The following is a 57,671-nucleotide window of genomic DNA, read 5'->3' as shown; positions in this document are numbered from 1 at the left end:
GCGCGCCAGTCCTTCGGACTCGCCTATGGCGGCAAAGAAGCGCTGCCAATGCTGGTCGTTGTAGATCAGCACGCACAGCATGCCGTCGCGCGTCGCATAGGGCTTGCGGTGCGGCGTCAGCAGCCGCGCGTAGCCGGGCTTGCCGATAGGCGGCGCGAACGTCAGGCCCGCCATGTGATCGCCCAGAATGAACTGCGCCATGGCTTCGAACATCGGCACGACCACGGCCTGGCCCAGGCCCGACTGGCCGCGCGCATAGAGCGCCGCGGTCACGGCATAGACCGTGTGCAGGCCGGTCACGCGGTCGGCCAGCGTGGTCGGCATATAGGCCGGCTCGGGCGCGCCGTACTGCTCCATCAGCCACGGCACTCCGGTCGCGCCCTGGATCAGGTCGTCGTAGGCCGGGCGCGCGGCATCGGGCCCGTCCTGGTCGAAGCCGCAGCAGCTCACATGGATGATGCGCGGGCTGCGCTGGCGCACGGCTTCATAGTCCATTCCCAGCCGCGCCAGCGCCTGGGGCCGCACATTGCTGATGAACACGTCGCAGCTTTCGGCCAGCTTGAGCGCGGCTTCACGGCCCTCCGGCTGCTTGAGGTCGAGCACTATGCTTTTCTTGCCCGCATTCGCATGCAGGAAGATGGGCCCCATGCCCGCATGCCGCATGGGGCCGACATGGCGCATGTTGTCGCCTTCGGGCGTCTCGACCTTGATGACTTCGGCGCCCAGCTGCGCCAGGATCTGGGTCGCGAACGGCCCCATCACGACCGAAGTCAGGTCCAGCACCTTGACGCCGGCCAGCGGCCCCGAGGCGGCGGTGGAATGCAATGCGGCCATGGTCATTCCGCGCGTATGCCGGCCTGCTTGACCAGCGCGCTCCAATGCGCGAGCTGGTCGACCACATACTTGGCGAATTCCTCGGGCGTCCTGGTGGGCCAGGTTTCAAAGCCCAGCTGGCTCAGCGACTTCTGCACCTCCTTGTCGGCCAGCACTTCCTGCAGTTCCGCGTTCAGCTTGTCGACGACAGGCTTGGGCATGCCGGCCGGCCCGAAGATGCCGTTCCACGATGTCAGATCGAAGCCCGGCACCTCCTTGACGATGGGCACGGCATGGGGCACCGACTTCAGCGACTCCTTGGTGGTCACGCCCAGCACGCGCACGCTGCCCGCATTGATCATTCCCATGCCCGACCCCAGATCGACGACATACATCTGCACGGTGCCGCCAATCAGATCGGTCAGCGCCTGCGGGCTCGATTTGTAGGGAATCGCCATCACATCCAGGCCGGCGATGCGCTTGATGGTTTCGGACGCCACCAGCGAAGTGCTGTTGGGCGTGGCATAGGAAAACTTTCCGGGATGGGACTTGACCTGCTCTATCCATTCCTTGAGCGACCTGGCCGGGTCGTTCTTGTTCACCACCAGCGCAAACGGCAGCTCGCCCACGCGCGCCACCGGCGTGAAATCCTTGATCGGGTCGTACTTGAGATTGGCGATCAGGCTGGGGTTGGCCGAGTGCGAGGTGTTGGTGGTCATGAACAAGGTGTAGCCGTCGGGCTTGGCCTTGGCGACGAACTGCGCGGCGATCTGCGCGTTGGCGCCCGCGCGGTTGTCGACCAGCACCGGTTGCTTCAAGCGCTCGCCCAGCTTCTTGGCGACGATGCGCGCCACCGCATCGGTGCCGCTGCCGGCCGCGAACGGCACGACCAGCGTGACCGGCGCCGAAGGATAGCTCTGGGCGATTGCCGCTGAAACCGCGAGCAGGCCGGCCGCCAAGGCCAGCGCACGAGGAAAGATTTTCATGCCGTGTCTCCTGTTGTAATTTGAATGCGCACCGTCTCGTCAATCGATGCGTATCCATCTTCCCCGGCACAACCATTCGCGTCCAATCTCTATTTTGGCTAGAGTGATTCTTTTTGAGAATCGTTGAAGGCGCCTGCGCCTTCGATCGCCCTGCCCCATGAAGCTTCACTTTCTTCGCTACTTCGTCGTCCTCGCAGAAGAGCTGCATTTCGGGCGCGCGGCCGGCAAGCTCGCGATCACGCAGCCGCCGCTGAGCAGCGCCATCAAGTCGCTCGAAGAGGAACTGGAGGTCAAGCTGCTGATTCGCGACAGCAAGCATGTAGAGCTGACCCAGGCCGGCGAAGCCTTTCTGGAAGAAGCGCGCCAGGTGCTGGAACAGGTGGCACGGGCGTCGAGCGTGGCCAGGATCGTCGGCCGGGGAATGCGCGGCCGGCTGGAAATCGGCATGACCGGCTCGCAGGTCTACCGCGAAGTGCCGGCCATCGTCAGGCAGTTCAATGTGCAAACGCCCGATGTAGATGTGGTGCTCAAGGAGATGTCGAGCGCCGAACAGGTGAACGAACTGCTGCGCGGCCAGATCCACGCGGGTTTCGTGAATGCTTCCACCGTGGCGCCACAGCTCGCGTTTCTTCCTCTGGAGGAAGATGCGTTCCTGCTGTGCCTGCCCGAGGACCATCCGCAGGCGCAGTGCGAATCGATAGAGCTCAAACAGCTGGCCCACGAGCGCTTTGTGATGTTCTCGCGCGATGTCGCCCCGGCCAACTATGACAACGTGATCGCCATCTTCTCGCGCGCGGGCATACACCCCAAGTTAGCGCATGCGGCGCGCCAATGGCTCACCATCGTGGCGATGGTCGCCAACGGCCTGGGGGTTTCGGTCGTGCCCAGGTCATTGGCGCGTTCGCGCGTGCATGGCGTCAGGTTCGTGGAAATCAGCGGCGAGCAAGTGTTGGCGCCGGCGATGCTGATATGGAATCCCGCGTACTGCCCGCCCACGCTGCGCAGCTTCATAGAGTGCGCGCAAAGCGTTCTGCAGCGAAGCTAGCGCCGGGACTTATTGCAGCGCGCCGCTGGACAGGTCCATGACCATGCGCGTGGCCAGATAAAGGCGCGGCACGATGGTGCTGATCAGCACATATTCGGCGTCGTTGGAATGCGCGCCGAAGCTGGTCAGGCCCATGCCTTCGACCACGGCGCCGCGGGTCTTGAGGCCCGCAAACGCAGCGTCGGTGCCCCCGCCCGTGGCTTCGGCCACCACCGACAGCGGCAGGCCGATTTCCTGGTAGATCTGCTTGCCATGCTCGGCGACGCGGCGCGAGACCGGCGTGGCTTCGAGCGGCGGGCGGCGCACTTCGAACTTCACCTGCACCTTGGAGTCGGGCAGCAGCTTGTTCTGCACCTTGGCCTGGAGCTGCTTGTCGAGCGCGTCGAAGTCGGACACCTTGAGCGCGCGCGCGTCGGCCTGAGCCCTGGCCTGGGCCGGAATCACGTTGCGGTTGGTGCCGGCGCTGGCCACGGTCCAGTTGAGCTTCAGGCCTTGCGCGGGCTTGGACAGCTCCTTCATCTGCAGCAGCTGGTGCGACAGCTCGTACAGCGCGTTCACGCCCTTCTCGGGCGATGCGCCCGCATGCGAAGCCTTGCCGTCGACCGTGAGATACGCCGCGCCAATGCCGCTGGTCGCCAGGCGCAGCGCGCCGGTCGCGCCGCCGCCTTCGAACGAGAACACCGCGTCCTGATCGGCCGCGATGCGTGTGATGGTGCCGCGCGCGCCGGGCGAGCTGATTTCCTCGTCGCCGTTGATCAGCACGTTGAGCGTGCCGTAGTCCTTGAAGTCCAGCTGCTGCAGCATGCCCACGGTATGGATGATGGTCGCCACGCCCTGCTTGTCGTCGCCAATGCCCAGGCCGTAGGCCTTGTCGCCATCGATGCGAAACGGCTGGTCCTTGAGCATGCCCTGCAGGTAGACGGTGTCCATGTGCGCGATGAACATGATCTTCTTCGTGCCCTGGCCCTGGAAGGTGGCGTGCACCACGGGGCCGACTTTTTCGGGCGTGTCGTCGAGCCGGTAGATGTCGGTGGGTCGCAGGATCTCCACCGTACCGCCGCGCTGGCGCAACTGGCTGGCAATCAAGGCCGCGATCTTGTCCAGGCCTTCGAGGTCCTTGCTGCCCGACTCGATATGCACCAGATCGCGCAGCGTGTCGAGCAGCGGCTGCTGCTCCTTCTGCGCCAGCGCATGCACGGCGGCATGCGGGCCGGACGGGGCCTGGGCCTGGGCCAGCGTGGCGACCAGGGCCAGCGAGGCAATGACGGGACCGGCGAACATACGAATGGACATGGATGCGACCCTTGCGCTATGGGTGGAAAAAGAAAGTGCCACCCGCCAGATTACTCCACCTGCACCGGTGTCGCCGCCGATCCCGCGAGCAGGCCGCCGTCGATGTTGAATTCGCTGCCCGTGATGTAGGTCGCGTCGTCGCAGGCCAGCAGCAAGGCCATGGCCGCGACTTCCTCGGGCAGACCGAAGCGGCGCAGCGGCGTGTCGCGCACCAGCGCCGCCATGCGCGCCGCGCGGTCATCGCCCGTGCCCAGCATGGGCTCCCAGATCGGCGTCAGAATCGCCGCGGGATGGATGGAGTTGCAGCGCACCTTGAGGCCTTGCTCGGCGCAGTACAGCGCAACGGTCTTGCTGTGGTTGCGCACCGCGGCCTTCGACGAGGCATAGGCCGCGGCGCCGGGAATGCCCACCAGGCCCGAACGCGAAGAGATGTTGATGATGGATCCCGTGCGCTGCGCGCGCATGGAGCGGATCGCGTATTTGCAGCCCAGGAACACGCCATCGAGATTGGTGCGATGCACCGCCTGCCAATCCGCAAGGCTGGCATTCTCGGGGTCGTGCGCGACCGCGCCCTGCTCGAAGCCCGTGATGCCTGCGTTGTTCACCAGCACGTCGAGCCGGCCGCGCTCGCCCAGCGCCTGGGCCGTCACGCGCTGCCAGTCGTCTTCGCTGCGCACGTCGAGCGGCAGGTAGCGCGCCTGGTCGCCCAAGGCGCGGGCAAGGTCCGCGCCGGGCCCATCGTTGATGTCGGTGAGATAGACAAAGCCGCCCGCATCGACGAAGGCACGCGCGATCGCCGCGCCGATTCCCTGGGCCGCGCCCGTGATGAGGGCGGTCTTGGAATGGAGCTTGCCGGTCATTTCGCCACCCCGCGCAGGAAGACCTGCTCCACCATCGCCGGCAGCGCTGCGCGCGCGACCCGGCCGCGGCGCTCGGCATCGACCAGGCCTATGACCATGGAGAACAGGGTTTCGGTCAGCGCTGCGGCGCTGATGTCGATGCGGAATGCGCCTTCCTGCTGGCCGCGCAGGAAGAACGCATCGACCGCCGCATCGAACGCCGTCCAGGTCTCTACGCCGCGCGGGTCCTGCATCGAATCGGGCTTCCAGTAATAGGTCAGGAACGCCGTGAGTTCCTTGTGCACCAGCTGGCCCTGAATCAGGCGGCGCAAGGCATCCACTGCGGGGCCGTTGTTCAGCTCGGCCTCATCGATGGAGCGGCGCAGGCGGCTAGCGCTGTGGTCGAACAGTCGTTCTATCAGCTGCTCGCGCGTCTTGCAGAAGCGGTAGAGCGTGGCCTTGCTCACGCCTATGGCCTTGGCCAGCTCCTGCAGCGTGGCGCGCGGGTGATCGACCATGGCCAGCGCCAGCGCGGCCAGCGTCTTCTCGTCTTCCACGGGAGAGGCAAGCGAATTCATCGGGGACTCCAGGCTGCGAAAGCACCTGCGCAGCGCCAGCTGCGCCAGTGCTCCTTGATTCAAATTGCCTTCATTTTAAGTGACTTGTCTATCAAGCCGTTGAATTTGCAACAACAAAAGTCCTTATGAATCATTTATGATTCATTTGACCTCATAGAATGCCAATTGAATTTCAATCACTCAGAGGTTTTCATGATGTGCAAGGGTCGAGTAGGTCCGCTCGCAGCGGGCTTGGCTGCAATCGTTTTGGTCAGTGGATGCAGTCGCGAGGCGCCGGACGCCGCGCCGCCGCCGCCCGCACAGGTGGAGACCGTCGCGGTCCAGCCGCGCGCGCTGGAAATGACCGAGGAATATCCGGGCCGCATCACGCCCGCGCGCGTGGCCGAAGTGCGCGCGCGTGTCGCGGGCATCGTGCTGAGCCGGCATTTCGAGGAAGGCGCCGATGTCAAGGCCGGGCAGTTGCTGTTTCGCATAGATCCCGCGCCGCTGAACGCGGCATTGCGCCGCGCCCAGGGCGAGCTCGCGCGCACGGAAGCCGCGCTGGCCGAAGCCCAGGCGGTGTTCAAGCGCTACGAGCCGCTGGTGAAGATGCAAGCCGTGAGCCAGCAGGATTTCGACACTGCGAGCGCCACGTTCAAGAGCGCCCAGGCGGCACGCCTGTCCGCACTCGCCGATGTAGAAACCGCGCAGCTCAACCTCGACTACGCGACGGTCAAGGCGCCGATTTCCGGCCGCATAGGCCGCTCGCTGGTGACCGAAGGCGCGCTCGTGGGCCAGGGCGAGACCACGGCGCTGGCGACCATACAGCAGCTGCACCCCATCTACGCCGACTTCACCCAGCCCGTGGCCCAGGCCTTGCGCCTGCGCGACGCGGTCGGCAACGGCCAGCTCACGCGCGGCGCGGCGGCGCAGGCCGGCCGGATCACCGCCACGGTCGAAGGCACGGACAAGGTGCGTGAAGGCCAGCTGAAGTTCTCCGACATCGCGGTGGACCCGACCAGCGGGCAAATCCTGGTGCGCGGCGAGTTCGCCAACCAGGACGGCCTGCTGCTGCCCGGCATGTATGTGCGCGTCACCACGCGCCAGGGCGTGAATCCCCAGGCCGTGCTGGTGCCGCAGCGCGCGATCAAGCGCAGCACCGACAACAAGCCCCAGGTCTTCGTGGTCACCGAGGGCGATGTGGCCGATGTGCGGCTGGTGCAGACCGGAGCGATGTATGGCTCGGAATGGCTGATCACCGAAGGCCTCAAGGCCGGCGAGCGCGTGATCGTCGGCGGGCCGGCCGTGAACCCCGGAGACAAGGTGACGCTGGCCGCGCCCCCAGCCGCTGCCGCGCCCGCGCGCGCAGGCCAGTAAGGCGCAAGCGCCTGCCTGCAATCCCAAGGATAGACAATGCCCAATTTCTTCATTGGCCGGCCCAACTTTGCCTGGGTCGTGGCCATTTTCATCACGCTCGCCGGCGTGCTGGCGATACCGTCGCTGCCGGTGTCGCAGTTTCCTGTCGTCGCTCCGCCGCAGATTTCCATCCTGGCCACCTACCCAGGCGCCTCGGCGTCAACCCTGGTGGATTCGGTCACCAGCGTTCTGGAGGAAGAGCTCAACGGTGCGACCCACCTGATGTACTACGAGTCGTCGAGCAGCTCGAACGGCACGGCCGAAATCACCGCCACCTTCCAGCCCGGCACCGCGCCCAACCTGGCCCAGGTCGACGTGCAGAACCGGCTCAAGAAGGCCGAGTCGCGCCTGCCCGCGGCCGTGACGCAGCAGGGCCTGCAGGTCGACCAGGCGAACGCCGGCTTTCTGCTGATCTATGCGCTCACCTACAAGGGCGATGACACGCACAAGGACGTCGTAGGCCTGTCTGACTACGCGGCGCGCAGCATCAACAACGAGCTGCGCCGCCTGCCGGGCGTGGGCAAGCTGCAGTTCTTCAGCTCCGAAGCCGCGATGCGGATCTGGATAGATCCGCAGAAGCTGCTGGGCTATGGCCTGTCGGTCGACGACGTCAACAGCGCAATTGCCGCGCAGAACGTGCAGGTGCCCGCGGGCAGCTTCGGCAGCCGCCCGGGCTCGGCCGAGCAGGAACTCACGGCAACGATTGCCGTCAAGGGCATGCTGGAGACGCCCCGGGAGTTCGAGCGCATCGTGCTGCGCGCCAATGTCGACGGTTCCACCGTGCGGCTGTCGGACGTCGCGCGGCTGGAAATCGGCCGCCAGGACTATGGCTTCGACACCGTACTCGACGGTAAGAAGGCGGTTTCGGGCGCGATTCAGCTCGCGCCCGGCGCCAATGCCATCGCCACGGCCAAGGCGGTGCGCGAGCGGCTGCAGGAGCTGTCGGCCGGGTTTCCCGCGGACGTCGAATACTCCATTCCCTACGACACCTCGCTGTTCGTCGACGTGGCGATCGAAAAGGTGATCCACACGCTGATCGAGGCCGTGGTGCTGGTGTTCCTGGTGATGTTCCTGTTCCTGCAGAACCTGCGCTACACCTTGATTCCGACCATCGTCGTGCCCGTGTGCCTGCTGGGAACGTTCGCGGTCATGTCGCTGCTGGGCTTTTCGATCAACATGATGACGATGTTCGGCATGGTGCTGGCCATCGGCATTCTGGTCGACGACGCCATCGTGGTGGTGGAGAACGTCGAGCGCATCATGGCCGAGGAAGGGCTGTCGCCGCGCGACGCCACGATCAAGGCCATGCAGCAGGTCAGCGGGGCCATTGTCGGCATCACGCTGGTGCTGGCGGCGGTGTTCCTGCCGCTGGCGTTCATGAGCGGCTCGGTGGGCGTGATCTACCAGCAGTTCTCGCTGTCGCTGGCGGTGTCCATCATGTTCTCGGGCTTTCTGGCGCTGACGCTGACGCCCGCGCTGTGCGCCACGCTGCTCAAGCCGATTGCCAAAGGCCACCACGCGGAAAAGAAAGGCTTCTTCGGCTGGTTCAACCGCCTCTTCGGCCGGCTGACCGACCGCTTCGAAGCGCTCAACCACAGGCTGGTGCGCCGCGCCGGCCGCTACATGGTCGTCTATGTGGCCATCGTCGCCGTGCTGGGCGTGCTGTACGTGCGCCTGCCCGAATCGTTCGTGCCGGTCGAAGACCAGGGTACGCTGATCATCGACATGCAGTTGCCGCCGGGCGCGACCCATGGCCGCACCCAGGCGCTGGTCGACGATGTGGAGAAGTACCTGCTGTCGCGCGAAGGCGTGGATTCGGCGTTCTCGGTGCTGGGCTTCAGCTTCTCGGGCACTGGCCAGAACGCGGCGATCGCGTTTCCCACGCTCAAGGACTGGTCGCAACGCGGCGCGGGCCAGTCGGCCATGGACGAAGTCGCGGCCTTGAACGAACGCTTTGCCAGCGTGCCCGACGGCGCCGTGATGGCGGTGTCGCCGCCGCCCATCGAAGGCCTGGGCAATTCGGGCGGCTTCGCGCTGCGCCTGCAGGACCGCGGCGGCCTGGGCCGCGAGGCGCTCAACGCCGCGCGCGACCAGCTGCTGCAGCAGGCCAACACCTCGCCCGTGATCGCCTACGCGATGATGGAAGGCCTGCAGGACGCGCCCCAGCTGCGCCTCGACGTGGACCGCGACAAGGCCCAGGCGCTGGGCGTGGGCTTCGATGCCGTGCGCACGGCGATCTCCACGGCCTATGGCTCGGCCACAGTCAACGACTTCGCCAACGCGGGCCGGCTGCAGCGCGTGGTCGTGCAGGCCGACGTGAAGGACCGCATGACGCCCGAAAAGGTGCTGGAGCTCAGCGTCGCCAACCGCGACGGCCGGCTGGTTCCGCTCAAGTCGTTCGTGACCACGGCCTGGGAAAGCGGCGCGGTGCAGATCTCGCGCTACAACGGCTATCCCGCGATCAAGATCAGCGGCGACGCGGCGCCGGGCAGCAGCACGGGCCAGGCCATGGCCGAGCTCGAACGCATGATTGGCGAGCTGCCCGCGGGCATTGGCTACGAATGGACCGGCCTGTCGTACCAGGAAAAGCTCGCGGGAGCGCAGGCGCCCTTCCTGTTCACGCTGGCCATTCTGGTGGTGTTCCTGCTGCTGGTGGCGCTCTACGAGAGCTGGGCCATTCCCGTCTCGGTGATGCTGATCGTGCCCATTGGCGCGCTGGGCTCGGTGCTCGCGGTGAGCATTCTGGGAATGTCCAACGATGTGTACTTCAAGGTCGGGCTGATCACCGTGATCGGTCTGGCCGCGAAGAACGCGATCCTGATCATCGAGTTCGCCAAGGACTTGATGGCGCAAGGCCACTCAGTAGTCGATGCCGCGCTGCGTGCCGCGAAGCTGCGCTTTCGGCCCATCGTCATGACGTCGCTGGCCTTCATCCTGGGCGTGGTGCCGCTGGTCATCGCCTCGGGCGCGGGCGCGGCGAGCCAGCGCTCGATAGGCACGGGCGTCATCGGCGGCATGCTCAGCGCCACGCTGCTGGGCGTGGTCTTCGTTCCCATCTTCTTTGTCTGGGTGCTGTCGCTGGCGGCACGCAGGAAACCGGCAGCCGACGCACAGGCCCACACCGAGGCCCGCTCGGCAGCGGAGTGATATCGTGAAACAGTACTTCAAGACCCCTACTGCAACGCCAGCCGCCCTGGCCGCGGCGCTGTTCATCGCGGGCTGCTCCATGGCTCCCGTCCATGAGCGCCCGGCCGCGCCCATTCCCACCAGTTGGGCCCAGCCCGTCAGCGCCAATGCGCTGACGGCGCCAGCCCCGCTCGACTGGGAAACGTTCGTCACCGACGAAAGCCTGCGCCAGACCATTGCGCTGGCCCTGGCCCACAACCGCGACCTGCGCCAGACGCTGCTCAACATCGACGTCGCGCGCGCGCAGTACCGCGTACAGCGCGCCGACCGCCTGCCCGGCCTGGGGCTGCAGGCCGACGGCACGCGCCAGCGCTCGCCGGCTGATGTCTCGGCCGCGGGCGTCGCCGGCACGCAGGGCACTTACCAGGTCGGCCTGGGAATGACCGCGTTCGAGCTCGACCTGTTCGGCCGGGTACGCAACCTGTCGGATGCCGCGCTGCAGCAATACCTTGCCGTGGAGCACAGCGCGCAGGCCGCGCGCATCAGCCTCGTGGGCGAAGTGATGCAGGCCCATGTCACGCGAGGCGGCGCCCAGCGCCGGCTCGCCTGGACGCAAAAGACACTGCATTCACGCCAGGCTTCGCTGCAGCTGGTCGCGCAGCGCCGCGAGGCCGGCGCGGCCTCGGCGCTCGACTACCAGGAGGCGCTGGGACTGCAGGCCCAGGCCCAGGCGGAACGCGAGCGCATGGAGCGCGAAGCACGCCAGGCCGACAATGCGCTGCGGCTGCTGGTGGGCAGCGCCGATGCGGCCTTGCCCGCGCCGCGCGCGCAGAGCACCATGCTCGTGCAGGACATCGCCGTCGCGGCGCCGTCCGCGCTGCTCGAACGCCGGCCCGACATTCTGGCGGCCGAGCATGAACTGCGCGCGCGCAATGCCGACATAGGCGCGGCGCGCGCGGCGTTCTTTCCGCGCATCTCGCTGACCGGGATGTTCGGCTCGTCGAGCGCCGAGCTGTCGGGGCTGTTCGAATCGGGATCGCGTTCGTGGTCCTTCACGCCGCAACTGGTGCTGCCGCTCTTCGACGGCGGGCGCAACCGCGCCAACCTCGACCTGGCCCAGGTGCGCAAGAATATCGCCGTAGCCAAATACGAAGGCACGATACAGACCGCGTTCCGCGAAGTCTCGGACGCGCTCGCCGCGACCGACACGCTGCGCCGCGAAGAGGTGTCGCGCCTGGCGTTGGCGCGCAGCAGCGACGAGGCCTTGCGCCTGTCCGAAGCGCGCTACCGCGGCGGAGTGGACAGCCATCTGCGCTACCTCGAAGCCCAGCGCAGCGCGTTCAGCCACCAGCTGAGCGCGATCGAGGTCGGCACCCAGCGCCAGCTGGCGCTGGTTCAGCTGTTCAAGGCGCTGGGCGGCGGCTGGTCTGGCCAGCCGCTGTCCCACGCGAGCTGAAGCTGAGTCAATCCAGCTTCACATTCGCCGCCGCCACCAGCGCCTTCCATGCCGGCGCGTCGCGCTGGTAGGCTTCGCGGAACGCCTGCGGCGTGCCCATCACCCCGAGGCCGCCGGTGTTGACCAGCTGCTCCTGCACCTTGGGGTCCTGGGCCAGCTCCTTGACCAGGCTGGAGAGCTGGGCCACCACGTCGGCGGGAAGGCCCGCGGGCGCGCCCATGCCTATCCAGCCGACCACCGAATAGGCGGAGTCGGTCAGGCCCTGCTCATGCAGGGTCGCGACCTTGGGCAAGGTGGGCGCGCGCTCGCGGCCCACGAGGCCTATGGCCTTGAGCCGGCCCGCGTCGACAAAGGGCTTGGCGCCGGCCACGCCCGCGAAACACAGCTGCAGCTGCCCACCCAGCAGGTCCTGCAGCATGGGCGCCTCGCCCTTGTAGGCGACATGCGTCATGTCGGCGCCCGTCATCTTGCTCAGATAGGCGCCGACCAGATGCGCTTGCGAACCCTGGCCCCAGGAGCCATACGACAACTTGCCCTTGTTGGCCTTCACGTACTCCAGCAGCTCCTGCATGTTGTTGGCCGGCACCGAAGGGTGAACGGCCAGCACGATGGGCGCGGTGGCGATCTGGGTGATGAGTTCGAGATCCTTTTCGGGGTTGTAGGGCAGCTTGGAATAGAGGTACTGGTTGACCATCATCGACGTCGACAGCGACACCAGCAGCGTATGGCCGTCGGCGGGCGCGCGCGCCACGGCGTCCGTGCCCAGAATGCCGGACGCGCCGCCGCGGTTGTCCACCAGCACGGGCTTGCCCAGGCGCTTGCTCATGCCGTCGGCCAGCGTGCGCGCGACCACATCGGTGCTGCCGCCCGCGTTGTAGGGAACGATGATGCGAATGGGCTTGGACGGCCACGCGGCCTTGCTGCTCTGCGCCTGGGCGCTGCCCAGAACGCCGGCACCGGTCCATGCGGCCGCGCCTTGCAGCAGCGTGCGGCGATTCAACGAAGAAAAGTTCATAAGGTGGTCTCGATGGTGCAAAGGGGGGGATCGAATCAGGCAAGGCGGCATCAGGCCGCGGCTTCGCGCTCCTGCAGCACGCGCCACATCACCTTGCCGCTGCCGCTCTTGGGCAGCGCGTCGACGAACACCAGCTGGCGCGGCGCCTTGTAGCTGGCCATGTGTTCGCGGCACCAGTCGAGGATTTCCTGGGCGCTGACCTGGTCCTTGTGCGAGGCGCGCAGCACCACCACGGCCTTGACGGTCTCGCCGCGGTAGCTGTCGCGCGCCGAGATCACGCAGGCTTCCTGCACGGCCGGGTGCTTGAACATCAGCGCCTCGACTTCGGCAGGCCAGACCTTGAAGCCGCTGGCGTTGATCATGCGTTTGAGGCGGTCGGTGATGAAGAAGTAGCCGTCTTCGTCGATGCGGCCCAGATCGCCCGAGCGGAAGAAGCGCTTGCCGTCGATCTCGATGAACGCGGCTTGGGTCGCGTCGGGGCATTTCCAGTAGCCGGCGAACACCTCGGGGCCGTGGATCACGATTTCGCCCTGCTCGCCCTGCGCCACTTCCTGCAGCGTATCGGGGTCGATCACGCGCGCGTCGGTGCTCATGAACGGAATGCCCAGGCATTGCTGCTTGGGCCGGTCAGGCGGATTGCTGTGCGAAGGCGCGGCGGTCTCGGTGAGGCCGTAGCCTTCGATATAGCGCAGGCCGAACTGGTCGAGCAGGCGCTGGGCCACGGCCTGGGGCATGGCCGCGCCGCCGCCGCCGATGTGGCGCAGGCTGGTGAGGTCGTACTGGTCGAAATTGGGGCTGGCCATCAGGTCTATGACCATGGTCGGGATATTGGTCCAGCTCGTGACCTGGTAGCGCGAGATCAGCCGGCCCGCGAGCTCGCGCTCCCAGCGCGGCATCAGCACCAGCGTCGCTCCCAGGCAGATGCTGGTGTGCAGCATGGACACCAGGCCCGTGATGTGGAACATGGGCACCACGCCCAGCACCACCTGCTCGCTGGTCGCATTGCTCCAGATGCCCGACGCCACGGCGTTGTGCATGATGGAACGGTGGGTGTGCATGCAGCCCTTCGGCAGTCCCGTGGTGCCGCTGGTATAGGGCAGAACGCACAGATCGTCGCTGCCCGCGGTATGCGCCGAAGGCGCGGCCGTGCAGGCCAGCGCGGCGTCCCAGGCATGGACCTGGCCTTGCGCCAAGGCCGGCAAGGGATGGCGCGTGAGCAGCCATTCGCGCCATTGCTCGGGCGGCGCATCGGGGCCTTCGATGTCGGCGTCGAACGCATCGCTGAACTGCGTGACCACCAGATGCTGCAAGCCGCTGCCCGCGGGCAAGGCATTGCTGGCCTTGACGAGTTCGAGGGCCAGATCGCCGCTGGTCAGCGCCACTTTGGCGTCGGGATCGGTGATGTAGTGCTGCAGCTCGTCGGCGCGGTTCATGGGGTTGACCGGCACCGCCACCGCGTTGGCGCGCATGATGGCGTAATGCGCGATCACCAGCTGCGGCGAGTTCTGCATCAGCACCACGACGCGGTCGCCCCGGCCCACGCCCAGGCTTTGCAGATAGGCCGCGACGCGCTCCACGTCCGCGGCCAGCTCGCCATAGGTCAGGTGGCGGCCGAAGAACACCAATGCCGTCTTGTCGGGATAGCGCCTGGCATTGACGGCCAGGTTATCCCATACCGACGTGGCTGGAACGGTGATCGAATGGGGCAGCCGGTTGGGCCAGAAAGCGTGATGAGGGCGCATGGATGTTGCTCGCTATGAAACCAGCACCCAGACTAGGCCAGCGCGGGCGCGCTGGCACTAGGAACAGACCTAGGTAAGGGTCACCTGCGCGACCCTCGCCTTGTCAGAACGCGGCCGACAGCTGCAGGTAGACCGTGCGCGGCTGGCCCACGTACAGGCCGCTGTTGTTGTCGTCGAACGAGCGCGTGAAGTAGCGGCGATCGAACAGGTTCTTGATGCCTGCGCCTATGCGCACATTGCTGTAGGCCGGGCCCAGCGAATAGCTGCCGCGGATGTTCCACAGCATGTAGCCCGGAATGCGGCCGTTGTTGCCCGCGGCGGTCTCGGCGACGGTGTTGCGGTTGTCGGCGAACTGGCTCGATTGCAGCGTGCCGTCGATGCCGGCCTTCCACGCTCCGGCCTGGTAGTCGACGCCGAACGCCGCCTTGTGGCGCGGCGAGAACGGCACCTGGTTGCCCTTGTTGGGGCCGTCTTCGAGGATGGATGCATCGACATAGGCATAGCTCGCGTAGACGCCATAGCCCTTCATCGCGCGCAGCGCGCTGCCCAGGTCGTAATGCACCCCGCCTTCGAGGCCCAGATGCCGGGTCTTGCCGCGCGCGTAGACGCTGTTCGACTGCTGGTTGCTTTCGTACTGGTTGCTGAACGTCATGCTGAACAGGCCCAGCTCGGCGCGCAGCGCGCCGTTGTCGTAGCGCGTGCCCACCTCGTACGAGCGCGCCTTCTCGGGCTCCACGCTGCCGCTGGTGACGGCCTTCGCCATCTTGCTGTACTGCACGGTGCCGAACGAGCTGTCGGTGCTCGCGTAGAGGTTCCACTGGTCGTTGACGTAGTACATGACGTTGAGCGCGGGCAGCAGCGGCCGGTACTTGCCCGCGTCGCGCGCGCCGTTCAGCAGGTTCTGCTGCGACGAACGGATCTGCTCTACGCGCACGCCGGGCACGATGGTCCAGTTGCCGATGTTGATGCGGTCGTCGATGAACAGCGCATGGGCCTGGGTCTCGCCCTGGGTGTGGCGGTCGTGCGGGCTGGACTCGCTGGGCAGCGCGGCGGAGCTGCTGGGCAGGCGGTAGCGGAACTCCTCGCTCTGCTCGCTCACATAGCGGTGGCCTACGCCGATTTCATGGCGCGCGCCGGCCCAGCGAAAGCCCTGGGTGAAGCGGGTTTCGATGCCGCGCACCGTGTAGTCACGCGGCGACAGCGAGACAAAGCTGCCCTGGTCGAGATAGCCGCTGCGCAGCGTCTCGGTCTGGAAGGCCAGCACCGACAGCTGGCGCGATGCATCGGGCTTGTATTCATAGCCCGCGCTCACGAGATTGCGATGGCCCCAGAAACGGTCCTTGGGGCGCGTGGACTGGTAAGGGTCGGCGTTGAAGTCGGCGCGCGACAGGCCGCCGGGCATGTCGGCCTCCCCGGTATAGCGCTGCAGCGTGGCCGTGAACTTGTGCGCCGCATTCATGCGGTACTGGGTCTTGAGCATGAAGTCGTCGATGCGCGTGCCGCTGTGCTCGCGCGAATCTTCGCCGCGCACGCCCGAGTACAGCAGCACCGCGCCCAGGCCGCTGTCCAGCGTGCCGCCGGCCATCAGGCTGCTCGTGGTCTTGAGCCCGCCCGAAGCCGCGTGCTCGGTCTGCACGTCGACGCTGGCCGCGGATTTGGCGGGAATCGCGCGCGTCACGAAGTTGACGATGCCGCCCACGTTCTGCGGGCCGTAGCGCACCGCGCCGCCGCCGCGCACCACGTCGACTGCATCCATATTGCCCAGCGACACGGGCGCGAACGACAGCTGGGGCTGGCCGTAGGGCGCGAACGGCACGGGCACGCCGTCCATCAGCACCGTGGAGCGCGCGGCCAGGCGCGGGTTGAGGCCGCGCACGCCGAAGTTCATCGCCATGTCGTGGCTGCCCGTGCCGTTGTTCTCGGGCGCCATCACGCCGGGAATGCGGTTGAGCACTTCACGCATCGCGGTCGCGCCGCCGGCCGTGAAGTCGGCGCGCGTGACCAGATCGCGCGCGCCCGCATGTTCGAACACGCTGGCGGCCGTCGGGTCGGCAAGCCAGTTGCCGACCACGGTCACGCTGTCCATCGCGGCAGCGGCGCCCACCTTGGGCTGGGCGCGCAGGCGCAGGCCGTAAACCTGGCCGCCGCGATCGAAGGCTTCGAGCGGCGTGCCCTGCAGCAGTTGCGCAAAGCCCTGCTGCAGCGTGAAGCGGCCGCGCAGTCCCGCGCTCTGGCGGTCCTGCGTGAGCTGGGCGTCGGCCGACCAGGCAATGCCCGCGCGCTGGGCGAACTGGTTGAGCGTGCTGCCCAGCGGGCCCGCGGGAATGTCGAAGTCCTGCGCGGCGACGGCCGCGCTTTGCGCATGGGCTGTGGTCGCGGCCATGGGCAGGGCCAGCGCGCCCAGGCTGGCAATCATGGCGATGCAGGCATGGCGCAAAGGAGTCAGCGCGGCGGGGGCGGGGAAATGTGAAGGCACGGCAGGGGTTCCAGAAAGAAGTTCCAAGAAGGGTTCACTTCCCATGCCACGCGGGTGGGCAAAAAGCGGAACTGATTTGTGGAATATTTTTTTGGCGTTCCGAATTTCCCGCTTTTGAGCGCAGGCCCCCTCTCAATCCCTCGCCCTGACCGTGACCCACCAATCCGTCGTGCGCCGCACGTCCACCGCCAGCGTCTGGGCGACCATGGCCAGCACGCGGTCGGTGTCGGCGAGCGGAAACACGCCGTCGAGCCGCAGGTCGGCAACCGCGGGGTCGCAGCCCAGGTGGCCCGCGCGATGGCGCGCCAGTTCGCGCACAAAGTCATCCAGCCGCATGTTGTCGGCGATCAACAGCCCGTCGACCCAGGCCTGGCGCGCGGCGCTCGCGGGTGCGACGTCCCCCACCTGCCGGGCGCTGAACACCGTCTGTTCGCCTGCATCCAGTACTTGCACCGGCGCGCGCGGAGCGTTCGGCGTGATGCGCACTGCGCCTTCGAACATCCGGCCACACGGGAGTGCTTCAAGGACTTTGAGATGGAGTCGCTGAAGCTGGACTACACCGTGGGCGGTGGCGCAAACCGTGTGGAGCGTGGCGAACTTGTCATTTACAGCTGGAACCGCGAGGCGGAGCCAGCTGGGTTGTTCTAGTGCTCCACCTATCCCGCGAAGGTGGTCGAGCCAAGGAAGGGCTGAAGCAAGCTCATTCGCGATTGAACGGCTACCTTCGCTCGCTGGATGGCTTGCTCCATTGCTTGCGAGCAGTCTCCGCTGATCAGCAAATCCCAATTTGCGGTGCCTGAAGGCTGGCCAGGAGGTAGAGCATTGATGCTGAGGTACGGGACATTGCCGTGCTGTCCATCGATGGAGCGGTCATCATGGAGCGTTTGGTGGACTTCAGCCAAGATATCGGTCGCGTTTTTGATGTCGAGAGGCACAGGAACTCCAGTTGTGAAAGGAGTCTCGATCTTGCCGTCACGACGCTTTTTGTAATTCTCTTTCACCAAAAGAAATTCAAACGCCATCGACCTATCACACCTCATGCGGTGCAGTTTTCGCGCCGCGCTTCAGCCCGGCAAGGACGGCGGTGACTAGTATTGGGAAGCATTCGCATTATTGCAAATCTCCCGTCACCCCTCTAGGAGAAATGCCCCTGTCCCGTTGTGGGCGCCGGCGAGCCGCCCTCCCCGCGCACATGGGCCGCGATGCGCGCGAATTCCGCCGCGGGCTGGCCGGCGACGCAGGCGCGCACATGGTCTTCCCATATCTGGCCCTGCTGCTCCACCTGGGCCTGAAGAAAAGTGTCGTGCATGACCTGGGCGTCGCTGCAGCGCGCATAGGCATAGGGGTTGCGCCCACCGCACAGATGGCGCAGCTGCAGCCAGAACGCCTCGCGGGTCACGGCCTGGCCTTGCACGCGCTGCCACTGGTGCAGCAACTCGTGCGCGAAACAGCCCGCGATCTGCGCATGCGTCAGGCGCAGCGGCTGGTGCGGATCACCCGCCACAAAGCAGATGCGCGGCATGGAAATGCGCCCGCCGTTGAACGACAGCGCGCGCTGCGTGTCGCCCACACGGCGCAGGTAGACGCGCAGCCCGGGCAACTGCGCATCGAGCGTGGCGCCGAAATGCCGGCGCACGAAAGCGCGCTCCAGCGGCAGCAGCGGACGGCTCCAGAACACCATGGACTTCAGCGCTGCATCTGCGCCCAGAGCTTGTCCAGGCGCTTGACGCTGACCGGATACGGCGTGCGCAGCTCCTGGGCAAAAAAGCCCACGCGCAGCTCTTCGAGCATCCAGCGGTATTCCTGCATGCGCGCATCGACCTGGCCCTTGCGGTCTACGACCAGACGCCAGTAGCGCTGCTCGTGCGGGCGCAGCTCGGCCAGGCGCGCGGCGTCGCGCGCGGGATCGGCTCGCCATTTGTCGAGCCGCAGCGTGATCGCCTTGAGATAGCGCGGAAAATGCGCCAGCTGCACCCAGGGCGCGGCCGCGATGAACTGCTTGGGCATGAGCTTTTGCAGTTGCTGCAGCGCGTCGGCCGTGGCTTCGGGCGCGTTCTTCGTGTCCTTGATCTTGCGCGCCGCGGCCGTGTACTCGACCAGAATGGCGCCGGCCAGGCGCGCGACTTCGTTGGCGATCAACGTCAGCCGGCCGCGCCCATCCTGCACGCGCTGGGTGAATTCGGCGGCGTTGGTGGGCAGCGGATCGAGCACGAAAGCCCGGTCCAGCGCGACGTCGATGATCTGCTGGCGCAGGTCTTCCTGCGTGCCCAGCGGCATGAATGCCACGGCCATTTTCTGCAGGTCGGGAATGTTCTTTTCGAGGTACTTGAGCGCGTCCTTGATCTGCAGCGCGAACAGCCGGCGCAGGCCCGCGCGGTGCTTGGCGGCCGCGACTTCGGGCTCGTCGAAGACTTCGATGCCCACGCCGTCGCCGTGATCGATCAGCGCGGGAAAACCCACCAGCGACTGCGCGCCCTGGCGGATTTCCATCAGCTCGGGCAGCGTGCCGAAGCTCCACTGGGTATAGCGCTGGCCCGCCGCGGGCGCATCGCTGGCCGGCTTGGCCGCGGGCGGGGCCTTGGCGGGCGCGGCCGGACTCTGCGCCTGGGCCTTGCCGGCCGGCTTCGCGGCCGCCGGCACGGCGCCGGGCGCGCCGTCTTCGAGCACGTTCGCGAGCTTCATTCCGGCCAGCGCCTGGAACGCGCCGCGCGCCTTGGCACCGAGCTGGGCCTTGAGCGCGCCCAGATTGCGGCCCTGGCCCAATTGGCGGCCATGCTCGTCGGTCACGCGGAAGTTCATGAACAGGTGCGGGCTCAGCATGTCGAGCTTGAAATCGGCGCGCTTGATGTCGAGCGAGGTTTCATCGCGCGCCTGCTTGAGCAGCGCGTCGATCAGCCCGCCCTGCACGAAGCGTTCGGGCGCGCACAGCAGCGTCGCCAGGCGCTGGGCGCTTTCGGGCAGCGGCACGAAGCGGCTGCGCGGGCGCTGCGGCAGGCTCTTGAGCAGCGCCTGGATCTTGTCCTTGAGCATGCCCGGCACCAGCCACTCGGCGCGCTCCTCGCTGACCTGGTTGAGAACGAACAGCGGCACGGTGACGGTGACGCCGTCGCGCGCGTCGCCCGGCGAGTGCAGGTACTGGGCCGCGCAGTCGACGCCGCCGAGCTTGATCACCTTGGGGAAGGCCTGGGTGGTGATGCCCGCGGCCTCATGGCGCATCAGTTCATCGCGCGTGAGGCGCAGCAGGTCGGTGTTCTCGCGGCTCGCGGCCTGGAACCAGCGCTCGAAGGTGGCGCCGCTGAACACATCCTGCGGCAGCTGCTGGTCGTAGAAGGCGTAGATCAGTTCGTCGTCGACCAGCACGTCCTGGCGGCGCGACTTGTGCTCCATCTCCTCGATCTTCGCGACCAGCTTGCGGTTGGCCTGCAGGAACGTGAGGCGCGTGTCCCAGCCGCCATCGACCAGGGCCTGGCGAATGAACAGCTCGCGCGCCGATTGCGGATCGACCTTGCCGAAGCTGGTGCGCCGGCCGTTGTAGACCACCAGGCCGTACAACGTCGCGCGCTCCAGCGCGACGACGTCAGCGCTCTTCTTTTCCCAGTGCGGGTCCAGCAGCTGCTTTTTCAGCAGATGGGCGCCGACTTCTTCGAGCCACACGGGCTCCACGGCCGCAATGCCGCGGCCGTAAAGTCGGGACGTTTCGACGAGTTCCGCGGCGACTATCCAGCGGCCGGGCTTCTTCGACAGATGCGCGCCCGGGTGCGGGTGAAAGCGTATGCCGCGCGCGCCCAGGTAGCTGTCGCTTTCATCGCCCTTGTAGCCCAGGTTGCCCAGCAGCCCCGAAAGCATGGACAGGTGCAGCGCCTCGTAGCCCGCGGGCTGGGTGTTGATCTGCCAGCGCTGCTCCTTGACCACCGTGAGCAGCTGCGAATAGATGTCGCGCCACTCGCGCACGCGGCGGATGTTGATGAAGTTCTGGCGCAGCAGCTGTTCCCACTGGCGGTTGCTGATCTTGTGCGTGGCGTCGTCGGCCGGCACGGGCACGCCTGCGTCGGGTTTCCAGGCCAGGGCCGCATCGGCCTGGACCGGTGCCTGCGCACCCGTGCTGCGCTGGGCCACGGGCAGGAAAGCCGCGCTGCGCGCCGAGACCTTGGGCGCGGGCGCGGACTGGCTGGCCATCTCGCGCCGGCTTTGCGCCACGACCTTGCCGCCGCGCGCGTCCTGCAGCCATTTCCACAGCCGCAGATAGCCGCTGAATTCGCTTTTCTCGTCGTCGAACTTGGCGTGCTGCTGATCGGCCTGCTGCTGGGCGTCGATGGGACGGTCGCGCACGTCCTGCACCGACAGCGCCGAAGCGATCACCAGCACTTCGGCGACGGCGCCGCGCGCACGCGCTTCGAGAATCATGCGGCCCACGCGCGGGTCCAGCGGCAGGCGCGACAGCTCCTGGCCCATGGGCGTGATGTCGCCATGGTCGGTCACCGCGCCGAGTTCGGCCAGCAGCTGGTAGCCGTCGGCGATCGCCCGGCCCGAAGGCGCTTCGAGGAAGGGGAAGTTCACCACGTCGCCCAGGCCCAGCGACTTCATGCGCAGGATCACGCCGGCCAGCGAGCTGCGCAGGATTTCGGGGTCGGTGAACGCCGGGCGCGCAATGAAGTCGGCGTCGTCATAAAGACGGATGCAGATGCCGTCGGCCACGCGGCCGCAACGGCCCGCGCGCTGGTTGGCCGCGGCCTGGCTGATGGGCTCGACCAGCAGCTGTTCGACCTTGCTGCGAAAGCTGTAGCGCTTGACGCGCGCCGTGCCCGCGTCGATCACATAGCGGATTCCGGGCACGGTGAGCGACGTCTCGGCGACGTTGGTCGCGAGCACGATGCGCCGGCCCGTGTGGCCTTCGAAAATGCGGTCCTGCTCGGCCTGCGACAGCCGCGAGAACAGCGGCAGCACTTCGGCGCCGCGCAGCACGGGCTGGTGCTGCAGATGCTTGCGCAGATGGTCGGCGGCTTCGCGGATTTCGCGTTCGCCCGGCAGGAACACCAGGATGTCGCCGCCGCGCGCGCCGGCCCACAGCTCGTCGACGCCGTCGGCGATCGCTTCGTTGAGGCCGTAGTCGCGGCTTTCCTCGAACGGGCGATAGCGCTGCTCGACCGGGAAAGTGCGGCCCGAGACCATGATGACCGGCGCCGGGCCGTCGGCCGAGGCGAAGTGGCGTGCGAAGCGATCGGCATCGATGGTCGCCGAAGTCACCACCACCTTGAGGTCGGGACGCTTGGGCAGGATCTGGCGCAGATAGCCCAGCAGGAAGTCGATGTTGAGGCTGCGTTCGTGCGCCTCGTCGATGATCAGCGTGTCATAGGCCTTGAGCAGCGGATCGGTCTGGGTTTCGGCCAGCAGGATACCGTCGGTCATCAGCTTGACCGACGTGTCCTTCGACAGCCGGTCCTGGAAACGCACCTTGTAGCCGACCACGCCGCCCAGCGGCGTCTTGAGTTCCTCGGCGATGCGCTTGGCCACGGAACTCGCGGCGATGCGCCGCGGCTGGGTGTGGCCGATCAGCTTGCCCTGGGTGCCCGCGGGCGCATTGCACTTGCCGCGGCCCAGCGCCAGCGCTATTTTTGGCAGCTGCGTGGTCTTGCCCGAGCCGGTCTCGCCGCAGACAATGATCACCTGGTGCTGCTCCATGGCGCGCATGATCTCCTCGCGCCGTGTCGACACGGGCAGGGAGGCAGGAAAATCAAGGGTGTACGCGCGCGGCGCGGCAGCGGTCTGCGGATCGGAAAAAGGCATAGCCCGCCATTATCCGCAGCCCGGGCCCGCAGCGCTTGCGGGCCATGATTTATTCCAGGCCGGCGCAGGACTCTGCCGTGCACTGATGCGCGCAGACAACTTCTTTGCCCTGCGCCTTACAGGCAAGCGCTGCGTGCTTATGATGCGACATTTGTCGCCAAGGCTTTCCGCCCTTCCACGCCCGCCCGCCCCGCCCATGTCCACCGTCTTCAACTTCACCTTCGTTCCCTGGTTCCGTTCGGTTGCGCCCTATATCCACAAATTCCGCAACCAGACCTTCGTCGTCGGCATCACGGGCGAAGCCATTGCCGCGGGCAAGCTCACGAGCATTGCCCAGGATCTGGCGATGATCCAGGCCATGGGCGTGCGCATCGTGCTGGTCCACGGTTTCCGCCCCCAGGTCAACGAACAGCTACAGGCCAAGGGCCATGCGCCGCAGTACTCGCACGGCATACGCATCACCGACTCGGTGGCGCTCGACTGCGCGCAGGAAGCCGCGGGCCAGCTGCGCTACGAGATCGAAGCCGCGTTCAGCCAGGGCCTGCCCAATACGCCCATGGCCGGCGCCACGGTGCGCGTGCTGTCGGGCAACTTCGTCACCGCGCGCCCCGTGGGCATCGTCGACGGCGTCGATTTCAAGCATTCGGGCCTGGTGCGCAAGGTTGATGTGAACGCCATTCGCCAGACGCTCGACATGGACGCGATGGTGCTGCTGTCGCCGTTCGGCTTCTCGCCCACGGGTGAGGCGTTCAACCTGAACATGGAAGAAGTCGCGACCAGCGTGGCCATTGAACTCAAGGCCGACAAGCTGATCTTCCTGACCGAAGTGCCCGGCATCCACCAGCACCCGCTGGAGCCCGCGGGCGACGACAACCCCATTGATACCGAGCTGCCGCTGGCGACCGCCCAGTCGCTGCTGGCCCAGCTGCCCGCGCCGCAGCAGCCCACCGACACCGCGTTCTACCTGCAGCATTGCGTCAAGGCCTGCAAGGCCGGCGTGGAGCGCAGCCACATCCTGCCGTTCGCCGTTGACGGCGCGCTGCTGCTCGAAATCTATGTGCACGACGGCATAGGCACCATGGTCATCGACGAGAAACTCGAGGAGCTGCGCGAAGCCACGGCCGACGATGTCGCGGGCATCGTGCAGCTGATCGAGCCGTTCGAGAACGACGGCACGCTGGTCAAGCGCAGCCGCACCGAGATCGAGCGCGATATCACCAACTACACGCTGATCGAGCACGATGGCGTGATCTTCGGCTGCGCCGCACTCTACCCCTACCCCAAGGAAAAGACCGCCGAAATGGCCGCCGTGACGGTCTCGCCCAAGAGCCAGGGCACGGGCGACGGCGAGAAGCTGCTCAAGCGCATAGAGCAGCGCGCGCGCAACCAGGGGCTCGAGAGCCTGTTCGTGCTGACCACGCGCACCATGCACTGGTTCATCAAGCGCGGCTTCCAGCCCGTGGACCCGAACTGGCTGCCCGAGTCGCGCAAGGCCAAATACAACTGGGACCGCAAGAGCCAGGTGCTGGTGAAAAAGCTCTGATTTTTCGCCGTTTGGCGCGGTTTTCGAGGCCAGGCCGTTCACCCTTCGACAGGCTCAGGGCGAACGGGGAACCTGCGCCTGTCCCCTCGCCTGCCGCGCTATCATCGGCGCTGCCACCAATCACGCTTACCGCTCCCGTTTTCATGCCCCTGCCCGTTCTCTACTCCTTCCGCCGCTGCCCTTATGCCATCCGCGCCCGCCTGGCGCTGGCCCATGCGGGCATTGCCTGCGAGCTGCGCGAAGTCAATCTGCGCGCCAAGCCGCAGGCGCTGCTGCAGGCCTCGCCCAAGGCCACGGTGCCGGTACTGGTGGACGCGGATGGCGTGATCGAGCAAAGCCTGGAAATCATGCTCTGGGCGCTGCGCCAGAACGATCCCGACGGCTGGCTTGCGCCCACCGAAGGCAGCGAAGCCGACATGCTGGCGCTGATCCATGACCTGGATACGCGCTTCAAGCCCGCGCTGGACCGCTGCAAGTACCCCGAGCGCTACAGCGCCGCCGAAGTCAACGACGCCCAGGCTGAGGCGCTGACCTGGCTGGCGGCGCTCGACGAACAGCTGGCAGACACCGGCTATCTGTTCGGCCTACATCCCAGCCTGGCCGACATGGCGCTGCGCCCGTTCGTGCGCCAGTACGCGCGCATCGACGAAGCCCAGTGGGCCGAACAACCCTGGCCCGCGCTGCAGGCCTGGCTGCAGCGCTGGATCGACTCGGCGCTGTTTGCCGAAGTGATGGAAACCTATCCCGGCTGGCGCGACGGCGAGACCGGACCCACCTTCATGGCCCAGGTGTCGGGCGCGCAGTAAGCGCATTCCGGCGGCGTTTCGCGGCCCGGCGCTGGGCTGCCTCATTGACCTCGTCGTCAGCCCCTGCCCTGAGCCGTAGCAGGCCAGCCGCACGCCATTCGACCTGGCCTTCCTCGATGCATTGCTCAGGGAGAGGGCAACTGCACCTCCTGGTAACCGGGATTGCCCATGCGTGTGGTCACAGTCGCGTTCTGGGCATTGACTGGCCGCCTGATTTCATCTTCCGGCACCGAGGGCGCAGGCCTCCTGGTTGCGCCAGCCGGCGCGATCTCAGCCGGGGCGCCGGTTTGCCTTCTGGGGGAAAAGGTTTTCTTCGCTGTGCTGCCATCCGGGTTCCGCGCAGCTGTGTTTTCTGCAGAACTTGGCCCGGGATTGTTTGCGACGAACAGGGTCATGGCTTCATGCATGGCGTGGCCGGATATGGAAGGCGCTGGATTACTGATTTTCTGCGGCATTGCGTTTTTCGACGAGTCCACGATAAAGTCCTGGGGATATTCTTCCAGAATATATTTTAAGCAATTGGCGTAGTGCTCACTCCTGGAACGTATACGACTTTTAATTTTATCGTCCATCTGCGTGCCTTCATCATCCAGCTGCTTGATTTTACCTTTCAACTGATCAATTACATTCTCCACCTGCGCCCTGGAGAACCAGCCCTTTTGTTCCATCAGCCAATTCATCAAAGAAACATCTCCAGTCTCTACAGAATATAAAAGTATGGATTGTCCCTGATTAGATATTTTGCTGACATCTGCACCTGCCTCTTTCAACATGGAAGCCTGCGGCCAGGCATGGAATCGCAGGGCCCACATCAATGCCGTATAGCCATCTGCATCGGCATGATCGATATGCTCAGGGCTGGAATCTGCATCAATCAATTCGGATAATATTTCGATTTTTTTAGTTAAAGCCAATGTCAAAGCGGTCCAACCACTTCCCTCAAACTCCACACGCAGATCCGCTCCACTCGCTATCAAGAACTTCACGCCTTCAACATTTTCGTGAACAACAGCCGCCATCAATGCTGTAAATCCACGAAAGTCTTTTACATCTATGCTATCGACTTTTTTAATAGCCAACTCTAATGCCTCGGAACCTGGACCTTGAGCCGCGCGAGTAAGGTTGGAATCGCTTTGAATCAGAAGCTGACCACCAGTCGGCGAGTGGTCAAAAGTAGAATTTACCTTTGGCAAAGATGCATTTATGATCATTTCGATCTCCGAATTGGTTAGCACACCCCAGGATTTGGCAGCCATACAAAATCGCATCGACTCGATTTCTTCAGCAGTGCCGCAATGAGTGGCAACCTGCAGCGATCAGTTCCCCAGGGTTTACCCTAGGTCAGTCGTTGCAGACAGAACTTCTTTCATGCTCCTGCACGCGGCTTGGTGCCTGCCGAGCGCGGCAGTCAGAAAGCGATGTCGCCTCGGCCAATCTCCCGCGATTGCCCCGGCGCAAGTCCTTCGAGCGTCAGATTCGCCATGCTCTGGCGCAGCAGCCGCAGCGTCGGGTGGCCTATGGCCGCGGTCATCTTGCGCAACTGGCGGTTCTTGCCTTCGACGATGCTCACTTCCAGCCACACATCCTGCACCGACTTGCGCAGTCTTACCGGCGGATCGCGTGGAGCGACTTCAGGCTGCGGATCGAGCAGAGTGGCCGTGCACGGCTTGGTGTGGTAGTCCTCGATGCGCAGTCCCGTGCGCATGCGCTGCAGCGCCTCCTCGCTCGGCACGCGCTCGACCAGCGCCCAATAGGTCTTGGGCTTTTCATTGCGTGGATTGAGCAGCCGCTCGATCAGCGGGCCGTCGTCGGTCAGCAACAGCAGGCCTTCCGAATCCTTGTCGAGCCTGCCCGCGGGATAGACGCCCTTGGGCAGGCCGAACTCGGCCAGCGAGCGCGCGCCATCCTCGGGAGTGAACTGGGACAGGACGCCATACGGCTTGTGAAAGAGGAAGTAACGGGACATCGGCTATATCAACTGCAGCGGCAAAACAAGCTATTGTCCTCCAGGCAGCTCTGGCGCCGGCCGCGCCGCACGGCGCCGCAGCCCATGGAAAAACACCACGACCAGCAGCGCCCATGCGGCCCAGGCCAGCGCCCAACTGCTGTCGAGCGCGCGCACATGCACCAGCGAGCGAACATTGGTCGCCATCGCAAGCGCCAGTCCCACAAAGGCCAGGGCCCACCAGATCCAGCGCCGGCCTTGTGCCTGCCACGCGAGCCAGACCCAGGCCAGACCGAACAGCAATCCAGCGAACAGCATGCCGAGCCAGTGGAGCAGCCATGGCGCATTCAGCCCATAGGCCGGAATCGCGATGGCCGGCATGATCCAGCCCAGCAACAGGAAACGCTCGCCCAGGCAGTACAGCATCTGGCGCATGATGGCGCGCGGCAGTTGCGCGACCGCGGGCATTCCGGGCGTGAGCTGCAGTTCGGCCAGACCCGCACCACGGTCCTGGCGCAACTGCGCGAGCCGGATCGCGGGCTTGAGTGCCAGAAAGGGCGCAGCGGCAATCATCAGCGCCAGGAAAATCCCGCGCTCGCGCTCCGGCGGCCAGAACAGCCCCCAGGCCAGCGCCGCGGCCCCGACACCGGCAAACACGAGATAGGTCAAGGCCTGGCCTTTCCTGCCATACAGCTGGCGCGTGGTCTGGCACACCGGGCCCAGCAAGGCCGCGAGCAGATCCCGGGCGCGGGTACGCGGTGCCGTGGCGGTCGATGCCGCGGCGGCCGATGCCGCGGCGGCCGATGCCGCGGCGCCCGTGTCGCGGCCCGCAGCGCGCTGCGGCTGGGACGTGACCGGACGCAGCAGGTTCGTGAGGCTCAACTCCGAGCCGCTCAGCGCCACGCCCAGAGGCGCGAAATGCGCCGCACGCATGCGGCTCAGTTGCCAGCGCCAGGCCAGCGCCGACAGACACAGCGCGATCCCCGTCAGCAGGCCACAGGCCAACGGATTCGCGACCACGGCAAAGTCGCCCACGACCAGCAGCAGCGGCACCAGCGGAACCACCATCGGCATGCTCATCGCGAGCAGGCCCAGCGCCGATCCCAGGCACAGCGCGGCGAGCAGGGTCAAACCATCGACGCCTGCGGGCGCAAAGCAAGCGAGCACGGCCAGCGGCAGCAGCGTGCTGCCCGCGCCATGCACCAGGGCGCCGCGCCAGAGCAGGCGCGGCACGCGCGGCAGCCGCAAGGCGGCCATCTGGTAGGCCAGCGCGCACAGCCGCCCGCCCAGCAGCAGCCACCACAGCGCCGCGACCCAGGCACCGCCGAGCAGATAGGCGTGCGGCACGTCGTCATCGGCAATACGGCCCATCGCGGCCAGCAGCGCCAGCAACAGCAGGCACAGCCCCAGGCCCGGCAGGCTGAGCCTGGGCTCGGGAAACACCTGGCGCAGCAGCGCCAGCACCCCACCAGCGCGCGCGCTCATGCCGTGAGCTCCACGAACAGGTCTTCGAGGCCCAGCGGCTGCGCACGTACGCCTTCGGGCCAGGCAACGGGCCCGCCGCGCACGACCAGCACGCTCGCGCCTTCATTGAGGCCGCGGCGCATGAGTTCACCGGGCAGCGGCGCGTCCGGCAGCGGCACATGCGCGGGCCAGACCAGCCGGCGCAGTTCGTCCTTGAGCTCATCGAGGCCTGCATGCAGGTGCACGCGGCCCTGGTGCAGCACCGCGATATGCGAGGCCACGCGCTCCAGGTCGGAAATGATGTGCGTGGAAAACAGCACCGTGCTGCCCTGCTCGCCCGCGAGTTGCACGATTTCGCGCAGCAGCGCGCGCCGCGCGAGCGGGTCCAGCGCCGATGCGGGTTCGTCGAGCACCAGCAGGCGCGGGCGCGGCGCAATCGCGCGAATGATGGCCGCCTGCTGGCGCTCGCCCGGCGACAACGTCACGAGGCGGCGGCGCGCATCCAGCTTCCAGTCCTTTTGCAGGCGCGCCACGAGTGCATGGTCCCACTGCGGATAAAGCCCGGCCACGAGTTCGAGCATCGCGCCCACGGTCAGCCAGTCGAAGCCATCGGCGCGCTGCGGCACATAGCCGAGCGCGGCCTTGTCGTCGTCGTCCAGCGCCTGCGCGGGTTTGCCGAACAGCAGCGCCTGGCCCTGGTCCGCGGCGCGCAATCCCAGCAGGCATTCGATCAACGTGCTCTTGCCTGCGCCATTGCGGCCCAGCAAGCCCAGCACGCTGCCGGGCGCGACGCTCAGCGCGACGTCTTCGAGCACCGCGAGCTTCCCATAGCGCTTGCCCAGTCCCTGCGCCTGCAACAGCGCCACTCCCTCTCCTGTCATCCGGATTTCCTTTCGTTGTTCATCATCTGCTGCAGGGCCTGCGCCACCTGATCGGCGGGCAGGTCGAGTTCTCGCGCCTGGCGCGCGAGGTCGCGCAGCGCGGGCGCGAGCGCCGCGAGCCGCTGGTCCAGCGTCTGCGCGCCTTGCGCCTGCTGCGAGACCACCATGCCCTTGCCGCGCTGGCGTTCGAGCACGCCCTGCGCTTCGAGCTGGGCATAGGCCTTGGACACCGTCATCGGATTGACCGCATGCACGGCCGCCATGTCGCGCACCGAAGGCAGCGGCGTGCCCGGCGCGCACTGGCCTGCCGCGACCATGCGCAGCACCTGCCCCGCGATCTGGCGGTAGATCGGCTCGGGCAGGCCGGGTTCGATATGAAAAGCGGCAGCGTCCATGTGTATCAGTATACCAATACACTTGGCATAAAAAAAGAGCCCGTACCTCCAACAAGGTACGGGCCCGCGCAGCGTTGTCGTTCAGTCCACGCTGCGCGTGACTTCGAGCGCCTGCGCCACCACATCGCGCGTGAGCGTGGGCACAAAGCTTTCGATGAAGTGGAAAGCGTAGCCGCGCAGCCAGGCGCCGCGGCGCAGGCCCAGGCGCGTCAGGTTGACTTCGAACAGATGACCGGCGTCGAGCAGGCGCAGATGGCGGTCGCGCTCGGCGTCGACGGCGATCGAGGCGACGATGCCCACGCCCATGCCCAGCTCCACATAGGTCTTGATCACGTCGGCGTCCATGGCCGACAGCACCACGTCGGGCGCCAGGCCTTCGCGCGCGAAAGCTTCGTCGATGTGGGCCCGGCCGGTATAGCCTTGCTCATAAGTGATGATCGGGTACTGCACCAGCTGCTCCAGCGTCAGCGGCCCGTCGATGTCGAGCAGCGCATGGCCTGGCGGCACGACGATGCTGTGCGTCCAGCGGTAGCAAGGCAGCGTCACCAGCTCGTCATGGGTGCTCAAGGCTTCGGTCGCCACGCCGATGTCGGCTTCGCCGCTGAGCAGCATCTGCGCCACTTGCTGCGGCGAGCCCTGGTGCAGGTGCAGCACGACCTGGGGAAAGCGGCTGCGAAAATCGCGCACCACCTGCGGCAGCGCATAGCGTGCCTGCGAGTGCGTGGCGGCGATCGACAGCCGGCCCTGGTCGCTGGTGCTGAAGTCGAGGCCCGCGCGGCGCAGGTTGTCGGCTTCGAACAGCAGTTTCTCGACGATGGGCATCAGGCTTTCGCCGGGCGGCGTCAGGCCGGTAAGGCGCTTGCCCGCGCGCACGAAGATCTGCACGCCCAATTCTTCTTCGAGCTCGCGGATCTGGCGGCTCACGCCGGGCTGGGAGGTGTAGAGCGCCTGCGCGACTTCGGTGAGGTTGAAGCCCCGACGCACTGTTTCACGCACCGAGCGCAATTGCTGGAAATTCATGCCACTAGCCTATATTCTTCGGGCGTTTACGACCGCGGGGTTGCGGCATGCGCGCCGCCTGCGCGCATCGTTACAAGAAATCGGTGCCGGCTCACGCCAGCGCCAGCGCGCTTTCCCAGCGCACGAGATGTTGGTCGACCTGCGGCTCGGCTTCAAGAAACTCGAGCTGATTGCCGGCCGGGTCCTTGAGATAAAAGCGCGCAAAGCCCGCCAGGCCCTGGTTTTCGACCAGGGGCAGCTGCGCGGCCAGCAGGCGCTCGCGCAGCGCGGGCAGATCCTGCACTTCGAATGCCAGGTGCGAGACCGCGGGCAGCGGCTGCCATTGCGCGACCCCGACCAGATCGATGCGCTGGCCGCCGGCCGCGAAGTGCAAGGCCGAGCCTTCGGTCTGCTCGCCCGGCAGTTCGCTCAGGCCCAGCAGATCGCGGTAGAAATGCCGCATCGCCGGCGCATTGCCGGCACGGAATGCGAGTTGCAGATGGTGAACGCCACGAATGCTCATGCTGCCCCCACCGCCGCGCCGCAGCCGCCGCTACGTACCAGGCTGCGCAGCGGAATGCGCCGCGCCCGTTTGCGCGACCGCACTGGCGCAATCAGGTTCCAGCTGGCGGCCGTGATGGCAATCAGCTGCAATGTGGGCGTCAGTGGGGCCAGGCCGCGGACGGCAGGCTTGAGGCAGGTGTTCATGGGAGCTCTCCTTGCGGCGCCGACCGGAGTCGGCGCCGTATGCGCTTACTTGCGGGTATAGATCTGGTCGAAACTGCCGCCGTCGGCAAAGTGGTCCTTGTCGGCCTTGGCCCAGCCACCGAAGGCCTGGTCAATCGTCACCAGCGTCAGCTTGGGGAAGGTGTTGGCGAACTGCGCCTTGGCCTTTTCCGAAGTCGGACGGTAGAAGTTGCGGCCGGCGATCGCTTGTGCTTCCTCGGAGTAGAGGAACTTCAGGTACTCCTCGGCGACGGCACGCGTGCCGCGCTTGTCGACCACCTTGTCGACCACGGCCACCGAAGGCTCGGCCAGAATGGAGATCGAAGGAACCACGATGTCGAACTTGTCGCGACCGAACTCCTTGAGCGCCAGGAAAGCTTCGTTTTCCCAGGCCAGCAGCACATCGCCCACGCCGCGTTGCACGAAAGTCATGGTCGAGCCCCGCGCGCCGGTGTCCAGCACGGGAACGTTCTGAAACAGCTTGCCGACGAATTCCTTGGCCTTGGGGTCGCCGCCGTACTTGCGCTTGGCGAATTCCCAGGCCGCGAGGTAGTTCCAGCGCGCGCCGCCCGAAGTCTTGGGGTTGGGCGTGATCACCTGCACGCCGGGCTTGATCAGGTCGTCCCAATCCTTGATGCCCTTGGGATTGCCCTTTTTCACCAGGAACACGATGGTCGAGCTGTAAGGCGCCGAGTTGTGCGGCAGGCGTTTTTGCCAATCGGCATTCACCTGGCCGCCGTTCTTGGCGACCGCGTCGATGTCGCCGGCCAGCGCCAGCGTCGCCACGTCGGCGTCGATACCGTCAATGATGGAGCGCGCCTGCTTGCCCGAACCGCCGTGCGATTGCTTGATCGAGACCGTCTGCCCGGTCTTGGCTTGCCAGTGCTTGGCGAACGCCTGGTTGTACTCGACGTACAGCTCGCGCGTGGGATCGTAGGAAACATTCAGCAGTGTCAAGGACTGCGCCATGGCCGGACCCGCCGTGAGTGCAACGCTGGCAGTCAGCGCGAGCAGGGCTGGAAACTTGATAAAGTGACGGCGAATTGTCATTTGGGCCTCGAAAAGGTTGCGGTAAGCGCTTGGACGCTGCTGAACGCATTCTGAAACCGACCCATCAAAACTTAAACCAATAAGATTTCAGTTCGTTATATCTAAAACATCTGAAGTCAGTACAAGGATTTTTTCCCCATGGCACGTACCGTTCACTGCATCAAGCTCGACAAAGAAGCCGAAGGCCTGGATTTCCCTCCCTATCCGGGTGAGCTGGGCAAGCGCATCTGGGAAAGCGTGAGCAAGGAAGCCTGGGCGGGCTGGCTCAAGCACCAGACCATGCTGGTCAACGAAAACCGCCTGAACCTGGCCGATGCGCGCGCGCGCCAGTACCTGGCACGCCAGATGGAAAACCATTTCTTCGGCGGCGGCGCCGACGCCGCGGTCGGCTACGTGCCGCCCACAGAGGCTTGAAGCACTGCCCGGGCCGCATCCATTGACGGCCCCTGGTCAGGACGGGATAATCCCGTTTTTCTGCGGGAGAGCAAGGCGTTCGATGCGCCTTCGCCGAAGGCGCAAACTCCCATAATCGCTCAGGCACCCGGAACCGCAGAAATCGTTCGCCAACTGGAGAGAAGTCGGGGTGCGCCTTGCGCGCCGCCGACTCACCGAAGGGGCAAGCGCCCCTGGCTCGCAAGCGGCTGGGAGCGCCCAAACTCTCAGGTACAAAGGACAGCGGGAGAGGCGTATCGGCACCGTCGCAGGACGGGCCGGTTTCCACCGAGACTTTTTGCGTGTCCTCTTCCATCTCCGCGATCCAGCCTTTGCAGGCGTCCTCCCCCATCGACACCATGCTGGTGATCTACCTCGTGGCGATCACCGCCGAAGCCATGTCCGGCGCACTGGCCGCGGGCCGGCGCAACATGGACATCTTTGGTGTCGCGGTGATCGCCTTCGTCACCGCCCTTGGCGGCGGCACCATACGCGACATGGTGCTGGGCCACTTCCCCATAGGCTGGACCCAGCACCCCGAATACGTCTACCTGGTCATTTCAGCAGGCCTGCTGACCACGCTGGTCGCGCGCCATCTGCTGCGCCTCAAGCAGTTGTTCCTGCTGCTCGACGCCATGGGGCTGATCGCGTTTTCGCTGATCGGCTGCAACGTGGCGCTCAAGCTCAACTACCCGCTGGTGGTGGTCATCATCTCGGGCATGCTCACCGGCATCAGCGGCGGCATTCTGCGCGACGTGCTGTGCAACCAGGTGCCCGTGGTGTTCCGCCGCGAGCTGTATGCCAGCGTGTCGCTCGCGGTCTGCGTGCTGTTCCTGCTGCTGCAACACTTCGAGGTGTCCACGGGCATCAGCACGGCCGTCTGCTTTGCGGGCGGCCTGGCGCTGCGCCTGCTGGCCATCCGCTTCAAATGGCGACTGCCGACCTTTTCGTACCAGCAGCGCTGGGAATGACCCCCCATGTCCGAAGCAATTGACTGGCTGCCCGACGGCACGCCCTACAGCCCGCGTTTTTCCGACCGTTACCACAGCGAAAACGGCGGTCTGGACCAGGCGCGCCAGGTGTTCTTCGCGGGCTGCGGCCTGCCCGCGGCCTGGGCCGACGCCGCGCAGTGGCGCATTCTGGAAACCGGCTTTGGCTTCGGGCTCAACTTTCTCGTCACCTGGGCCGCATGGAAAGCCGACCCGGCGCGCCCGCGCCAGCTGCATTTCGTCTCGATCGAGGCCTACCCGGTCACGCAGGACGACATGCGCCGCGCCATGCCGCAGGACCCCACGCTGCGCCCGCTGGCCGAACAGCTCGCGGCGCAGTTCTGGGGCCTGCTGCCCGGCGTGCACCGGCTGTCGTTCGAAAACGGCCAGGTGCAGCTGACGCTCTATATCGGCGATGCCCAGGCCCAGCTGCGCCAGCAGATGCCCACGGTCGACTCTGTCTATCTCGACGGCTTCAGCCCCGCGCGCAACCCTGAAATCTGGGATGCGCAGACGCTCAAGGCGGTCGCGCGCTGCTGCCGCCGCGGCACGCGGCTGGCGAGCTGGACGATTGCGCGCGCGGTGCGCGACGCGCTCGCCGAGAACGGCTTCGAAGTGAAGAAAGTGCCGGGCGTGCCCCCAAAGCGCGACAACCTGCAGGCGCTGTTCAACCCGCGCTGGGAGCCGCGCCGGCGCGCCGACGCCTGGAGCCAGCCACCGGAACTGCCGCCCACAGACGCGCGCCGCTGCATCGTGATCGGCGGCGGCATCGCGGGCGCGTCCGCGGCGTTTCAGCTCGCGCGCCGCGGCTGGCGGGTCGATGTGCTCGATCGGGCCGAGGCTCCGGCCGCGGGCGCCTCGGGCCTGCCCGCGGGGCTGTTCGCGCCCCATGTCTCGCCCGACGACAGCCTGCTGTCGCGCCTGTCGCGCAGCGGCGTGCGCGCGACGCTGCAGCAGGCCCAGGCCCTGCTCACGCCCGGCCAGGATTGGCTGCACTGCGGCGTGCTCGAACACCGCGTGGAAAGCGGCGACGGCCTGATAGGCCTGCCGCGCGAATGGCAGCTCGAAGGCGCGAACGCCGCGCCTGCGGCCGCGCGCCCTCACCCGGGCCATGACTGGAGCCGCCCTGCCGACGGCGCGCAGCGCGCGCTCGCCGGCCTTGACGCGGGCGACGCTGCCTGCTGGCATGCGCAGGCCGGCTGGATACGGCCGGCGCAGCTGGTGCGCGCCCTGCTCGCCCAGCCCGGCATCCGCTGGAACGGCCAGTGCCATGTGGCACAGCTGCGCCGCGAAGGCCTCGACTGGCAGTTGCTGGACGCGCAGGGCGCGCTGCTGGGCGCGGCGCCGCTGGTGGTGATCGCCGGCGGCCATGGCAGCGATCAGCTGCTGCCCGCCGACTGGCCGCTGCAGCGCATGCGCGGTCAGGTGTCGTGGGGCGAACAGACCGACATCGCCGACAACGCGCTGCCGCCCTTCCCGGTCAACGGCAAGGGCAGTCTGGTGCCCAACATTCCGCTGGGCGGCCCCGAGGCCGACCGCGGCTGGTTCATGGGCTCGACGTTCGAACGCGATATCGACATACTGCCGCCATCGGCCGAAGATCAGGCAACAGCCCATGCGGCCAATGCCCAGCGCCTGCAGGCCTTGCTGCCGAACAAGGCCGCAGCGCTCGCTGCCGCGTTCACGGCCACGCCCCATCTGTGGGCCGGCGTGCGTCTCGCGGCGCAAGACAGGCTGCCGCTGGTCGGCCCCGTGGACCCGGTCCACCAGCCCGGACTGTGGACCTGCACGGCCATGGGCGCGCGCGGCATCACGCTGGCCTTGCTGTGCAGCGAACTGCTGGCCGCGCGCCTGCACGACGAGCCGCTGCCGCTGGACGCGCGCCTGGCCCAGGCGCTCTCTACCCAGCGTCTTGGCGCCTGATGGGCGCCTGAGTGAGGGTTTTGCGCCCGGTTCAGAAAACCGGCCAAAAACGCCCCTCGGCGGGCCGCCAGCCCGCGCCAGTGCTTGCGCATAAGCTTATTCGCATAAAGGAAGCACAAAACAATAGTTTGTTCGCCGCCCATACCCGCCTACATTTCCCAGCATGCAAGCATTGAGCGCCCTCCCCACACACGCCGCACGACGGCGTCGGGCGCTTGCGCGACTTTCCTGCATTTGCGTCCGCTCGCTGGAGGCCCCTCACGGCCCGGCAGGGCTTCACCGGTTTTCGCACTGAACCGCCATGTACCAATACACCCCCTTTGACCAGGAATTCGTGAAGCTGCGCGCCGATCAGTTCCGTGACCAACTCGAACGCTGGCAAGCCGGCAAGCTGCCGGAAGACGACTTCCGCCCGCTGCGCCTGCAAAACGGCTGGTATGTACAGCGCTACGCGCCCATGCTGCGCGTGGCCGTGCCCTACGGCGAAATCGCCAGCCGGCAGATTCGCGTGCTCGCGCGTATCGCACGCGAATATGACGAACCCGAGGCAGAAGTCTTCAAGGCGGCCATGGAAGGCCAGGGCCTGCTGGGCACCACTTTCCTGCCCACGCACTGCGCCCACTTCACGACGCGCACCAACGTGCAGTTCAACTGGATTCCGCTGGCCAAGGCCGCCGATGTGATGGACCTGCTGGCCAGCGTCGATCTGCACGGCATCCAGACCAGCGGCAACTGCATACGCAACACCACCACCGACGCCCTGGCCGGCGTGGCCGTCGATGAACTCGTGGACCCGCGCCCCTACGCGGAAATCCTGCGCCAGTGGACCACGCTGCACCCCGAGTTCGCGTTCCTGCCGCGCAAGTTCAAGATCGCGATCAGCGGCGCTCATGAGGACCGCGCCGCCACGGCCTGGCACGACGTGGGCCTGCACATGGCGAAGAACGAAGCCGGCGAAATCGGCTTCAAGGTCTTCGTCGGCGGCGGCATGGGCCGCACGCCCGTGATCTCCACGCAGATCCGCGAGTTCCTGCCCTGGAACCAGGTGATGAACTACATCGAGGCCATCGTGCGCGTGTACAACGAGCATGGCCGGCGCGACAACAAGTACAAGGCGCGGATCAAGATCCTCGTCAAGGCCGAAGGCCAGCAGTACATCGACGACGTCGAAGAGGAATACCGCCAGATCGTCGAAATCGACGGCGGCCCGCACACCATTCCCCAGGCGGAACTCGACCGCGTCAAGGCCTGCTTCGTCGACCCGCAGCTGCCCGATCTGCCCGCGCTGTCGGCCGAGGAAATCGAGCAGTCGCTGCTGACCCAGGCCGCGGCCCACCCCGCGTTCTCGCGCTGGCTGTCGCGCAACGTGCACCCGCACCGCAATCCGCAGCTGCGTGCAGTCACGCTGTCGTTCAAGCGCCCCGGCCAGTCGCCGGGCGACGCCACGGGCGACCAGCTCGACGCACTGGCCGCGCTGATGGACCGTTTCTCGGCCGGCGAAGCCCGCGTGACGCATGACCAGAACGTGCTGCTGCCCTGGGTGCCCGTGGGCGAGCTGTTCACGCTGTGGCAGCAGGCCCGTGATCTGGGCCTGGCCAGCGCCAACGTGCAATTGCTGACCGACATGATCGCCTGCCCCGGCGGCGATTTCTGCGCGCTGGCCAATGCGCGTTCGCTGCCGATTGCCGAAGCGATCACCCAGCGCTACCAGGACCTCGACGAGCTCGACGACATCGGCCCGATCGATCTGCACATCAGCGGCTGCATCAACAGCTGCGGCCACCACCACAGCGGCCACATCGGCATCCTGGGCGTCGACAAGGACGGCAAGGAGTGGTACCAGGTCACGCTCGGCGGCTCGGACGGCTCGCTGCTGTCGGGCGCGTCGGCCGCGGGCAAGGCCATCGGTCCCTCGTTCTCGGCGGCCGAAGTGCCCGACGTGATCGAAGCCGTGCTCGGCACCTACCGCGACCAGCGCACCAGCGGCGAACGCTTCCAGGACACCGTGCGTCGCCTGGGCCTCGATCCGTTCAAGGAAGCCGGCAAGGCCGCGCGCCACCCTGCTCCCGTCGAAGCCGAAGCCACGGCCTGAGTTCCCGGTCCACAAAAAAACCGCTTGAGACGATGAAAATCCTAGCTTCCCACGAACACGAAGCCCTCGCCGAGGGCGACGCCAGCCAGGTGGCGCTGGCCAACGATGCCGATGCCATGGCGCTGCCGCTCGAAGGCGTGACCCGCATCGACCTGCACTTTCCGCAGTTCACCGACGGCCGCGCTTTCAGCCAGGCTTACCTGCTGCGCCGCCGCCGCGGCTTCACCGGCGACCTGCGCGCCACGGGCGATGTGCTGATCGACCAGCTGGTGCAGATGCAGCGCACCGGCTTCAGCAGCGCCGTGCTGCGCGCCGACGTCGACGCGTCGGCCGCCCAGCGCCAGTTCGAGCGCTTCGCGCGCTTCTACCAGGGTGACGCGGTGCAGACCGCGCCCATCTTCGCGCCGCAGGAAGCCTGATGTCCGGCACCACCAGCTCCTTGCTGCCCGCGGCCGGCTCCGGCCAGGGTCGTCAGGCCGTGCGCAGCAACGCGCGCGCCAGCAGCGACTTCGCCGCAAAGCTTGCGCAGACCGAGCAGCTGCTGCGCCAGGCCGCGGCCCATGGCGCCCGCCAGGGCGACGTGACCCAGGCGTCCAGCCTGGGCGCCGAAGACGTGGTCATCACGCATCTGATCAACGCGCTCGCGCTCGACATTCCGGTGTTCGTGCTCGACACCGGCGCGCTGCACACCGAGACGCTGGCACTGCTGGAGCGCACCGAAGCGCTGTCGCGCGCCGATGTCGAGGTCTATCGCCCGCACCACGAACAGGTGATCCAGTTCGTGCGCACCCAGGGCCAGGACGCGATGTACCGCAGCCTCGAACTGCGCAAGCAGTGCTGCGGCATTCGCAAGATGGAACCGCTGGCGCGCGCGCTGGCCGGCAAGACTGGCTGGATCACGGGCCTGCGCCGCGAGCAGTCGAATGCGCGCGCCGACGTGCCCGGCATAGACACCAGCGAAGTCGAGACCAAGGGCCTGACCAAGTTCAACCCGCTGGCCGACTGGACCTGGGGCGATGTGTGGCATTACATCGCGCTCAACGACGTCGACTACAACCCGCTGCACGACCAGTTCTACCCCTCGGTCGGCTGCGCACCCTGCACCCGTGCCATCAGCCTGGGCGAAGATTTTCGCGCCGGCCGCTGGTGGTGGGAAGACGAGACCGCCAAGGAATGCGGCCTGCACGTCAAGGCCGCCTGAAGTCCTGCCCTCTCCCGATATTGCCCCCCCAAGGTTTTGCATGAACGCCCGTACCGAACCCCATGTGCTGAGCCAGCTCAGCAACCACCACCTCGATGCACTGGAAGAAGAAACCATCTTCATCCTGCGCGAAGTGGCCGCCACTTTCGAGCGCCCGACGCTGCTGTTTTCCGGCGGCAAGGATTCGTTGGTGATGCTGCGCTGCGCCGAAAAGGCGTTCGGCGCGGGCCGCCTGCCCTACCCGCTGCTGATGATAGACACCGGCCACAACTTCCCTGAAGTCACGGCCTTTCGCGACCAGCGCGCCAAGGAACTGGGCGCCGAGCTGATCGTGCGCAATGTCGAGGACTCCATGGCGCGCGGCACCGTGCGCCTGGCCCATCCCGGCGAATCGCGCAACGTGCACCAGTCAGTGACGCTGCTCGAAGCCATCGAGGAATTCCGCTTCGACGCGCTGATCGGCGGCGCGCGCCGCGACGAAGAGAAAGCCCGCGCCAAGGAGCGCATCTTCTCGCACCGCGACAGCTTCGGCCAGTGGCAGCCCAAGGCCCAGCGCCCCGAGCTGTGGACGCTGTTCAACACCCGCATCGCACCGGGCGAGCATTTCCGCGTGTTCCCCATCAGCAACTGGACCGAACTCGACGTCTGGCAATACATAGAACGCGAGCAGATCGCCCTGCCCTCGATCTACTACACGCACCAGCGTGAAGTCGTCGAGCGCCGCGGCCTGCTGGTGCCCGTGACCGAACTGACCCAGCCGCGCGACGGCGAGGAAGTCGTGCTGCGCGACGTGCGTTTTCGCACCGTGGGCGACATCACCTGCACCTGCCCGGTGGAAAGCACGGCGGCCAGCGCCGCCGACATCGTGATCGAAACCCTGGCCGCCGACGTCAGCGAACGCGGCGCCACGCGCATGGACGACAAGACCAGCGACGCGTCCATGGAAAAGCGCAAGAAGGAAGGTTACTTCTAATGACAAGCACTGCATTCACTTCCCCCGGCCTCGACACCGCGTCGGCGCTGCGCTTCATCACCTGCGGCAGCGTCGATGACGGCAAGAGCACGCTGATCGGGCGTCTGCTGGTCGACAGCAAGTCGGTGCTGCAGGACCAGCTCGCGGGCGTTCAGCGCAGTGGCGAGACTGACCTTGCGCTGCTGACCGACGGCCTGTCGGCCGAACGCGAGCAAGGCATCACCATCGACGTCGCCTACCGCTACTTCGCCACGCCCACGCGCAAGTTCATCATCGGCGACGCGCCCGGCCACGAGCAGTACACACGCAACATGGTCACGGCCGCGAGCAGCGCCGACGCCGCCGTGGTGCTGGTCGATGCGACCAAGCTCGACTGGCGCTCGCCCGATCTGGCGCTGCTGGCCCAGACGCGCCGCCACAGCCTGCTGGTGCATCTGCTGCGCGTGCCTTCGCTGGTGTTCGCGGTCAACAAGCTCGACGCCGTGGAAGACCCGGCACTGGCTTACCAACACATCAAGGCCGCGCTGGAACGCTTCGCACAGGACGCGGGCATTCGCGTCGCGGCCACGGTGCCGGTCTCGGCGCTCAAGGGCTGGAACGTGGTCACCTCGCATGAAGGCTGGTGCGGCTACAACGGCCCCAGCCTGCTGCAATGGCTCGAAGGCCTGCCCAGCACGCCCGCCGACACCGCGCTGCCCACGGCCCTGCCCGTGCAGTGGGTGGAGAAGTTCTCCTCTTCGGCCGACACGTCGCAAGGCCGTCGCGTCTTCTGGGGCCGGCTCGGTGCGGGCCATCTGCAGGCCGGCCAGACCGTGCAGATCTTCCCCAGCGGCCAGACCGCCGTCGTCGCGCAGGTGCTCGACCATGCTCGCCGCCCCGGCAACGTGAGCGCCGGCCACAGCGCGGGCGTGGTGCTGGACCGCGAAGTCGATGTGTCGCGCGGCGACTGGATCCTGGCCGCCAGCGTAGCCCCTGCCGTGGCCGACGATGATTTCGACGCAGAGGAAGCCGCGCCCGTGGGCCGGCGCGATCTGACGGCCACCGTCGCCTGGATGGACGATGAGCCGCTGGTGCCCGGACGCGTGTATCTCGCGCTGCACGGCCACCGCTGGGTCAAGGCCAAGGTGCGCCGCGTGGTCCACCACCTCGACATCCACACGCTGGCCGAAGAGCCCGCCGCCAACCTGCAGGCCAATGCCATCGGCGTGGTCGAGCTGGCCCTGCAGGAACCCCTGCCGCTGCGCGCGTTCACCGAAGCGCGCATTCAAGGAGCGCTGATTCTGGTCGACACCGCCAGCCACAAGACCGCCGCGGCCGCACTGGCACACTGTGTTCGGGGCGCGGCGTCGGGGGTGATACCCCGACGCCGCGCTTTCCTCGTTGTGCACTGCGCCCACGAATCGGCCCAGTGAAATAAAATCAGCTCAGTACTGACCCTATAACTCAAAGTTCCCTCATGACTCACGTCGTTTCCGAAAACTGCATCCAGTGCAAATACACCGACTGCGTGGACGTATGCCCCGTGGATTGCTTCCGCGAAGGCCCGAACATGCTGGTCATCGATCCGGATGAATGCATTGACTGCGCAGTTTGCATCCCCGAGTGCCCGGCCAACGCGATCTTCGCCGAAGAAGACGTGCCGCCCGATCAGCTCGCCTTCATCAAGCTCAATGCCGAGCTGTCGCTGGCCGCCGGCTGGAAGAGCATCACCAAGCGCAAGAACGCGCTGCCCGACGCCGACGACTTCAACGGCCAGCCCGGCAAGATTGCCGCGCTGGTGCGCTAAAAGCCTGGTCTTCGCCGGATGAGCGACCGCGCCGCGCCCCCCACCGTGCCCGCCATCGATACCGATGCCGTGGTGATTGGCGCCGGCCCGGCCGGCCTGTTCCAGGCGTTCCAGCTGGGCCTGCAAGGCCTGGGCGTGCACATCGTCGATGCCCTGCCCCATGCAGGCGGCCAGTGCGCCGAGCTGTATGCCGACAAGCCCATCTACGACGTGCCCGGCATTCCGGTCTGCACGGGCCGCGAGCTGGTCGCACTGCTGCTCAAGCAGCTCGCGCCCATAAAGCCGCAGTGGCACCTGCACACCCAGGTGCAGGCACTCGAAACCCTGGCCGACGGCCGCTTCTTGCTGACCACCACGTCGGGCGCGCAGTTGCGCGCGCGCTGCGTGTTCATTGCCGCGGGCGTGGGCGCGTTTGTGCCGCGCACGCTCAAGATCGAAGGCATCGAGGCCCATCTGGGCCGCCAGCTGCATTACCACCCGGCCGACGCTGACGTCAGCGCAGGCCAGCAGATCGTGGTCCATGGCGGCGACGAAGATGCGGTGGCCGCGGCGCTGCGCTGCGCCGACGCCCATCCCGCTGCGAATGTGACGCTGCTGCACCGGCGCGACGTCTTCAATGCCGCGCCCGATCTGCTCGCGCGCCTGCAGGCGCTGCGCGACAGCGGCCGCATCACCGTCGTTGCGGCCCAGATCAATGGCATTGAAGAACAGAACGGCCGCCTCACCGCGCTGCAGCTGACCGACCCGCAAGGCGCACCGCAGCGCCTGGCGCTGGACCAGCTGTGGGTCTATCTGGGCATTTCACCGCGCCTGGGGCCCATCTCCGACTGGGGCCTGGCCATGGAGCGCAAGCAATTGCTGGTCGACACCGCGACCTTCTCGACCAGCCAGCCCGGCATCTACGCCGTGGGCGACATCAACCACTATGCAGGCAAGCGCCGGCTGATCCTGTGCGCCTTCCACGAAGCCACGCTGGCCGCCTTCGCCGCGGCCGAGCTGCTCAGTGGCGCCAAGGTCCTGCTGCAATACACGACGACCAGCGCACGGCTGCACGCCATCCTGGGCGTCGAGCACCCGGGCGCGTCCTAGGTTCAGGGCAGCAAGCTGCCTCAATCTCCCGCGCGTTCGACGCGGTTGCGGCCCGCATTCTTCGCCGCGTACAAGGCCTGATCCGACTGCCGCACGGTGTACTCATAGTCCGGGTGGCCGTTGTGCATGGCCACGCCTATGCTCACGGTGACCGGCACGCGGCCGTCGCCGGGCAGCCTGAACGGCTCCTTCTGCACCTGCGCGCGCAGCCGTTCGGCCAGCGCCAGCGCACGCTGAATGTCGATGTCGACCAGCAGCAGCAGAAATTCCTCGCCGCCCAGACGGAAGGTGTAGTCGCCCGCGCGGCAGGCGCTCGACAGAATGACGGCGAGCTGCTGCAGCACCAGGTCGCCGCCTTCGTGGCCGAAGCGGTCGTTGATCTGCTTGAAATGGTCCACGTCCAGCGACAGCACGGCGAAATTCGCCTTGCGCTCGCGGCAGTAGTCGATCTCGCGGCGCAGCACCACGGGCAGGAACTTGCGGTTGAGCAGGCGCGTGAGCACATCGCGGCCCGCATCGAGCTCGCGGTTCTGCTCGAACAGCGCATCGAGATGGAAGGCAATCGTCTGCGTATGCTCGTGCAGGGAGCGCAGCTGCTGCAGGCGGGCCTGGGCGTCGGCGTCCTCGTCGAGCGAAGGCAGCAGCCGTTCGTCGATCAAGTCGATGGTTTCGAGAATCAACGTGGTTTCGCTGGTGCCGCGAAACGCATGCGCGCCCTTGTGGCGAAACCACAGGCCGAACTCGGAAGCGCCGACGCGCGGCAAATGCGCAGCCGGCAGGCCCATGGCGCGCTCGAACATCAAGCGGTTTTCCCAATCGAGCACGGCCGCGCGCTGGCGCTCGCGCTCGGCGCTCATGTCCTGGGCCACGGCATGCAGCCGGTAGGCCTCCTGGGCGCGCGCGCTGCGGTCATGCGAGCGCGAATAGGCCTGGCTCATGATCTCCATCGCAATGTCGATCACCGCCTGGCCGTAGGCATAGGCCTGCAACTGCAGCGGCAGGTCGTCGCCCAGCGCGTCAGCCAGCAGCGCGCCCAGGCCGCGCTTGAGGCTGCGCGCGCCGCGCAGCACCAGGTGCACGGGCACATCGATGCGCGCATGCACTTCACCGATCTTGATCTGGCGCGCCACGCGCTGCTCCAGTTGCTCCAGCGTGCCGGTGTTGAACACTTCGCCCACCCAGTGGCTCATGGACTGGTGCAGGCGCACGCGCACCTGTTCATGCGTCAGCAGCGCCGAAGCCGCATCGTCGCGCAGCATCTCGGTGTAGAAATGGCTGGCCAGATCCTTGTGGTGCGTGAAAGCCAGTTGCTCTATGCATTGCCGCGCGGCGGGCGGCGCACAGCCTTGCAGCGCATGCCAATCATGGCTGAGCTGCTCAATGGAAATTTGGGGCATGGGGTAAAACGACTCAGCGACATCCCGTGCGTGCGCAGACAGCGCGTCTGCGGCGGCCGGGAAAAAAGAAGGAATGCACGAATGCGGCCTATCTTACCGGCTGCCGGCACGCAAATCGGTCTGCGCAAGCCCCTGCTGCCAGCCGCGGCGCTGGACAAGCGCCTTGTTGGCGATAGAGTGCGACAAGGTCCTCAACTTTTCCCGCCGCCTGTCGATAACTCGTTTATTTACCCAGACTGCGCCTATGCAATCCCTCACTATCTCACCGGAAACCGCTGCCCATGCAGCCGATGGGTCGGGCGCCTCTGCGCCCGACTTCGACACCCTGGCCGCCGCTGCACAGAGCGTCACGGCACCCGTGCAGCCGCGCAGCTTCACGTTTGAAATGCCGCTGTTTCGACCGGGAGTGCAAGTCCAGGAGAGCGGGCGCAATGAAACCGTCAGCCATGTGGTGCTGCGGCGGCGCGAAATGGTGGTCTACCTCGTGGGCCGCGAAGAACCCGTGCGGCCAGAGCGGCTGCGCCTGCAGCCCTCCAAGTTCACGACCGCACGCCGTGCGGAAGGCCTGAACTGGTTCCTGTGAGAAACGCACCCTGAACGGCCAGCCCCTGGTGGGCTGAGCCGGTTCAGTAGCGGTCGGCCATGGCCTCGCCCAGGCGCACGGGACTGCCCGCCTGCCACAGCACGTTGAACTGCAGCGGCTGCTTGGGAAACAGCAGCACCACGGTCGAGCCCAGCATGAAGCGGCCCATTTCCTCGCCCTGGCGCAGCGTCGGCGCGTCGGGCCCGTACTGCCAGCGGCGGATTTCCGCGCTGCGCGGCGGGTTGACCTGACCGTGCCACACGGTGGCCATGCTGCCGACGATGGTCGCGCCCACCAGCACCATCACGAACGGGCCGGCGGCGGAGTCGAACACACAGACCACGCGCTCATTGCGCGCAAACAGTCCGGGCACGCCGCGCGCGGTCACCGGATTGACGGAGAACAGGTCGCCGGGCACATAGACCATTTCACGCAGCCGGCCGTCACAGGGCATGTGGATGCGGTGGTAGTCGCGCGGGCTCAGGTAGATGGTCGCGAAGTGGCCGTTGTCGAACTCGGCCGCCAGCTTGGGGTCGCCGCCCACCAGCGCCTGGGTCGAATAATGGTGGCCCTTGGCCTGGAAGATCTGGTCGCCGGCAATGGGCCCCAGCTGGCTTACCGCGCCATCGACCGGGCAGACCCAAGGCGCCTGCGCCTGCGAGCGCACGCCCGCGCGCAGGCTGCGCGTGAAGAACGCGTTGAAGGTCGGATAGCTCGCGGGATCGGGGTTCTCGGCCTCGGTCATGTCGACCTTGTAGTGTTCGATGAAACGCTCGATCACCCAGGTGGTCAACCAGCCGGCCCTGGCATTCGCCAGTCGCCCCATCAGGGCCGTGAGCGCCTGCTTGGGCAATAGATATTGGGGGAGCACGGCAAGTCGATCAGACACAGATTGGTTTCCAGATGATTCAAGGCAAGCTGGGCATTCTAGCGACGCATTTGAGCCATTGCCCATACGGATTGGCCCACCCCTGCCCGCCCGCGCGCAGCTTGCGTCCCGCTTTGCTATCCTGGGGACCACTGCACTTCCTGTCCTGCCCGTGCCAGCACCTCAGTCTCCCGTCTCGCCCGATCCGTCCAAACGCCCGTCCACGCTTCGCCAGTTGCTGCAGCGCCTGGTGCCCCACTCCGTCGGCATCGACGCCAAGGAAGCCTTGCGCATGGTGGTCGGCGTCATGCTGGGCCTGCTGGTCACCGGCTTCCTGAGCCGCTGGTGGGCAGGTGCCGGCAACGATTCATGGATGATCGCCTCGCTCAGCGCCAGCGCGGTGCTGCTGTTCGGCATGCCCGCGAGCCCGCTGGCCCAGCCCTGGCCGGTGATAGGCGGCACCGTGCTCGCGGCGCTGGTGTCCACGCTGTGCCGGCTGCTGGTACCCGACATGGTCTGGGCCGCGGCGCTGGCCGTGGGCGTGACGCTTGCGGGCATGTTGCTGCTGCGCTGCTTTCACCCGCCGGGCGTGGGCATGGCGGCGTTCGTGGTGCTCGAACACAGCAACGGCCTTGAACTGCTGGTCTTTCCCGTGCTGTTCAACATCGTGGTGCTGCTGCTTTGCGCCATCGCCTACAACCATGCGACCGGCAAACCCTATCCGCTGCGCCGCAAGGCCACCAGCGGCCAGCACTTCCAGAAGTCCGACCTCGACACCGCGCTCGAACAATACAACCAGGTGCTGGACATCAGCCGCGCCGACCTCGAAGGCCTGCTGCACCTCGCGGGCCGCGCGGCCTTCCAGCGCACGCTGGGCGATCTGCGCTGCGCCGACATCATGTCGACGCCGCCGCTGGCCGTGGAGCCCGATGTCTCGCTGCGCGATGCCTGGGCCTTGATGCGCCAGAAGAACATCAAGGCGCTGCCGGTGATCGACGGCCGGCATCAGGTGCAAGGCATGCTGTCGCAATCCGACTTCATGCGCACCACCGCGCTCGAATCGCCCGAAGGCTGGAGCCAGCGCCTGCGCAAGCTGGTCGCCATCGGTGCCAAAAAGCCACAGACCGTGAACGATTTGATGAGCGGCCCGGCGCAGACCGCCTCGGCGGACCAGCCGGTTATGGACCTGATTCCGCTGTTCTCCGCGGGGGGACACCACCATTTGCCGATCGTCGACGCCGAGCAGCGGCTGGTCGGCGTCATCACGCAAACCGACCTGGTGCGCGCGCTGGCATCGGCAATCACACCCGCGCCCTAGCAGGGCGGCGAGGTAGGGGTTACAATCTCAAAGATTGCGTACGGCGCCCCGCCGATACGAATGAAGCCGTTTTCCGGCCTTCTGACCGTTGTGCGCCTGGAGCGCAGCGGCTTGCACCGCCTGCCATGCACAGTTGGCCCCCACGGGTCGGTGCATGCTGCCTTGTACTCCATCTAGAGCGGCTAACACCATCGCAGATTTGCGGTTGATGCTAGGTTGGGCCGGCTAGGTGCGGTCGAACTAGGCGCGATGCCGCAGACAGTGCAATTAGCACGGCAAGGCAACGCAACGACGCAGCAAGGGTGGTGTTAGCCGCTCTTACAGGCGCAGTGACCCAGATTTATATGAGAGATTGAGAATATGGCCAAAGAAGAATTGATTGAAATGCAAGGCTCCGTCACGGAAGTCTTGCCCGACTCGCGCTTTCGCGTGACGCTGGAAAACGGACACCAACTGATCGCCTACACCGGCGGCAAGATGCGCAAGCATCACATCCGTATCCTGGCCGGCGACAAGGTGTCGTTGGAAATGTCGCCTTACGATCTGACCAAGGGTCGCATCACGTTCCGCCATCTGGCAGGCCGTGGCCCAGGTCCTTCGCCGCGTTAACAAGGTGGTCTACGCACTATTTTTGAAATATTTTTGAAATTTCAAAAAAGTGCATCAGAAACCCCCTTAGAATTCTTTTTGTCGGAGCGTAGCGCAGCCTGGTAGCGCATCTGCTTTGGGAGCAGAGGGTCGCGAGTTCGAATCCCGCCGCTCCGACCAGTGATTCAAGGCCTTGGCTAGAAATAGCCAAGGCCTTTTGTCCGTCTGCAGCCCGGTTCGTCCAACTTGCGAACGGCAGGCAAGATTGTCAGTGCCGCTGTTGCGTTACGAAATCGATCAACATATGACTTGCACGTCGCGAATGCGTGTTGAACCATGGCATTGACTGCGAGTCGTGCCGTACCACGATGGGTTCGCGGCATCTGGCTGCTTTTCACCGCATTGTTTCTGCAGGTCTTGCCCGCCCATGCGCAGGGCGAGCTGTTGCGCATCGATGATCTCAGCGTGCTGGTCGATCCAAGCGGCCAGGAAACCATCGAGAGCGTGAGCCAGCCCGCACGGGCTGGCGAGTTCCAGTCCGTGGCGCAGGGGTTTTCTGCGGGCTATACCCGATCGGTGCATTGGCTGCGCTTCACGCTGCCGGCGCCGCAACCCAACGCCCAGGGCCAGCGCGAACTGCTGCTGGAATTGCAGCCGCCCTATGTCGACGATGTGCAAATCTATTTGTCGCAGCCTTCGGGCGAGCACGCGTTTGACGTGCGACGCGGTGGCGATCTGCAACCTCACACGCTCAAGGAATTTCCGTATCGGGGCTTCGTCTATCGCGTGGACTTTGCGGATGAGCGCCCGCGCATCACCTATGTACGGCTGCAGACCACCAGCAGCTCGGTGCTGATCGTCAAGGCCTGGGAGCCGCATGCGTTTCAAGCCAAAGTCTCGGCCGAATATGCACTGCTAGGCGCGCTGCTGGGCGTGATCCTGACCGGCCTGCTGGTCAATATCTGGCACGGCTTCTGGCGGCGCGAGGAGATCTACAGGCGCTACATCGCCTACCTGCTGGCGACGATTTTCAACCTGCTCGCGCTCAATGGGCTGGCCGCGCAATTCTTCCTGCCCGAGACGCCTTTCTGGGCGCATCACTGGGTCTCGCTGGGCATCATCTTTGTCGTCCTCTTCGGCGCGCGTTTTTACATGCTGGCGCTCGACATCGCGCATGCCGCGGCGTGGATGCGCTGGGTCTATCGCATCCAGCTGTGGCTGGCCGTGCTGTGCCTGCCAGCGCCCTTTCTGGGCCTCTATCCCGAAGCCGCCACCCTCCTTTTGTCGTTTGTCCTGGTGATGATGCTGACCGGCACCGTGCGCAGCATCCAGCTCTGGCGACAGCGCCATCCGAACGGAAAGATACTGCTGCTGACGCATGTGTTCAGCCTCACGGGAAATCTTTCGGCCATCCCCGCACTGCTGGGTTTTCTGCCCGGTCAGCTGTGGCTGATCTACGGCTTTCAGCTGCGGTCGATAGGAACACTGCTGGTGTTGCAGCTGATGCTGGCAAAACATGTGCGCGCGATGCAGGAAAAACTGAACCAGGCAAGCGTCGATGCCGAAGTTGCCAGCACTACCGCCCGGCAGGAGCGCGCCGAACGTGAACGGCAGCGGGTATTCCTGTCGATGCTCACGCATGAGTTGAAAACGCCGCTGTCGATCATCCGGCTGCGCCTGGGCGCCCTCGCCCCTACTGCGAGAATGCAAGCCCATGCAGAACGCGCGGTCGAAGACATAGACGCCATCGTCGGGCGCTGCGCCATGGTGAGCGAACTCGACGACCAGGCCGTCGCGCCGCAGCGCACTGCCTGCCGCATGGATGAACTGCTGAGGAACATTCAGCTGCAGCACAAAGAGCGCCTGGTCTTGCAAATGGCCGATGCGGTTCACACCACGCCGCTGGCAAGCGATCCCTTGCTGCTGCACACCATACTCAGCAACCTGGTGGACAACGCCCTCAAGTACTCGCCCCCGGCCGAGAGGGTGACCATCGCGGTCGACCTGCATGCCCGCAACGACTGCATGGGCATCATGGTGAGGGTGGGCAACGCTGTGACAAAGAGGGGACTGCCCGACGCCGGGCAGATTTTCAGCAAGTACTATCGTGCGCCTGGTTCACACCAGCAAAGCGGCTCGGGGCTGGGCCTGTACATTGCCAAGTCGCTTGCCGTGCAGCTGGGCGGCACCCTCGACTACCGCCCTGAAACCGACCGTGTCATTTTCGAACTATGGATTGCGCTTTGAATCCCGGCCCACCGATCAAACTGCTGGTGGTTGAAGACCACCTGGCCCTGCTCGATGTCACGGTCGACACGCTGGCGGCGCGCGGCCATGAGGTGGTCGGCATCGACAGCGCCGAGGCGCTGGACGAACTGCCCGCGCATTTCGTCGCCGACATTGCCGTGATCGATGTCAACCTGCCCGGTGAAAGCGGGCTGAATCTGGCGCAACGCCTGCGCCAGATTCAGCCGGGCATAGGCATCATCATGGTGACCGCGCTGACCGCACTGGAGCAAAAGCTCGCAGGATACGCGCATGGCGCCGACCTCTACCTGACCAAACCCACGGCGCCGGAAGAGTTGTGTGCCGCCGTCGCGGCGCTGGCCAACCGGCTGCAGCCGCCCGTGACGCCATCTTCCCAGGTGTTCACGCTCGACACCGCGACCGGCTTGCTGCATACGCCGCAAGGCAGTCTGGTGCTGCGCGGCTCCGAATCCATGCTCTTGCACGCCCTGCTGCTGGCACCCGATCACACGCTGGAAATCTATCAGGCACTGGAGCGGCTCGACAAACCGCTCGACGCCAGCGGCAAGGCACAACTCGAAGTGCTGGTTTCGCGCCTGCGCAGCAAACTGGTGGCCCATGGCGCCCCGGCGGGCCCGATTCGCGCCCTGCGCGGCAAGGGTTACCGGCTGTGCATGCCCTTGCAGATCAGATAGCGCCCCGCTGCGGCCGCAGCAAGCTTTGGCAAGGTTTTTCGGGACGGGCTCAATAGACTGGCGGCCACATCGCCATTCTCCCGAAAAAACCTATGAAAAACGCTGGCCTCAACCGCTCCTATCGACTTGTCTGGAGCGAGGTGCACCAGGCGTTCATCGCCGTCGCTGAACTGGTCCGATCCTGCGGCAAAGGCGCGAGCAAGGCCGCCGTGGTGCTGGCCTGCGCGAGCGCGGTGCAGGCCGGCGGACTGCCCACTGGCGGGCAGGTTGTCGCCGGCTCCGGCGCCATTGCCCAGGCCGGCCAGACAATGACCGTCACGCAACACAGCGAAAAGATGGCGACCGACTGGCAGAGCTTCTCCATCGGCAAGGCCCAGAGCGTCAATTTCATCCAGCCGTCAGCGTCCTCCGTGGCTCTCAACCGGGTACTGGGCTCCGATGTATCGGTGATTCAAGGCGCCTTGAACGCCAATGGCCAGGTCTTTGTGGTCAATCCCAATGGCGTGCTGTTCACGCCCAGCGCCCAGGTCAACGTGGGCGCGCTGGCCGCGTCCACGCTGCAACTGAGCACCGGCGATTTTCTGGCGGGCAACTACCGCTTCAGCGGCCCCAGCACGGCCGGCGTCAGCAATGAAGGCAGCATTCAGGTGACAGCCGGGGGCAGCGTGGCGCTGATTGCCGCGCGCATAGAAAACACCGGCCGCATCACGGCACCGCAAGGCAATGTGCTGCTGGGCGCCGGCAGCAAGGTGCGCCTGGATCTGGGCGGCGCGGTGAAGCTGGAAGTCGAGAAAGGCGCGCTCGATACGCTCATCACGCAAGGCGGCGCTATTCGCGCGGATGGCGGACTCGTCTACCTCACGGCCAAGGCCGCGGGCGACCTGGCGAGCAGCGTGATCAACCACACCGGCATCACCGAAGCCCGCAGCCTGCACACCGGCGACAAAGGCCAGATCATGCTGATGGGCGACATGGCCCATGGCACGGTCCATGTCGCCGGCACGCTGGATGCATCGAGGGGCTTCGTCGAGACCAGCGCACAGCAGGTGCAGGTTGCGGACGGCGCGCAAGTCAAGGCCGGGCATTGGCTGATCGATCCGGTGGACTTCACCATCCGCGCCGACTCGAGCACCCAAACCACCAGCGGCATAGGCGCCAGCACGCTGGCGTCTGCCCTGGGCGCGGGCGATGTGAGCATACAGACCGATTCCGGCACCGGCGGCAATGGCGACATCTTCGTCAACAGCGCCGTCACCTGGAACACCGACAAAAAGCTCACCCTCTCTGCACATCGCAATATCGCCATCAACGCCGATATCACCGCGCAGCATGCCGACGGCAAGGTGCAGCTTGAATACGGCCAGGGCGCGACCGAAGCCGGCAACACCGCCAACTACAGCTTTGGCGGCGGCAGGATCAACCTCGGCGCGGGCGACAACTTCTTCACCAAGCTGGGCAGCGATGGGGCAGTGACGCCGTGGAAAGTCATCACCGCGCTCGGTACCGCCACCGATAAGGATGCGCCCGACATGTTCACGCTGCAAGGACTGGGCCACAACAGCAACATGTTTGGCAAATTCGTGCTGGGTGCGGACATCAATGCCAGTGCCGCCAGCAGCTGGAACAGCGGCCAGGGTCTGGAGCCCATACAATTTCGCGGCAGCTTCGACGGCCTGGGCCATACCATCACCGGCCTGACCATCGACCGCCCCACGGAATCCTTCGTCGCCTTGTTCAGATTCATCGGGGAAACTGGCACGGTTCGCAATGTAGGCATAGTGAATGCCGACGTTACAGGCCAGTCGCGCGTTGGCGCACTTGTCGGCCAAAATTCTGGCAATGTCAGCCACAGCTACGCGACAGGCACAGTGTCTGGCGAGCAATATGTTGGCGGAATTTCGGGTACCTTGACGATAGGCGGCACCGTCAATCACAGCTACGCCACGACCAACGTCCAGGGCATCACTGATGTGGGCGGATTGGTGGGCAATGCCAACATCTCTACTACCACCATCAGCAACAGCTATGCCGCGGGCCGTGTTGAGGGCGAAGTTTCTGCAGGAGGACTGGTCGGAAGCCTGACCGCGGGCACGGTAAGCAACAGCTACGCCACAGGCATTGTGACGAGCACTTCCGGAATTCCAGGTGGATTGATCGGGAGGTTCGAAGGCGGAACCGTCTCCAACAGCTTCTGGAACACCGACACCACTGCGCAGGGCTTTGGCATTACGGGAGGAACGCCAATCAATGTGATGGGGAAAACCACGGCGGATCTCCAAACCCTGTCCACTTTCGCCGAAGCCGGCTGGGACATCGACGATGTGGGCGGAACCGGTAAAGTCTGGCGCATATACCAGGGTGATACCGCCCCGCTGCTGCGCAGCTTTCTCCAGCCGATGAACGTCACGGCGGTGGCGAGTCTCGCCAACCCCACCCATGTCTATGACGGCAGCACACACAACGGCGGCAATGGCTACACCGTGCCTGGCGGCGACCCGAGCAAGATCTTTTATGGCGGCAGCTCCCAGGGCGCCAAGAATGTCGGCAGCTACACGCTGGGAATCTTTTCCACCCAGAGCGGATACGACCTGAGTGGCAACCGTTTCGCCGCGAGCGGCTTGACGATCGACACAAAGCCTTTGACCGTCACAGGCATGACGGCCAGCGACAAGACCTATAACGGCAACACCGTCGCCGCCCTGGTCGGCGGCACGCTGGTCGGCCTGGCCGGCAGCGAAACCCTGAACTTCTCGGGCCATACCGGCAGCTTTGCGAACAAGGACGCAGGCACCAACAAGCCCGTCACGGTCAGCGGCGTCACGCTGTCCAACGGCAGCAACGGCGGCCTGGCCAGCAACTACAGCGTCAGCGATCCCACAGGCCTGAACGCCACCATCACGCCAAAGCCGCTGGCTGTCACCGGCATGAATGCCAGCGACAAGGTCTACAACGGCACGTCCGAAGCGTCCCTGACCGCAGGCACGCTCAGCGGTTTTGTCGGCAGCGAAACCGTGAGTTTCTCCGGCCAGACCGGCAGTTTTGCCAATGCCAACGCAGGCAGCAACAAGCCGGTCACGGTCAGCGGCGTCACGCTGGCCAACGGCAGCAACGGCGGCCTCGCCAGCAACTACAGCGTCACCAATCCCACAGGCCTGAGCGCCGACATCACGCCAAAGCCGCTGACTGTCACCGGCATGAATGCCAGCGACAAGGTCTACAACGGCACGTCCGAAGCGACCCTGACTGGAGGCACGCTCAGCGGTTTTGTCGGCAGCGAAACCGTGAGTTTCTCGGGCCAGACCGGCAGCTTTGCCAACCCCAATGCAGGCAGCAGCAAGCCGGTCACGGTCAGCGGCATCACGCTGGCCAACGGCAGCAATGGCGGCCTGGCCGCCAACTACAGCGTCACCAGCCCCACGGATGTCAGCGCCAGCATCACCCAGAAACCTCTGGCCATCACCGCCGACAACGCCAGCAAGACCTACGGTGATGCGGATCCGACACTGACCTACGCCGTCACCAGCGGCAGCCTGGTGGCCGGCGACAGCCTGGCCGGCGTTCTCACGCGCGCGCCTGGTGAAAACGTGGGCAGCTACACCATCGACGCGTCCGCGCTCGCCAACGGCAACTACCTGATCACCGCCACAGATGGAGCCCTGACCATAGGCCAGCGCCCTATCACGGTGACGACCGACAACCAGACCAAGGTCTACGGCAATGCCGATCCGGCGCTGACCTACGCCGTCACCGGCGGCAGCCTGGTCGCCGGTGACGGCCTGGCCGGCGTTCTCGCCCGCGCGCCCGGTGAAAATGTGGGCAGCTACACCATCAACGCCAACGCGCTCTCCAATGGCAACTACCTGATCACCGCCATCGAAGGCGCGCTCACCATCAGCCAGCGCCCGATCACGGTGACGGCAGACAACCAGACCAAGGTCTATGGCAATGCCGACCCGACGTTGACGTACACCGTAAGCAGCGGCAGCCTGGTGGCCGGCGACAGCCTCAACGCCGCGCTGACGCGCAGCCCCGGTGAGAACGTGGGCAGCTACACCATCGACGCCAACGCGCTCGCCAACGGCAACTACCTGATCACCGCCGTCAATGGCGCGCTGACCATTGGCCAGCGCCCGATCACCGTGATGGCCAACGGCCAGACCAAGGTCTATGGCAATGCCGATCCGACGTTGACCTACGCCGTCACCGGCGGCAGCCTGGTGGCGGGCGACAGTCTCAACGGCGTTCTTACCCGCGATCCCGGTGAAAGCGTGGGCAGCTACACCATTCACGCCAACGCGCTGGCCAACGGCAACTATCTGATCACTGCCACGGATGGCGCGCTCAGCATCCGCCAGCGCCCGATCACGGTGACTGCCGACAACCAGGCCAAGGTCTATGGCAACAGTGACCCGGCGCTGACCTACGCCGTCACCAGCGGCAGCCTGGTGGCCGGCGACAGCCTCGCTGGCGTTCTCACGCGCGCGCCCGGCGAAAATGTCGGCAACTACACCATTCGCGCCAACGCGCTGGCCAACGGCAACTACCTGATCACCGCCACGGATGGCGCGCTCAGCATCAGTCAACGCCCGATCACGGTGACGGCCGACAACCAGACCAAGGTCTATGGCAATGCCGATCCCGCACTGACCTATGCCGTCACCGAGGGCAATCTGGTCACGGGCGACAGGCTGGCCGGGGTGCTCACCCGCGCCCCCGGTGAAAACGCCGGCAGCTACTCCATAGACGCCCAGGCGCTGGCCAATGGCAACTATCTGATCACCGCGGTGAATGGCGCACTCAGCATCAGCCAGCGGCCGATCACGGTGACCGCCGACAACCAGACCAAGGTCTATGGCAATGCCGACCCGGCGCTGACGTACGCCGTCACCAGCGGCAGCCTGGTCGCCGGCGACCGCCTCAACGAGGCGCTGACCCGCGATCTCGGCGAGAACGCGGGCAGCTATACCATTCGCGCGAATGCGCTGGCCAACGGCAACTACCTGATCACCGCCATCGATGGCGCGCTCAGCATCAGCCAGCGCCCGGTCACGGTCACGGCCGACAGCCAGACCAAGGTCTATGGCGATGCCGATCCCGCGCTGACCTATGCCGTGACGCAAGGCAGCCTGGTGGCAGGCGACCGATTCCAAGGCACGCTGACCCGCAGTTCCGGTGAAAACGCCGGCAGCTACACCATCGACGCATCCGCGCTCGCCAACGGCAATTACCTGATCACCGCGGTCGACGGCGCCTTGCGCATCAGCCCGCGGCCGATCACGGTGACGGCCAACGGCCAGATCAAGATCCACGGCAATGCCGACCCAGCGCTGACCTATGCCATCACCGGCGGCAATCTTGTCGCAGGCGACCAACTCGACGGCGCACTGAGCCGCGATGCCGGTGAGAACTATGGCCTCTACGCCATCCACCAGGGCACGGTGAGCGAGGCCAGCAACCCCAACTACCGGATTGCCTATGTCGGCGCTGATCTCACCATAGGCGCGGACACGCAAACGGCGATCGGCCTGGCCGCACAGGCGGCATCGGACATCGCGCGCACCCAAGGCTTGCCCATCGATACCGCCAGCAGAACGCCAAGCTTGCCGACAGATTCCAGCGACGCGGCAACGCGGGCGCGAGACCCCAACCGCCTGGCCCCCAGTGGTTTCGTGAACGTGTTTGTCGTGCAAGGCGGCATCAACATGGGCACCAACCATGCCTACTCCACCCAGCCCTGAGGCCTTTCTCCAGAATATTGCGACCATGTCCCTCCTGGCCCACAAATCTCGTCTCTGCCCTCTGATGGCGGCCCTCGCCCTGGCGCTGCCCGCAATTGCCCAACAAGCGCCCGACGCCGGCCAATTGCTCCAGCAGGAGCGGCCCGCGCCCTCCTTGCCCAAGGCCGGCCCCCGCATCCAGATCGAGCCTGCGGCCACGGCCGCGACACTGCCCGGCGGATCGGCGGTCATGCTCAAGGGCGTGCGCTTCACCGGCAACACGCGCCTGAGCAGCGAACAACTGCACGCCGTGCTCGGCGATGTTGCCGATCGGTCTTTCGATCTCGCAGGACTGCAAGCGTTGGCGCAAAAAGTGTCGGCGCACTACCGTGCTGCGGGTTACCCGTTTGCCCGGGCCTTTGTGCCCGAGCAGCAATTCACCGATGCCGTGCTGCAGATCACCATCGTCGAAGGCCGCTACGGTCAGATAAAAGCCCAAGGTGACAGCCGCCTCGCGACCGCGGCCCAGGCGTTTCTGTCCGGCCTCGAGCCCGGCGCCGTCATCGAGGCGGCCAGCCTGGAGCGCGCCACCTTGATTCTGGACGACCAGCCGGGGCTGCAGACCGCGCCGCTGATCCGCCCGGGCCAGGAGCTGGGCACCGGCGACCTGCTGATCGACGTGCTGCCCGGCCCGGCGTTCAAGGGCGAGCTGGGCCTGGACAACCATGGCAATCGCTACACCGGCGAATACCGCGCGCGCGCCAGCCTGCAGTGGGACAGCCCGTTCATGGTCGGCGATCAGATCAATGTCAACGGCAATGTCAGCAACCAGGCTCAGTGGCTGGGCAGCCTGGGCTACAACCGGCCGCTGGGCCACTCGGGACTGCGCGCCAGCCTGGCCTATGCACGCACCCGTTATGAACTGGCCAAACAGTTCGCCAGCCTCGACGCCACCGGCACGGCGGACATCCTCAGCGCCGGGCTGTCGTATCCGCTGATCCGCTCGACGCACAGCAACCTTTCGCTGACGGCCACCTACCAGTACAAAAAGCTCGACGACCGCGAAGGCGCGACCCGTACCAGCAGCGGCAAGAAAAACCAGGTGCTGCCGCTCGCGCTGCAGTTCGACCGCCGCGACAGCTTGGGGGGCGGCGGCATCACCTACGGCAGCTTGGGTTTCACGCCAGGCCGGCTGTCGCTGGACAATGCGCTGCAGGCCGCAGACGCCGCGAGTGCGCGTACGCAAGGCCGCTTTCACAAATGGAACCTCGACGTGGCGCGCCTGCAGGCGACACCGCTGGCCGGCCTGAATCTGTTCGGCCGCGTATCCATGCAATCGGCGAGCAAGAACCTCGATTCGTCGGAAGACTTCGGCCTGGGCGGTTACTACGGTGTGCGGGCCTACCCTTCGGGCGA

Annotated in this window: 46 protein-coding genes, 1 tRNA gene and 1 riboswitch (1 of these 48 running past the window's edge); of the genes, 24 read left to right on the top strand and 23 right to left on the bottom strand. The window is 65.9% G+C overall.

The features are described 5' to 3' along the window. On the bottom strand, window positions 1–834 hold the 5' portion of the coding sequence (locus KHY18_RS11280) for a CaiB/BaiF CoA transferase family protein (protein ID WP_213299475.1). It extends 396 nt beyond the left edge of the window; 834 of the gene's 1,230 nt are visible here — the first part of the coding sequence; the start codon lies at window positions 832–834; its stop codon lies off the left edge, out of view. Between the two features lie 2 nt (window positions 835–836). Next, window positions 837–1,799, bottom strand: coding sequence for a Bug family tripartite tricarboxylate transporter substrate binding protein (locus KHY18_RS11275; protein ID WP_213299472.1), 963 nt, complete (start codon window positions 1,797–1,799; stop codon window positions 837–839). A 157-nt stretch (window positions 1,800–1,956) separates the two neighbouring features. Here KHY18_RS11275 and KHY18_RS11270 point away from each other — a divergent pair, with 157 nt between their 5' ends. Next, a complete protein-coding gene (locus KHY18_RS11270; protein WP_213299469.1) occupies window positions 1,957–2,844 on the top strand; it encodes a LysR family transcriptional regulator in 888 nt (295 codons plus the stop codon). A gap of 9 nt (window positions 2,845–2,853) precedes the next feature. Here the strand turns inward: KHY18_RS11270 and KHY18_RS11265 are convergent, their stop codons facing one another. From KHY18_RS11265 to KHY18_RS11255, 3 genes are read right to left on the bottom strand one after another with little or no spacing between them, the layout of a single operon-like run. Beyond that, window positions 2,854–4,137: a M20/M25/M40 family metallo-hydrolase gene (locus KHY18_RS11265; RefSeq protein ID WP_213299466.1), complete on the bottom strand. Its 1,284-nt coding sequence runs from the start codon at window positions 4,135–4,137 to the stop codon at window positions 2,854–2,856. A 50-nt stretch (window positions 4,138–4,187) separates the two neighbouring features. Further along, on the bottom strand, window positions 4,188–4,997 hold the full coding sequence (locus KHY18_RS11260; protein WP_213299463.1) for an SDR family oxidoreductase: 810 nt from the start codon (window positions 4,995–4,997) through the stop codon (window positions 4,188–4,190). Next, the gene (locus KHY18_RS11255) at window positions 4,994–5,554 is read right to left on the bottom strand and encodes a TetR/AcrR family transcriptional regulator (protein WP_249729056.1); all 561 of its coding nucleotides are present in this window, start codon (window positions 5,552–5,554) and stop codon (window positions 4,994–4,996) included. The genes KHY18_RS11260 and KHY18_RS11255 overlap by 4 nt, the downstream gene beginning before the upstream one ends. A gap of 192 nt (window positions 5,555–5,746) precedes the next feature. On the opposite strand from KHY18_RS11255, the gene KHY18_RS11250 reads away from it, so the two are divergent. Genes KHY18_RS11250 through KHY18_RS11240 form a run of 3 tightly spaced genes read left to right on the top strand, consistent with a single transcriptional unit; the run spans window position 5,747 to window position 11,531 of the window. Continuing rightward, the gene (locus tag KHY18_RS11250; RefSeq protein WP_213299460.1) at window positions 5,747–6,910 is read left to right on the top strand and encodes an efflux RND transporter periplasmic adaptor subunit; all 1,164 of its coding nucleotides are present in this window, start codon (window positions 5,747–5,749) and stop codon (window positions 6,908–6,910) included. A 36-nt stretch (window positions 6,911–6,946) separates the two neighbouring features. Next, window positions 6,947–10,096, top strand: a complete 3,150-nt coding sequence (locus KHY18_RS11245; protein ID WP_213299457.1) for a multidrug efflux RND transporter permease subunit — start codon at window positions 6,947–6,949, stop codon at window positions 10,094–10,096. Between the two features lie 4 nt (window positions 10,097–10,100). Then, the gene (locus tag KHY18_RS11240) at window positions 10,101–11,531 is read left to right on the top strand and encodes an efflux transporter outer membrane subunit (protein ID WP_349630281.1); all 1,431 of its coding nucleotides are present in this window, start codon (window positions 10,101–10,103) and stop codon (window positions 11,529–11,531) included. Between the two features lie 7 nt (window positions 11,532–11,538). Here KHY18_RS11240 and KHY18_RS11235 read toward each other — a convergent pair whose 3' ends face one another. The 7 genes from KHY18_RS11235 to hrpA all read right to left on the bottom strand — a co-directional run bounded on the left by KHY18_RS11235 (window position 11,539) and on the right by hrpA (window position 22,452). Further along, a complete protein-coding gene (locus KHY18_RS11235) occupies window positions 11,539–12,546 on the bottom strand; it encodes a Bug family tripartite tricarboxylate transporter substrate binding protein (RefSeq protein WP_213299454.1) in 1,008 nt (335 codons plus the stop codon). A 50-nt stretch (window positions 12,547–12,596) separates the two neighbouring features. Further along, window positions 12,597–14,288, bottom strand: coding sequence for a long-chain fatty acid--CoA ligase (locus tag KHY18_RS11230; protein WP_213299451.1), 1,692 nt, complete (start codon window positions 14,286–14,288; stop codon window positions 12,597–12,599). 103 nt (window positions 14,289–14,391) lie between these two features. Beyond that, window positions 14,392–16,764 carry a TonB-dependent Fe(3+) dicitrate receptor FecA gene (fecA, locus tag KHY18_RS11225; RefSeq protein ID WP_349630280.1) on the bottom strand — a complete coding sequence of 791 codons (2,373 nt, stop codon included), beginning with the start codon at window positions 16,762–16,764 and terminating at the stop codon, window positions 14,392–14,394. Window positions 16,765–16,896: 132 nt separating this feature from the next. After that, on the bottom strand, window positions 16,897–17,265 hold the full coding sequence (locus KHY18_RS11220) for a FecR family protein (RefSeq protein WP_213299445.1): 369 nt from the start codon (window positions 17,263–17,265) through the stop codon (window positions 16,897–16,899). 155 nt (window positions 17,266–17,420) lie between these two features. Continuing rightward, window positions 17,421–17,786 (bottom strand): hypothetical protein, encoded by a 366-nt coding sequence (locus KHY18_RS11215; RefSeq protein WP_213299442.1) that lies wholly within the window; start codon window positions 17,784–17,786, stop codon window positions 17,421–17,423. A 113-nt stretch (window positions 17,787–17,899) separates the two neighbouring features. Further along, window positions 17,900–18,445, bottom strand: a complete 546-nt coding sequence (locus KHY18_RS11210) for a hypothetical protein (RefSeq protein WP_213299439.1) — start codon at window positions 18,443–18,445, stop codon at window positions 17,900–17,902. A gap of 5 nt (window positions 18,446–18,450) precedes the next feature. After that, a complete protein-coding gene (gene hrpA / locus KHY18_RS11205) occupies window positions 18,451–22,452 on the bottom strand; it encodes an ATP-dependent RNA helicase HrpA (protein ID WP_249729061.1) in 4,002 nt (1,333 codons plus the stop codon). Window positions 22,453–22,744: 292 nt separating this feature from the next. On the opposite strand from hrpA, the gene argA reads away from it, so the two are divergent. Together argA and KHY18_RS11195 are read left to right on the top strand one after the other, a co-directional pair. Then, entirely contained in the window at window positions 22,745–24,091 is a 1,347-nt protein-coding gene (argA, locus tag KHY18_RS11200; RefSeq protein WP_213299433.1) for an amino-acid N-acetyltransferase, read from the top strand. Between the two features lie 143 nt (window positions 24,092–24,234). Further along, window positions 24,235–24,897 (top strand): glutathione S-transferase, encoded by a 663-nt coding sequence (locus KHY18_RS11195; RefSeq protein WP_213299430.1) that lies wholly within the window; start codon window positions 24,235–24,237, stop codon window positions 24,895–24,897. A gap of 125 nt (window positions 24,898–25,022) precedes the next feature. On the opposite strand, the gene KHY18_RS11190 is transcribed toward KHY18_RS11195, so the two are convergent. From KHY18_RS11190 to KHY18_RS11150, 9 genes are all read right to left on the bottom strand, one after another. Beyond that, window positions 25,023–26,153, bottom strand: a complete 1,131-nt coding sequence (locus KHY18_RS11190) for an ankyrin repeat domain-containing protein (protein ID WP_213299427.1) — start codon at window positions 26,151–26,153, stop codon at window positions 25,023–25,025. Between the two features lie 152 nt (window positions 26,154–26,305). Next, window positions 26,306–26,863 carry a pseudouridine synthase gene (locus KHY18_RS11185; protein WP_213299424.1) on the bottom strand — a complete coding sequence of 186 codons (558 nt, stop codon included), beginning with the start codon at window positions 26,861–26,863 and terminating at the stop codon, window positions 26,306–26,308. Window positions 26,864–26,893: 30 nt separating this feature from the next. Continuing rightward, on the bottom strand, window positions 26,894–28,327 hold the full coding sequence (locus tag KHY18_RS11180; protein WP_213299421.1) for a hypothetical protein: 1,434 nt from the start codon (window positions 28,325–28,327) through the stop codon (window positions 26,894–26,896). Further along, complete coding sequence (locus KHY18_RS11175) at window positions 28,324–29,187, bottom strand: ABC transporter ATP-binding protein (RefSeq protein ID WP_213299418.1); 864 nt, start codon at window positions 29,185–29,187, stop codon at window positions 28,324–28,326. Before KHY18_RS11175 ends, KHY18_RS11180 begins: the two co-directional genes overlap by 4 nt. After that, window positions 29,184–29,582: a GntR family transcriptional regulator gene (locus tag KHY18_RS11170; RefSeq protein ID WP_213299415.1), complete on the bottom strand. Its 399-nt coding sequence runs from the start codon at window positions 29,580–29,582 to the stop codon at window positions 29,184–29,186. The genes KHY18_RS11175 and KHY18_RS11170 overlap by 4 nt, the downstream gene beginning before the upstream one ends. A gap of 81 nt (window positions 29,583–29,663) precedes the next feature. Next, a complete protein-coding gene (locus KHY18_RS11165; RefSeq protein WP_213299412.1) occupies window positions 29,664–30,602 on the bottom strand; it encodes a CysB family HTH-type transcriptional regulator in 939 nt (312 codons plus the stop codon). A gap of 91 nt (window positions 30,603–30,693) precedes the next feature. After that, on the bottom strand, window positions 30,694–31,104 hold the full coding sequence (locus KHY18_RS11160) for a VOC family protein (protein ID WP_213299409.1): 411 nt from the start codon (window positions 31,102–31,104) through the stop codon (window positions 30,694–30,696). Continuing rightward, window positions 31,101–31,289 (bottom strand): hypothetical protein, encoded by a 189-nt coding sequence (locus KHY18_RS11155; protein ID WP_213299406.1) that lies wholly within the window; start codon window positions 31,287–31,289, stop codon window positions 31,101–31,103. Before KHY18_RS11155 ends, KHY18_RS11160 begins: the two co-directional genes overlap by 4 nt. Before the next feature lie 45 nt (window positions 31,290–31,334). After that, window positions 31,335–32,357, bottom strand: a complete 1,023-nt coding sequence (locus KHY18_RS11150) for a sulfate ABC transporter substrate-binding protein (protein WP_213299403.1) — start codon at window positions 32,355–32,357, stop codon at window positions 31,335–31,337. Between the two features lie 138 nt (window positions 32,358–32,495). On the opposite strand from KHY18_RS11150, the gene KHY18_RS11145 reads away from it, so the two are divergent. The 10 genes from KHY18_RS11145 (at window position 32,496) to KHY18_RS11100 (ending at window position 42,842) form a co-directional block, all read left to right on the top strand. Beyond that, a complete protein-coding gene (locus tag KHY18_RS11145) occupies window positions 32,496–32,771 on the top strand; it encodes an oxidative damage protection protein (protein WP_184270434.1) in 276 nt (91 codons plus the stop codon). 53 nt (window positions 32,772–32,824) lie between these two features. After that, a riboswitch (glycine riboswitch) is annotated at window positions 32,825–32,917 on the top strand. A 174-nt stretch (window positions 32,918–33,091) separates the two neighbouring features. After that, window positions 33,092–33,760 (top strand): trimeric intracellular cation channel family protein, encoded by a 669-nt coding sequence (locus KHY18_RS11140; protein ID WP_502768719.1) that lies wholly within the window; start codon window positions 33,092–33,094, stop codon window positions 33,758–33,760. 6 nt (window positions 33,761–33,766) lie between these two features. Next, window positions 33,767–35,701 carry a bifunctional tRNA (5-methylaminomethyl-2-thiouridine)(34)-methyltransferase MnmC2/FAD-dependent 5-carboxymethylaminomethyl-2-thiouridine(34) oxidoreductase MnmC1 gene (gene mnmC / locus KHY18_RS11135; protein ID WP_213299401.1) on the top strand — a complete coding sequence of 645 codons (1,935 nt, stop codon included), beginning with the start codon at window positions 33,767–33,769 and terminating at the stop codon, window positions 35,699–35,701. Between the two features lie 301 nt (window positions 35,702–36,002). Beyond that, a complete protein-coding gene (locus KHY18_RS11130; RefSeq protein ID WP_213299399.1) occupies window positions 36,003–37,793 on the top strand; it encodes a nitrite/sulfite reductase in 1,791 nt (596 codons plus the stop codon). 32 nt (window positions 37,794–37,825) lie between these two features. After that, window positions 37,826–38,212 carry a DUF934 domain-containing protein gene (locus tag KHY18_RS11125; RefSeq protein WP_213299397.1) on the top strand — a complete coding sequence of 129 codons (387 nt, stop codon included), beginning with the start codon at window positions 37,826–37,828 and terminating at the stop codon, window positions 38,210–38,212. Beyond that, window positions 38,212–38,994 carry a phosphoadenylyl-sulfate reductase gene (locus KHY18_RS11120; RefSeq protein WP_213299395.1) on the top strand — a complete coding sequence of 261 codons (783 nt, stop codon included), beginning with the start codon at window positions 38,212–38,214 and terminating at the stop codon, window positions 38,992–38,994. The genes KHY18_RS11125 and KHY18_RS11120 overlap by 1 nt, the downstream gene beginning before the upstream one ends. A 40-nt stretch (window positions 38,995–39,034) precedes the next feature. Beyond that, entirely contained in the window at window positions 39,035–39,967 is a 933-nt protein-coding gene (cysD, locus tag KHY18_RS11115) for a sulfate adenylyltransferase subunit CysD (RefSeq protein ID WP_213299393.1), read from the top strand. Further along, window positions 39,967–41,379, top strand: coding sequence for a sulfate adenylyltransferase subunit 1 (locus KHY18_RS11110; RefSeq protein WP_213299391.1), 1,413 nt, complete (start codon window positions 39,967–39,969; stop codon window positions 41,377–41,379). The genes cysD and KHY18_RS11110 overlap by 1 nt, the downstream gene beginning before the upstream one ends. A 44-nt stretch (window positions 41,380–41,423) precedes the next feature. Beyond that, the gene (fdxA, locus tag KHY18_RS11105; protein ID WP_213299389.1) at window positions 41,424–41,753 is read left to right on the top strand and encodes a ferredoxin FdxA; all 330 of its coding nucleotides are present in this window, start codon (window positions 41,424–41,426) and stop codon (window positions 41,751–41,753) included. A gap of 18 nt (window positions 41,754–41,771) precedes the next feature. Beyond that, on the top strand, window positions 41,772–42,842 hold the full coding sequence (locus KHY18_RS11100; RefSeq protein ID WP_213299387.1) for an NAD(P)/FAD-dependent oxidoreductase: 1,071 nt from the start codon (window positions 41,772–41,774) through the stop codon (window positions 42,840–42,842). Between the two features lie 20 nt (window positions 42,843–42,862). Here KHY18_RS11100 and KHY18_RS11095 read toward each other — a convergent pair whose 3' ends face one another. Next, the gene (locus tag KHY18_RS11095) at window positions 42,863–44,239 is read right to left on the bottom strand and encodes a GGDEF domain-containing protein (protein ID WP_213299384.1); all 1,377 of its coding nucleotides are present in this window, start codon (window positions 44,237–44,239) and stop codon (window positions 42,863–42,865) included. Window positions 44,240–44,483: 244 nt separating this feature from the next. Between KHY18_RS11095 and KHY18_RS11090 the strand changes: the two genes are divergently transcribed. After that, window positions 44,484–44,822, top strand: coding sequence for a hypothetical protein (locus KHY18_RS11090; protein WP_249729055.1), 339 nt, complete (start codon window positions 44,484–44,486; stop codon window positions 44,820–44,822). 43 nt (window positions 44,823–44,865) lie between these two features. Here the strand turns inward: KHY18_RS11090 and asd are convergent, their stop codons facing one another. Continuing rightward, on the bottom strand, window positions 44,866–45,711 hold the full coding sequence (gene asd / locus KHY18_RS11085) for an archaetidylserine decarboxylase (protein WP_213299381.1): 846 nt from the start codon (window positions 45,709–45,711) through the stop codon (window positions 44,866–44,868). 151 nt (window positions 45,712–45,862) lie between these two features. Between asd and KHY18_RS11080 the strand changes: the two genes are divergently transcribed. From KHY18_RS11080 to KHY18_RS11050, 7 genes are all read left to right on the top strand, one after another. Beyond that, complete coding sequence (locus tag KHY18_RS11080; protein WP_349630278.1) at window positions 45,863–47,008, top strand: HPP family protein; 1,146 nt, start codon at window positions 45,863–45,865, stop codon at window positions 47,006–47,008. A gap of 360 nt (window positions 47,009–47,368) precedes the next feature. Beyond that, window positions 47,369–47,617, top strand: a complete 249-nt coding sequence (infA, locus tag KHY18_RS11075) for a translation initiation factor IF-1 (RefSeq protein ID WP_159918070.1) — start codon at window positions 47,369–47,371, stop codon at window positions 47,615–47,617. A gap of 82 nt (window positions 47,618–47,699) precedes the next feature. Continuing rightward, window positions 47,700–47,776, top strand: a tRNA-Pro gene (locus KHY18_RS11070). Window positions 47,777–47,998: 222 nt separating this feature from the next. Then, on the top strand, window positions 47,999–49,843 hold the full coding sequence (locus tag KHY18_RS11065; RefSeq protein ID WP_213299377.1) for a sensor histidine kinase: 1,845 nt from the start codon (window positions 47,999–48,001) through the stop codon (window positions 49,841–49,843). Next, a complete protein-coding gene (locus tag KHY18_RS11060) occupies window positions 49,840–50,538 on the top strand; it encodes a response regulator transcription factor (RefSeq protein ID WP_213299374.1) in 699 nt (232 codons plus the stop codon). The genes KHY18_RS11065 and KHY18_RS11060 overlap by 4 nt, the downstream gene beginning before the upstream one ends. A gap of 92 nt (window positions 50,539–50,630) precedes the next feature. Next, on the top strand, window positions 50,631–56,276 hold the full coding sequence (locus KHY18_RS11055) for an MBG domain-containing protein (RefSeq protein ID WP_213299371.1): 5,646 nt from the start codon (window positions 50,631–50,633) through the stop codon (window positions 56,274–56,276). Between the two features lie 64 nt (window positions 56,277–56,340). Beyond that, window positions 56,341–57,671: ShlB/FhaC/HecB family hemolysin secretion/activation protein (locus tag KHY18_RS11050; RefSeq protein ID WP_213299367.1), on the top strand; the 1,331-nt coding region annotated here is incomplete at its 3' end.

The organism is Acidovorax sp. CCYZU-2555, from assembly GCF_018413525.1.
Lineage (GTDB): Bacteria > Pseudomonadota > Gammaproteobacteria > Burkholderiales > Burkholderiaceae_C > Comamonas.
Note: the sequence above shows the minus strand (reverse complement) of the source record. Positions and strands in the feature narration are given on the sequence as shown.

What these genes read in the sequence shown, in the direction of transcription:
- KHY18_RS11100 (WP_213299387.1), top strand. Translation starts at nt 41,772, where the DNA reads ATGAGCGACCGCGCCGCGCCCCCCACCGTGCCCGCCATCGATACCGAT.
- KHY18_RS11255 (WP_249729056.1), bottom strand. Translation starts at nt 5,554, where the DNA reads ATGAATTCGCTTGCCTCTCCCGTGGAAGACGAGAAGACGCTGGCCGCG.
- KHY18_RS11095 (WP_213299384.1), bottom strand. Translation starts at nt 44,239, where the DNA reads ATGCCCCAAATTTCCATTGAGCAGCTCAGCCATGATTGGCATGCGCTG.
- KHY18_RS11260 (WP_213299463.1), bottom strand. Translation starts at nt 4,997, where the DNA reads ATGACCGGCAAGCTCCATTCCAAGACCGCCCTCATCACGGGCGCGGCC.
- KHY18_RS11245 (WP_213299457.1), top strand. Translation starts at nt 6,947, where the DNA reads ATGCCCAATTTCTTCATTGGCCGGCCCAACTTTGCCTGGGTCGTGGCC.
- KHY18_RS11170 (WP_213299415.1), bottom strand. Translation starts at nt 29,582, where the DNA reads ATGGACGCTGCCGCTTTTCATATCGAACCCGGCCTGCCCGAGCCGATC.
- KHY18_RS11220 (WP_213299445.1), bottom strand. Translation starts at nt 17,265, where the DNA reads ATGTTCGAAGGCGCAGTGCGCATCACGCCGAACGCTCCGCGCGCGCCG.
- hrpA (WP_249729061.1), bottom strand. Translation starts at nt 22,452, where the DNA reads ATGCGCGCCATGGAGCAGCACCAGGTGATCATTGTCTGCGGCGAGACC.
- KHY18_RS11230 (WP_213299451.1), bottom strand. Translation starts at nt 14,288, where the DNA reads ATGCGCCCTCATCACGCTTTCTGGCCCAACCGGCTGCCCCATTCGATC.
- KHY18_RS11265 (WP_213299466.1), bottom strand. Translation starts at nt 4,137, where the DNA reads ATGTCCATTCGTATGTTCGCCGGTCCCGTCATTGCCTCGCTGGCCCTG.
- KHY18_RS11160 (WP_213299409.1), bottom strand. Translation starts at nt 31,104, where the DNA reads ATGAGCATTCGTGGCGTTCACCATCTGCAACTCGCATTCCGTGCCGGC.
- KHY18_RS11090 (WP_249729055.1), top strand. Translation starts at nt 44,484, where the DNA reads ATGCAATCCCTCACTATCTCACCGGAAACCGCTGCCCATGCAGCCGAT.
- KHY18_RS11210 (WP_213299439.1), bottom strand. Translation starts at nt 18,445, where the DNA reads ATGGTGTTCTGGAGCCGTCCGCTGCTGCCGCTGGAGCGCGCTTTCGTG.
- KHY18_RS11165 (WP_213299412.1), bottom strand. Translation starts at nt 30,602, where the DNA reads ATGAATTTCCAGCAATTGCGCTCGGTGCGTGAAACAGTGCGTCGGGGC.
- KHY18_RS11155 (WP_213299406.1), bottom strand. Translation starts at nt 31,289, where the DNA reads ATGAACACCTGCCTCAAGCCTGCCGTCCGCGGCCTGGCCCCACTGACG.
- KHY18_RS11175 (WP_213299418.1), bottom strand. Translation starts at nt 29,187, where the DNA reads ATGACAGGAGAGGGAGTGGCGCTGTTGCAGGCGCAGGGACTGGGCAAG.
- infA (WP_159918070.1), top strand. Translation starts at nt 47,369, where the DNA reads ATGGCCAAAGAAGAATTGATTGAAATGCAAGGCTCCGTCACGGAAGTC.
- KHY18_RS11190 (WP_213299427.1), bottom strand. Translation starts at nt 26,153, where the DNA reads ATGGCTGCCAAATCCTGGGGTGTGCTAACCAATTCGGAGATCGAAATG.
- KHY18_RS11215 (WP_213299442.1), bottom strand. Translation starts at nt 17,786, where the DNA reads ATGGCGTTTGAATTTCTTTTGGTGAAAGAGAATTACAAAAAGCGTCGT.
- KHY18_RS11185 (WP_213299424.1), bottom strand. Translation starts at nt 26,863, where the DNA reads ATGTCCCGTTACTTCCTCTTTCACAAGCCGTATGGCGTCCTGTCCCAG.
- KHY18_RS11110 (WP_213299391.1), top strand. Translation starts at nt 39,967, where the DNA reads ATGACAAGCACTGCATTCACTTCCCCCGGCCTCGACACCGCGTCGGCG.
- KHY18_RS11180 (WP_213299421.1), bottom strand. Translation starts at nt 28,327, where the DNA reads ATGAGCGCGCGCGCTGGTGGGGTGCTGGCGCTGCTGCGCCAGGTGTTT.
- cysD (WP_213299393.1), top strand. Translation starts at nt 39,035, where the DNA reads ATGAACGCCCGTACCGAACCCCATGTGCTGAGCCAGCTCAGCAACCAC.
- KHY18_RS11275 (WP_213299472.1), bottom strand. Translation starts at nt 1,799, where the DNA reads ATGAAAATCTTTCCTCGTGCGCTGGCCTTGGCGGCCGGCCTGCTCGCG.
- KHY18_RS11235 (WP_213299454.1), bottom strand. Translation starts at nt 12,546, where the DNA reads ATGAACTTTTCTTCGTTGAATCGCCGCACGCTGCTGCAAGGCGCGGCC.
- KHY18_RS11125 (WP_213299397.1), top strand. Translation starts at nt 37,826, where the DNA reads ATGAAAATCCTAGCTTCCCACGAACACGAAGCCCTCGCCGAGGGCGAC.
- KHY18_RS11130 (WP_213299399.1), top strand. Translation starts at nt 36,003, where the DNA reads ATGTACCAATACACCCCCTTTGACCAGGAATTCGTGAAGCTGCGCGCC.
- fdxA (WP_213299389.1), top strand. Translation starts at nt 41,424, where the DNA reads ATGACTCACGTCGTTTCCGAAAACTGCATCCAGTGCAAATACACCGAC.
- KHY18_RS11195 (WP_213299430.1), top strand. Translation starts at nt 24,235, where the DNA reads ATGCCCCTGCCCGTTCTCTACTCCTTCCGCCGCTGCCCTTATGCCATC.
- KHY18_RS11250 (WP_213299460.1), top strand. Translation starts at nt 5,747, where the DNA reads ATGATGTGCAAGGGTCGAGTAGGTCCGCTCGCAGCGGGCTTGGCTGCA.
- KHY18_RS11150 (WP_213299403.1), bottom strand. Translation starts at nt 32,357, where the DNA reads ATGACAATTCGCCGTCACTTTATCAAGTTTCCAGCCCTGCTCGCGCTG.
- KHY18_RS11145 (WP_184270434.1), top strand. Translation starts at nt 32,496, where the DNA reads ATGGCACGTACCGTTCACTGCATCAAGCTCGACAAAGAAGCCGAAGGC.
- argA (WP_213299433.1), top strand. Translation starts at nt 22,745, where the DNA reads ATGTCCACCGTCTTCAACTTCACCTTCGTTCCCTGGTTCCGTTCGGTT.
- KHY18_RS11055 (WP_213299371.1), top strand. Translation starts at nt 50,631, where the DNA reads ATGAAAAACGCTGGCCTCAACCGCTCCTATCGACTTGTCTGGAGCGAG.
- KHY18_RS11120 (WP_213299395.1), top strand. Translation starts at nt 38,212, where the DNA reads ATGTCCGGCACCACCAGCTCCTTGCTGCCCGCGGCCGGCTCCGGCCAG.
- KHY18_RS11270 (WP_213299469.1), top strand. Translation starts at nt 1,957, where the DNA reads ATGAAGCTTCACTTTCTTCGCTACTTCGTCGTCCTCGCAGAAGAGCTG.
- mnmC (WP_213299401.1), top strand. Translation starts at nt 33,767, where the DNA reads ATGTCCGAAGCAATTGACTGGCTGCCCGACGGCACGCCCTACAGCCCG.